The organism is Priestia endophytica DSM 13796, assembly GCF_900115845.1.
In the GTDB taxonomy this organism is placed as follows: Bacteria; Bacillota; Bacilli; order Bacillales; family Bacillaceae_H; genus Bacillus_I; species Bacillus_I endophytica.
This window is the reverse complement of sequence record NZ_FOXX01000010.1, coordinates 115,344-173,014: the sequence shown is the minus strand read 5'-3', so window position 1 is coordinate 173,014 and position 57,671 is coordinate 115,344. Positions and strand designations below refer to the sequence as shown.

Annotated in this window: 53 protein-coding genes and 1 pseudogene (1 of these 54 only partly in view); 44 read left to right on the top strand and 10 right to left on the bottom strand. The window is 37.6% G+C overall.

The genetic code is table 11. The features are described 5' to 3' along the window. Positions 1-56 precede the first annotated feature (56 nt). The 21 genes and pseudogenes from BM012_RS18145 (at position 57) to BM012_RS18055 (ending at position 24,606) form a co-directional block, all read left to right on the top strand. Positions 57-992, top strand: a complete 936-nt coding sequence (locus tag BM012_RS18145; protein ID WP_061805960.1) for an alpha/beta hydrolase — start codon at positions 57-59, stop codon at positions 990-992. A 22-nt stretch (positions 993-1,014) separates the two neighbouring features. Continuing rightward, a complete protein-coding gene (locus tag BM012_RS18140) occupies positions 1,015-3,000 on the top strand; it encodes an AAA family ATPase (RefSeq protein WP_061805961.1) in 1,986 nt (661 codons plus the stop codon). Next, on the top strand, positions 2,990-4,240 hold the full coding sequence (locus BM012_RS18135) for a hypothetical protein (RefSeq protein ID WP_061805962.1): 1,251 nt from the start codon (positions 2,990-2,992) through the stop codon (positions 4,238-4,240). The genes BM012_RS18140 and BM012_RS18135 overlap by 11 nt, the downstream gene beginning before the upstream one ends. 239 nt (positions 4,241-4,479) lie before the next feature. Beyond that, positions 4,480-4,683 (top strand): DUF2187 family protein, encoded by a 204-nt coding sequence (locus BM012_RS18130; RefSeq protein ID WP_019393383.1) that lies wholly within the window; start codon positions 4,480-4,482, stop codon positions 4,681-4,683. Between the two features lie 114 nt (positions 4,684-4,797). After that, a complete protein-coding gene (locus BM012_RS18125) occupies positions 4,798-5,664 on the top strand; it encodes an ATP-binding protein (protein WP_061806113.1) in 867 nt (288 codons plus the stop codon). 11 nt (positions 5,665-5,675) lie between these two features. After that, on the top strand, positions 5,676-7,604 hold the full coding sequence (locus tag BM012_RS18120) for a vWA domain-containing protein (protein ID WP_061805963.1): 1,929 nt from the start codon (positions 5,676-5,678) through the stop codon (positions 7,602-7,604). A gap of 75 nt (positions 7,605-7,679) precedes the next feature. Further along, complete coding sequence (locus BM012_RS18115; protein ID WP_061805964.1) at positions 7,680-8,735, top strand: C45 family autoproteolytic acyltransferase/hydrolase; 1,056 nt, start codon at positions 7,680-7,682, stop codon at positions 8,733-8,735. Positions 8,736-8,860: 125 nt separating this feature from the next. Then, positions 8,861-9,640: a class I SAM-dependent methyltransferase gene (locus BM012_RS18110; protein ID WP_061805965.1), complete on the top strand. Its 780-nt coding sequence runs from the start codon at positions 8,861-8,863 to the stop codon at positions 9,638-9,640. A gap of 62 nt (positions 9,641-9,702) precedes the next feature. Then, the gene (locus BM012_RS18105; RefSeq protein ID WP_061805966.1) at positions 9,703-10,566 is read left to right on the top strand and encodes a LysR family transcriptional regulator; all 864 of its coding nucleotides are present in this window, start codon (positions 9,703-9,705) and stop codon (positions 10,564-10,566) included. Positions 10,567-10,726: 160 nt separating this feature from the next. Next, positions 10,727-12,064 (top strand): 5'-deoxyadenosine deaminase, encoded by a 1,338-nt coding sequence (locus BM012_RS18100; protein WP_139210377.1) that lies wholly within the window; start codon positions 10,727-10,729, stop codon positions 12,062-12,064. A gap of 412 nt (positions 12,065-12,476) precedes the next feature. After that, positions 12,477-15,335 carry a 2-oxoglutarate dehydrogenase E1 component gene (sucA, locus tag BM012_RS18095; protein ID WP_061805968.1) on the top strand — a complete coding sequence of 953 codons (2,859 nt, stop codon included), beginning with the start codon at positions 12,477-12,479 and terminating at the stop codon, positions 15,333-15,335. 15 nt (positions 15,336-15,350) lie between these two features. After that, entirely contained in the window at positions 15,351-16,625 is a 1,275-nt protein-coding gene (gene odhB, locus BM012_RS18090) for a 2-oxoglutarate dehydrogenase complex dihydrolipoyllysine-residue succinyltransferase (protein ID WP_061805969.1), read from the top strand. A gap of 77 nt (positions 16,626-16,702) precedes the next feature. Next, positions 16,703-18,031, top strand: a pseudogene (locus BM012_RS18085) (P-loop domain-containing protein). A gap of 54 nt (positions 18,032-18,085) precedes the next feature. Continuing rightward, a complete protein-coding gene (locus BM012_RS27195) occupies positions 18,086-18,397 on the top strand; it encodes a hypothetical protein (protein ID WP_321170009.1) in 312 nt (103 codons plus the stop codon). 514 nt (positions 18,398-18,911) lie between these two features. Next, positions 18,912-20,096 (top strand): poly-gamma-glutamate synthase PgsB, encoded by a 1,185-nt coding sequence (gene pgsB / locus BM012_RS18080; protein WP_061805970.1) that lies wholly within the window; start codon positions 18,912-18,914, stop codon positions 20,094-20,096. A 15-nt stretch (positions 20,097-20,111) separates the two neighbouring features. Continuing rightward, the gene (pgsC, locus tag BM012_RS18075) at positions 20,112-20,561 is read left to right on the top strand and encodes a poly-gamma-glutamate biosynthesis protein PgsC (RefSeq protein ID WP_061805971.1); all 450 of its coding nucleotides are present in this window, start codon (positions 20,112-20,114) and stop codon (positions 20,559-20,561) included. A 14-nt stretch (positions 20,562-20,575) separates the two neighbouring features. Beyond that, positions 20,576-21,748 carry a CapA family protein gene (locus BM012_RS18070; protein WP_061805972.1) on the top strand — a complete coding sequence of 391 codons (1,173 nt, stop codon included), beginning with the start codon at positions 20,576-20,578 and terminating at the stop codon, positions 21,746-21,748. A gap of 15 nt (positions 21,749-21,763) precedes the next feature. After that, positions 21,764-23,317, top strand: a complete 1,554-nt coding sequence (locus tag BM012_RS18065) for a gamma-glutamyltransferase family protein (protein WP_061805973.1) — start codon at positions 21,764-21,766, stop codon at positions 23,315-23,317. Positions 23,318-23,341: 24 nt separating this feature from the next. Continuing rightward, positions 23,342-23,485 carry a CapE family protein gene (locus tag BM012_RS26525; RefSeq protein WP_019393397.1) on the top strand — a complete coding sequence of 48 codons (144 nt, stop codon included), beginning with the start codon at positions 23,342-23,344 and terminating at the stop codon, positions 23,483-23,485. A gap of 115 nt (positions 23,486-23,600) precedes the next feature. Continuing rightward, the gene (locus BM012_RS18060) at positions 23,601-24,341 is read left to right on the top strand and encodes an alpha/beta hydrolase (RefSeq protein WP_061805974.1); all 741 of its coding nucleotides are present in this window, start codon (positions 23,601-23,603) and stop codon (positions 24,339-24,341) included. A 64-nt stretch (positions 24,342-24,405) separates the two neighbouring features. After that, positions 24,406-24,606: a DUF6501 family protein gene (locus tag BM012_RS18055; protein ID WP_019393399.1), complete on the top strand. Its 201-nt coding sequence runs from the start codon at positions 24,406-24,408 to the stop codon at positions 24,604-24,606. Positions 24,607-24,648: 42 nt separating this feature from the next. On the opposite strand, the gene shc is transcribed toward BM012_RS18055, so the two are convergent. Then, a complete protein-coding gene (shc, locus tag BM012_RS18050) occupies positions 24,649-26,505 on the bottom strand; it encodes a squalene--hopene cyclase (RefSeq protein ID WP_061805975.1) in 1,857 nt (618 codons plus the stop codon). Between the two features lie 208 nt (positions 26,506-26,713). On the opposite strand from shc, the gene glsA reads away from it, so the two are divergent. The 8 genes from glsA to BM012_RS18010 all read left to right on the top strand — a co-directional run bounded on the left by glsA (position 26,714) and on the right by BM012_RS18010 (position 33,868). Continuing rightward, a complete protein-coding gene (gene glsA, locus BM012_RS18045; RefSeq protein WP_061805976.1) occupies positions 26,714-27,643 on the top strand; it encodes a glutaminase A in 930 nt (309 codons plus the stop codon). 392 nt (positions 27,644-28,035) lie between these two features. Beyond that, complete coding sequence (locus tag BM012_RS18040) at positions 28,036-28,410, top strand: hypothetical protein (protein WP_061805977.1); 375 nt, start codon at positions 28,036-28,038, stop codon at positions 28,408-28,410. A gap of 12 nt (positions 28,411-28,422) precedes the next feature. Continuing rightward, the gene (locus BM012_RS18035; protein WP_061805978.1) at positions 28,423-30,243 is read left to right on the top strand and encodes a lipase family protein; all 1,821 of its coding nucleotides are present in this window, start codon (positions 28,423-28,425) and stop codon (positions 30,241-30,243) included. A 30-nt stretch (positions 30,244-30,273) separates the two neighbouring features. Beyond that, the gene (locus BM012_RS18030; protein WP_061805979.1) at positions 30,274-31,020 is read left to right on the top strand and encodes a hypothetical protein; all 747 of its coding nucleotides are present in this window, start codon (positions 30,274-30,276) and stop codon (positions 31,018-31,020) included. A 350-nt stretch (positions 31,021-31,370) separates the two neighbouring features. Then, on the top strand, positions 31,371-31,823 hold the full coding sequence (locus BM012_RS18025; protein ID WP_139210375.1) for a hypothetical protein: 453 nt from the start codon (positions 31,371-31,373) through the stop codon (positions 31,821-31,823). An 81-nt stretch (positions 31,824-31,904) separates the two neighbouring features. Then, a complete protein-coding gene (locus BM012_RS18020) occupies positions 31,905-32,426 on the top strand; it encodes a hypothetical protein (protein WP_061805981.1) in 522 nt (173 codons plus the stop codon). A gap of 451 nt (positions 32,427-32,877) precedes the next feature. Then, positions 32,878-33,024 (top strand): hypothetical protein, encoded by a 147-nt coding sequence (locus BM012_RS26520; protein ID WP_167360151.1) that lies wholly within the window; start codon positions 32,878-32,880, stop codon positions 33,022-33,024. A gap of 1 nt (position 33,025) precedes the next feature. Beyond that, complete coding sequence (locus BM012_RS18010) at positions 33,026-33,868, top strand: prohibitin family protein (RefSeq protein ID WP_061805983.1); 843 nt, start codon at positions 33,026-33,028, stop codon at positions 33,866-33,868. Between the two features lie 32 nt (positions 33,869-33,900). Here BM012_RS18010 and BM012_RS18005 read toward each other — a convergent pair whose 3' ends face one another. Beyond that, entirely contained in the window at positions 33,901-34,275 is a 375-nt protein-coding gene (locus BM012_RS18005) for a thiol-disulfide oxidoreductase DCC family protein (protein ID WP_061805984.1), read from the bottom strand. A 257-nt stretch (positions 34,276-34,532) separates the two neighbouring features. On the opposite strand from BM012_RS18005, the gene BM012_RS18000 reads away from it, so the two are divergent. Then, positions 34,533-34,907, top strand: coding sequence for a hypothetical protein (locus BM012_RS18000; RefSeq protein WP_061805985.1), 375 nt, complete (start codon positions 34,533-34,535; stop codon positions 34,905-34,907). A gap of 215 nt (positions 34,908-35,122) precedes the next feature. Here BM012_RS18000 and BM012_RS17995 read toward each other — a convergent pair whose 3' ends face one another. Then, positions 35,123-36,025, bottom strand: a complete 903-nt coding sequence (locus BM012_RS17995) for a glutamate biosynthesis transcriptional regulator GltC (protein WP_061805986.1) — start codon at positions 36,023-36,025, stop codon at positions 35,123-35,125. A 145-nt stretch (positions 36,026-36,170) separates the two neighbouring features. On the opposite strand from BM012_RS17995, the gene gltB reads away from it, so the two are divergent. The 7 genes from gltB (at position 36,171) to BM012_RS17965 (ending at position 45,288) form a co-directional block, all read left to right on the top strand. Further along, complete coding sequence (gltB, locus tag BM012_RS17990; RefSeq protein WP_061805987.1) at positions 36,171-40,724, top strand: glutamate synthase large subunit; 4,554 nt, start codon at positions 36,171-36,173, stop codon at positions 40,722-40,724. A 17-nt stretch (positions 40,725-40,741) separates the two neighbouring features. Next, entirely contained in the window at positions 40,742-42,220 is a 1,479-nt protein-coding gene (locus BM012_RS17985; protein ID WP_061805988.1) for a glutamate synthase subunit beta, read from the top strand. A 120-nt stretch (positions 42,221-42,340) separates the two neighbouring features. Beyond that, positions 42,341-42,916 (top strand): HAD-IA family hydrolase, encoded by a 576-nt coding sequence (locus BM012_RS17980; protein WP_061805989.1) that lies wholly within the window; start codon positions 42,341-42,343, stop codon positions 42,914-42,916. An 87-nt stretch (positions 42,917-43,003) separates the two neighbouring features. Then, positions 43,004-43,159 carry a hypothetical protein gene (locus BM012_RS26515; protein WP_161939334.1) on the top strand — a complete coding sequence of 52 codons (156 nt, stop codon included), beginning with the start codon at positions 43,004-43,006 and terminating at the stop codon, positions 43,157-43,159. A 187-nt stretch (positions 43,160-43,346) separates the two neighbouring features. Continuing rightward, positions 43,347-44,054, top strand: a complete 708-nt coding sequence (locus BM012_RS17975) for a poly-gamma-glutamate hydrolase family protein (protein ID WP_061805990.1) — start codon at positions 43,347-43,349, stop codon at positions 44,052-44,054. Positions 44,055-44,288: 234 nt separating this feature from the next. Next, positions 44,289-44,486 (top strand): cold-shock protein CspD, encoded by a 198-nt coding sequence (gene cspD, locus BM012_RS17970; protein WP_019393414.1) that lies wholly within the window; start codon positions 44,289-44,291, stop codon positions 44,484-44,486. A gap of 127 nt (positions 44,487-44,613) precedes the next feature. After that, complete coding sequence (locus BM012_RS17965; protein WP_061805991.1) at positions 44,614-45,288, top strand: YjbE family putative metal transport protein; 675 nt, start codon at positions 44,614-44,616, stop codon at positions 45,286-45,288. A gap of 36 nt (positions 45,289-45,324) precedes the next feature. Here BM012_RS17965 and BM012_RS17960 read toward each other — a convergent pair whose 3' ends face one another. Beyond that, positions 45,325-46,941: an ABC-F family ATP-binding cassette domain-containing protein gene (locus tag BM012_RS17960; RefSeq protein ID WP_061805992.1), complete on the bottom strand. Its 1,617-nt coding sequence runs from the start codon at positions 46,939-46,941 to the stop codon at positions 45,325-45,327. Positions 46,942-47,304: 363 nt separating this feature from the next. Continuing rightward, positions 47,305-48,540: a Bcr/CflA family efflux MFS transporter gene (locus BM012_RS17955; protein WP_061805993.1), complete on the bottom strand. Its 1,236-nt coding sequence runs from the start codon at positions 48,538-48,540 to the stop codon at positions 47,305-47,307. 232 nt (positions 48,541-48,772) lie between these two features. On the opposite strand from BM012_RS17955, the gene rpsN reads away from it, so the two are divergent. From rpsN to BM012_RS17940, 3 genes are all read left to right on the top strand, one after another. Beyond that, entirely contained in the window at positions 48,773-49,042 is a 270-nt protein-coding gene (rpsN, locus tag BM012_RS17950; RefSeq protein ID WP_040058093.1) for a 30S ribosomal protein S14, read from the top strand. 114 nt (positions 49,043-49,156) lie between these two features. Beyond that, complete coding sequence (locus BM012_RS17945) at positions 49,157-49,897, top strand: SDR family oxidoreductase (protein ID WP_061805994.1); 741 nt, start codon at positions 49,157-49,159, stop codon at positions 49,895-49,897. 79 nt (positions 49,898-49,976) lie between these two features. After that, positions 49,977-50,450 carry a DUF1643 domain-containing protein gene (locus BM012_RS17940; RefSeq protein WP_061805995.1) on the top strand — a complete coding sequence of 158 codons (474 nt, stop codon included), beginning with the start codon at positions 49,977-49,979 and terminating at the stop codon, positions 50,448-50,450. 27 nt (positions 50,451-50,477) lie between these two features. On the opposite strand, the gene BM012_RS17935 is transcribed toward BM012_RS17940, so the two are convergent. The 3 genes from BM012_RS17935 to BM012_RS17925 form a co-directional block, all read right to left on the bottom strand. Then, positions 50,478-51,335, bottom strand: a complete 858-nt coding sequence (locus tag BM012_RS17935) for a LysR family transcriptional regulator (RefSeq protein WP_061805996.1) — start codon at positions 51,333-51,335, stop codon at positions 50,478-50,480. 245 nt (positions 51,336-51,580) lie between these two features. Next, the gene (locus BM012_RS17930; protein WP_061805997.1) at positions 51,581-52,087 is read right to left on the bottom strand and encodes a DinB family protein; all 507 of its coding nucleotides are present in this window, start codon (positions 52,085-52,087) and stop codon (positions 51,581-51,583) included. 226 nt (positions 52,088-52,313) lie between these two features. Next, on the bottom strand, positions 52,314-52,514 hold the full coding sequence (locus tag BM012_RS17925; RefSeq protein WP_061805998.1) for a hypothetical protein: 201 nt from the start codon (positions 52,512-52,514) through the stop codon (positions 52,314-52,316). Between the two features lie 168 nt (positions 52,515-52,682). Between BM012_RS17925 and BM012_RS26160 the strand changes: the two genes are divergently transcribed. The 3 genes from BM012_RS26160 (at position 52,683) to BM012_RS17915 (ending at position 55,136) form a co-directional block, all read left to right on the top strand. Next, the gene (locus BM012_RS26160) at positions 52,683-52,859 is read left to right on the top strand and encodes a hypothetical protein (protein ID WP_235606207.1); all 177 of its coding nucleotides are present in this window, start codon (positions 52,683-52,685) and stop codon (positions 52,857-52,859) included. A gap of 184 nt (positions 52,860-53,043) precedes the next feature. After that, on the top strand, positions 53,044-53,913 hold the full coding sequence (locus tag BM012_RS17920) for an ABC transporter ATP-binding protein (RefSeq protein WP_061805999.1): 870 nt from the start codon (positions 53,044-53,046) through the stop codon (positions 53,911-53,913). Then, a complete protein-coding gene (locus tag BM012_RS17915) occupies positions 53,913-55,136 on the top strand; it encodes an ABC transporter permease (protein ID WP_061806000.1) in 1,224 nt (407 codons plus the stop codon). The genes BM012_RS17920 and BM012_RS17915 overlap by 1 nt, the downstream gene beginning before the upstream one ends. A 53-nt stretch (positions 55,137-55,189) precedes the next feature. On the opposite strand, the gene BM012_RS17910 is transcribed toward BM012_RS17915, so the two are convergent. After that, a complete protein-coding gene (locus BM012_RS17910) occupies positions 55,190-55,642 on the bottom strand; it encodes an Rrf2 family transcriptional regulator (RefSeq protein WP_061806001.1) in 453 nt (150 codons plus the stop codon). A 180-nt stretch (positions 55,643-55,822) separates the two neighbouring features. Here BM012_RS17910 and BM012_RS17905 point away from each other — a divergent pair, with 180 nt between their 5' ends. Next, on the top strand, positions 55,823-56,461 hold the full coding sequence (locus BM012_RS17905; protein ID WP_061806002.1) for an NAD(P)-dependent oxidoreductase: 639 nt from the start codon (positions 55,823-55,825) through the stop codon (positions 56,459-56,461). 80 nt (positions 56,462-56,541) lie between these two features. Here BM012_RS17905 and BM012_RS17900 read toward each other — a convergent pair whose 3' ends face one another. Continuing rightward, a protein-coding gene (locus tag BM012_RS17900) for a cytochrome P450 family protein (protein ID WP_061806003.1) crosses the window boundary here: on the bottom strand, positions 56,542-57,671 show its 3' portion. Its footprint extends 124 nt past the window's final position; only the last 1,130 of its 1,254 coding nucleotides appear in the window; its start codon lies off the right edge, out of view; its stop codon occupies positions 56,542-56,544.

Sequence of the window (57,671 nt, the reverse complement as noted above, 5' to 3'; positions counted from 1 at the left end):
ATTTTCTTCTGGTAAAAAGAGAATACTGATATAAAATGGAGAAAGAGGAGGATGACATGTATAGTTTTCAATCGCTAGACAAAGAACAGTTTCCATTTCCAACTTTGTATCAGCAAAAGGAAGAGCATCATCAAATTACGGACTATCTTCAGTTTTATAAGCTAGATGTGTCAAACCTTCAGTATGAGTTCGGTTTTTTTGACCACTGTTCACAATCTTTCTTCATGCAGCGTTTTCGTCCCGAGAATAAGCGTGGAACAATTGTAGTTCTTCACGGCTATTATGATCATAGCGCAACATTAAAGCATGCTATCCGCTATTTTACAAATATGAAATATGAAGTTATATGCTATGATTTACAAGGTCATGGTCTCTCTACAGGAGAGAAAGCGACGATTAAAGAGTTTTCTCAATACAGAGAAGCATTCTCACATTTTATCCATACATATTGTCAGAAAGGGACTCCTCCATTTGTTGTTGCACATAGCACAGGGGCAGGGGTTGTTGTTGATTATCTTTTAAAAGATAGTCATGCATGCCCATTTAAGCATGTGTTCTTTCTTGCCCCTCTTGTACGAATGAAAGGGTGGCAGCTCGCAGCTTTATTTATTCCGCTTCTTTTTCCATATGTGAAAAGCTTCAAACGAGTATTTCGGCGCAATTCAAGCGATAAAGCATATCTTAAAGAGGTGCGAAGGGATCCGCTTCAGTTTACAAAACTTCCGTTAGAATGGATAAAAGCTGTACAAGCATGGACCCATACGCTTGACAACACGTGTGCTTCTACCCAAGATGTTACCTTTATTCAAGGAAATAAAGATAAAACAGTTTTACATCGTTATAACTTGCCATTTCTACAAAAGAAATTTCCAAACTTCTCGTGCATTATAGTAGATGGCGGAGATCATCAGCTTTTAAATGAAAAAGAAATATTTCGCAATATCGTGTTACAAAAAATAGAGAAAGTGGTACAAACTAAAGAGAAAGAATAAAATTGCAAGAGGATGAAAAAAGATGAAGGAAACAATTGGAGCCTTTCCTTTTGAAGAAGATGAGTTTATTACAATTGCTCTTGCTCATTACAATCGCTTCAAAGAGTCAGCTCACTATGATCAAAAATATAAGTGGTATGTATTAAAAGAGTTAAACGAATTTATGGAAAGAAGTGTTATAACAAAAGAAACGGTTGGGGAAATCGTTCATTATCTTAAAAAGGAAAATACATCAAGCGGGTACTTTGTTTATTGGCGTAGCTTACTCGAATTTGAACGGTTCTCTATCACTCATGAAGAACAATGTACAGATGTGCTTAGAACGCTTTATGACGATGAGAAACCTTTTAAAGAGAGACTTAATGAGGCTACTCGTCAAAGTCACTCATGTGGCTATTCATTAGGAGCTCCGCTTCTCGGTTATTTACTTGCGGCATTTGACTATACGTCGTACCCTATGTACAAAAAAGAAGTGCTTGAAACATTTAAAAATATGATCGGAGCACATGAGAAATTAGGACGGGCTGCTGATAATTATAGTCAGTATGTTGAACTGTGTAAGCATCTTTTACCATTTGTGGCTCGTGAAGTAAAACATGCGACAATGCTTGATGTGCAAGATTTCCTTTATTGTATAACAAAATACAGAGAGCTTTTTGTTCCTGTTAGTATTCATTATTTAAAGCATCTTAGTGAAAAACCTTACGAAGAGGCGGAAGATGCACGAGTTTGTGCTCTTTTGAAAATGGTTCACGGAGCAATCTGTGAGATACCAGAGTTATCGTCTCTTTGTATTCAAAAGGCCAGGGAGCTTACAACATTTAAAAATGATTCATATCCTTCTCTTGTTATTTATACAAAAGAACAAGAAGGTCATGTGAAACTTTTTTTAGAAATTGAAAAAGATGAAATTCGCTACGGCATTATGGACGAGCATGAAAAAGACATGGACGTTATTCATCGAATTGAAGACTTTTCGTTCTCACGTCTTCGTCAGAAATATGAAACAGCTTATGAACGACTTATTCGCCTTAATAGGCAAACAGTGCGAGAAGAAAGAGCTTCATATGGGAAAAGGGAAGAAAGTGAGCGTCAGCCTGTTTCATTTGAACATAAAGTGCAGTTTCCCTCCCTTTATTTTGAAGATGAAGAACGTTTGAAAAGGCAAATTCAATCCGCATTGAAAAACGGAAAACATTTAATTTTCGCAGGTCCTCCTGGTACAGGAAAGTCAAAGCTTGCGAGTGAAGTTTGTAAAAGTTATGGAGTTCAGTCTGTATTTACAACAGCCTCTTCTGATTGGTCAACGTTCGAAACCATTGGAGGATACCATCCAACAAGAGAAGGGACATTAGCTTTTCATCCCGGTCTTTTTTTGCAATGTTTTAAAGATGACAGAACGAAAAAAGAGCAAAATAAGTGGCTTATTGTTGATGAAATGAATCGAGCTGACCTTGATCAAGCATTTGGTGCTCTTCTTTCAGTTTTAGCAGGTGATGGTGTTTCTTTAGGATTTCAAGCGGAGAATGGAAAAAACGTAACGATTTCCCCCCAACAAGAAGGAAGAGATGCTGTTCATGAATATAGCGTTCCTTCCTCATGGAGACTTATTGGCACAATGAATACAAGAGATAAAGCAACTTTATTTCAAATGAGCTATGCTTTTATGAGAAGATTTGCCTTTATTTCTATTCATCCTCCAAGTGAGATTACTGAGAAAGTTTTGCTTCGGTATATGAACAAATGGGGAATTGAAAACTATCCATTTATTACAGAACTTACAAAGCTTTGGCATGTTATAAATCAATATGAACAAATAGGTCCTGCTCTTATTCAGGATGTGGCTCTCTTTACAAAAGATGAAGGAGATTTTACATCTGCCTTTCAGCTGTTTTTATGGCCTCAAATTCATTTGTTTGAACAAGAAAGAGAGTTTATGAATGAAATTTGTTCCCTAAACTTTATTGACGAAGAAACAATAAGAAGGGAGTGGAAAGATGAACAATAGAGAATGGATGAAAGAGATGAGCGACATGCTTCTTATTTTTCTAAAAGGAAATCGATTCTCTCTTTCGTCTTTTTTTGAAAAAGCATCTTTTCACATTGATTCAATTGAAGAGCTTGCAATGATTCATTTTCTACTTCAAGACGAAACAGCCGTTTTTTTGGAAAAGCTAGCGAAAACAAGAGAGCTTTTTCCTTCTTCAACAAATGTTCATAAAAAGCACAGTGGGAAAATGGCAGGATATATTCAGTGGAAAAAGACTATTGAAGCTCGGAGCAGAGAGGGATTTACAAATCGGGCGACATATGTCAGTGGCTCGAAAAACCGAACATTCGGGACAAAGGAAAATAAAGTTTTAAAAGCGTGTCTCAATATGTTACGCTCATTAGTGCAGAAGCACGGTGAAAAAACAGAGCTTTTATCGTCTGTGAGAGACTATGAACAAAAAATAAACAACTATCTTGCATTTTCACCATTAACAAGCATAAGTTGTGAGGAAATAACAAATGAAGAGATTAAAGATGTCATAACATCAAAAGTAAGCTTGTACCGCCAAGCAGCACTTCTTTTGTTACAGTACAATCGTTTGAATGCTAAAAAAGTGAATGAAGAAGATCTTTTGCATCTTTTTCAACGTACATTTTGGCAACCTGAGCAAATGGATGTGTTGTTTGAACTTTACTGGGCATTAAAACTCGTCAAGGAAAATACAAAAGAAGCTACACTTCATCTTTTATATGAAGGAGAAAACTTAGTTGCAAGCTGGGAAGATATGAGCTATACGTACAAACTTTATCACAACTCTAAAGGTTCCGCTCTTTCCTTCAGTGTGAAAATGGGAGAAGTCGATGAAAGCGATCATCCGTATTTAGCACGAAAAGTTCTGTCTCAAAAGGAAGCAAATCGGTTAGGGAATCAGTTTTTTGCAACAAAGGCGAGAGAGCATATATTTTGGCAAGGACGTCCAGATCTTGTTGTTGAAATGAGAGAGAAAGGACGCAATGAGCTGTATAAAGCTGTTGTAGGTGAAGTTAAGTTTACGGACTCTGAAACATACGCAAGAGAAGGGCTTCGGGAGCTTTGTGACTATCTATATTTTGCTAAGGTAAACAACTCATATGCAAAAGAAGGGATGATTGAAGGGCGATTGTTTTTAAGAGATGCACCTTTTTCAAATATTGAAGAAGGTAAAATTTCAGCGTACAGTCTTTCTTCTTCAACAAATTTAGCGATTACACCTTAAAAATATAAATAGAAACCGCAAATTTAGTGTATAATAATGTCAGGTTTTAAGATCGGATTCTACCACAATATTTGCAAAAGAAGAAACATAGCTTGTCAAAGAGTCAAATTTTCGTTATATTATTCACTAGAATTATGTTCTAAATGAAAATAACAAATAGTGCAAACAAACAGATGAAAATGATCTTTATTGATTGTTAATGCTTTGCAATTTTGAAATGAAAAGGAGTCGCTAACTATATGGAAAATACGCCAAAAGCTCAACCGACGGCAGACGTTGGTGACATGATTCAAGTTAATAAAGGAATGTACAAAGGATTCAAAGGAAAAGTTATGACAGTGCGTGAAAGCTCTGTTATTGTGGAAATGGGCGTTGACTCAGATTCTGGTGAGCCTGTTCGTACAGTAATCAATCATCGTAATTATAAAAAAGTAAAAGCTTAAAAACGAAAGGGACGCTTACAGGCGTCCCTTTCATCATTTTTCTTTTAAGAGAAAAAGCTTTCTAGTACAATAAAAGTAGTGAAAAAAAGCGTGGAAGAAAGGAACGAAACAACAATGAATATACCAAAAGAAATTGAAAATCTTATTGAAGAAAGACAACAAGGAGCATATCAAGACGATGAGCGTCTTATTGGAAAGGACGGTTATATGGCTGAAGACGAGGCCATCATAACGGATGCTCTTATCGCGCTTTCATTAGGAAAAAACGTACTTTTAAAAGGACCAACAGGGTCAGGGAAAACGAAGCTAGCTGAAACGCTCTCAGCTTACTTCAAACAGCCAATGCATAGTGTGAACTGTTCAGTTGATCTTGACGCCGAAGCGTTGCTTGGATTTAAAACGATTCATACAAGCGGAGGAGAAACAAACATTGATTTTGTACCAGGACCTGTTATTCAAGCTATGACAAAGGGTCATCTTCTATACATTGACGAAATCAACATGGCAAAGCCCGAAACATTGCCAATCTTAAACGGGGTACTCGACTATCGTAAAATGATTACAAATCCGTTTACAGGTGAAGTTGTGCGCGGTGAGCAGACGTTTGGCGTTATCGCTGCAATCAATGAAGGATATGTTGGGACAGTACCTTTGAATGAAGCACTTAAAAACCGTTTCGTCATTATTGATGTTCCATATATTAAAGGAGAAAGCTTAAAAGCGGTTCTTTCTTCACAATCTCGCCTTAATGACGAGAAAATGATTGATAAGTTTGTAAGACTTTCAACAGATTTAATTACACAAGTAGAAAACGGACAAGTTTCAGAAGAAGCAGCTTCAATCAGAGCGCTTATTGATACGTGTGATCTTGCTCTTTATATGCCGCCGCTTCGAGCAATTGAGCGTGGTATTGTTCAAAAATTAGAAGATGAGCGTGAAAAGGCTGCTGTCCAAAATATTGCTGAAACTCTTTTTGAGTAAGGTGTTGTTTCATGAAATTTATTAAATTCAATGATAGTCAAATTGATTCTTTTCTATTTATGGAACTCGAAGACTTAGCTCGAACGCTGACAAAAGATGAAGAAATGGAGATTGAGTATCGCGTTTCTTCCTACTATGATCCATATTTAAAAAAAATGTACCTTAGCCATTTCTGGGGGCAGCGTCCACATCAGGAAACAGTAGCAGGCTTAAAAAGCGACGTGTTTTTGCGAAGTACGGAAATTACCCATGGTGATTACGGGGCTATTGCTCGTTATGTAAAGCATATTCGTCGCTCTTCTATTCAAAGTTTCGCGCGCCAATTGTTTATGGTATTTGAAAATCTGCGTCTTGAAGAAGATTGTAAAAAAGATCGACCAGGTACAAAGAAAGTATTTTTAAAGCGACGAGAAATGTATAAGACGTACTTTAGCACACAGCTTCGCTTTAATGTGGAGCGTAACATTCACACTGATGCGCTTTTTTGTGCTTTATACGTGCTAGCAACAGTAGATAATCCCTTTGAAGAACTTCCGTCTATTCAACCTGACATTGACCGAGTGATTCCATTTTTACGTGAGCAAATTATGCGCACTTTTGAAGCTAAGACAACGCGTGAGGTGACGCGTATTTGCGAAGAAATAAGCGATGTGCTAGAAGAAGTGCTTGAAAAAGACATGTTAAACACGTATTTCCTTCTTCCAGATTTTAATTATGAAGAGCTGCAGCAAGGATTAACGTTTGACGATTTAAAAAGAGAATCTAAGCTTAAGAATGATGATGTGATTAAAGGTGAGAAGTCAGGGGAAGAAGACGTTCACGAGGATAAACTGCCAACATGGCATCAAGAAACAAGTAAAGCAACGGAAAGTTTCCTTCAGTTTGATTTAGAGCAAGGTTCAAAAACAGATTTAGGCGGAGATGACGCTGTTCGTGAAGGAGAAGACGGAGATCAAGCACTAGGTGTTGTTCAAGGGCAATCCAAAAAAGCAAAGCGGAACGACTATTCAAAGCTAGAAGTGCTTGAAACAAGAAAAGAAGAACCACAAGAAGGCGGAGATGAGTCGTTTGGAAAAGACAATCGCTATGCGAAAGCATTAGTGAAAGAAAAAACGCGCCCAACGTCAGAGGAGCGTTCACAGTATAGTGCAAATGTAAAAGAAATTGCACCATATCAAAAGCGGTTAAAACAAATGATTTCAAAAACGCTTGAGCATAAACGAATTTTGCCTCGCACTGATCTGCATTTCGGGCGTTTAAATCAAAAAAACTTGCTTCGTCTTGCAACAGATGACAATCCGCGACTTTTTCATAAAAAGAACGATCCATCTCATGAAATTGATGCTGTATTCTCGCTTCTTGTCGATTGTTCAGCCTCCATGTTCGATAAAATGGAGCAAACAAAGCTTGGCATTACTCTTTTTCATGAAGCATTAAAATCCGTACATGTACCACATGAGATTGTCGGCTTTTGGGAAGATACAAACGATGCAACAGAAACGTATCAGCCAAACTATTTTCAACATGTTATTGATTTCTCTTCGTCGTATAAGAAAGAAAGCGGATCTGAAATTATGCAGCTTGAACCAATGGAAGATAACCGAGATGGCTTTGCAATTCGTCACGCTTCTCAAAGTTTAATGAAGCGTAGTGAAAAACAAAAGTTTTTGCTTGTTTTCTCAGATGGAGAGCCTGCTGCAATGGGATATGAGCAAAATGGAGTTGTTGATACACACGAAGCTGTTTTACTCGCGCGCAAACAGGGGATTGAAGTAATTAACGTCTTTTTATCAAATGAACCAATTGATGAAGGACAGCAAACTACAATTCGCAATATTTACGGGAAGTACAGCATTTTAGTTGAAGACGTTTCAGAACTTCCAAACGTTCTGTTTCCACTTCTAAAACGACTTCTTCATAAGAGTATTCAAACAGGATAACTCTTTTAGAGCTTCTTATTCCTATAAGGGTAAGAAGCTCTTTTTCTCTTAAAAACATAGTTTGGAGCTGAGGATATGCAATCTATTTTTGTGAACGTTAAGCAAGGAAGAGGCACATCATATGAGCTTGGCCACATGCTTGGCAAATGGCATAAGGGAACCATTTTGTATGAGTCACATAAAAAACGAAGAAAGAAGTCATTGAGAAGCTACCCCATCCAAATAAAAGAAGCGCGTAAGAGAGTAGAAGAGTTTGCACCACACGTATGGGAAGAGCTTGAAGGCATTTCAGATGGAATGAAGTGGAGATTAGAAGACGTTGTGCATGAGTATAGCGGCTACCAAGGGGAATGGAAAAAGTCAGGCTGCTCTGCTCTTATGGCGGAAGGCTTTTATGCTAGAAACTATGATTATCATCCTAAAACATATGATGGTCGCTTTTTACTTTGGCAACCGAGCGAAGCATATGCAAGTATTGGATTTGCTCAAAGGTTGATTGGACGCATGGACGGAATGAATGAAAAGGGGCTTTCGATTGGGTACCATTTCGTACATAGGAAAAAAGCAGGAGACGGTTTCATTTGCTGCTCCATTGCGCGCTTTATTCTTGATACATGTCAAACAACAGAAGAAGCAGTAGAAGTATTAAGAAATATTCCACACCGTCACTCGTTTAACTATACAATGAATGATAAAAATGACCGTGCTGCAATCGTTGAAGCATCTCCACGCGGAGTTAACGTTTCATATGGAAGAAGTCTTGCATGCTCCAATCATTTTAGAGCTGAAGAACTTCAAGATGAAAACCGCCGTCACCTGGTTGAGTCAAAAGAAAGACTAGCAAAACTTGAAGAAGCATTGGAAAATCCGCTAACACCGTACCAGGCATTTGAGCTTTTTAATCATACAGATTATCCGTTTTTTAAACGTGACTACAGAAACTCGGCAGGAACGATTCATTCTTCTGTTTATGCTCCAAAAACAGGGCGAGTATATATTGGAGTTGGAGAAAATCGCCGTCCCGTTATTTTTTCTTTTTATGATTGGATAAAAGGACAAAAAAATGTGATTACAAAAATCAAAGGAGAAGTAGATACGAATTTAGACTTTCCTCATTTGAGCATTTTATAATACCTCTTAAGAAGAGGTGTTTTTTATTGAGAGGAGATTCCTATCAATGAAGAGACAATTATCTAATATTCATTAATATGTAAGAGTGATAGTCTATAAATAAGAACAAAAGAGGAGGAAAGCAGATGAAGGAAGCTATCGGTACAAAAAACCAGTGGAAGCCAGAATATTATAATCAAACGGCGTCATTTGTTGCTAAATATGGAGAAGGTCTTTTTCCGTTACTTCGTGCAAAAGAGAATGAATGTATTTTAGATTTAGGCTGTGGGACAGGAAAGCATGCTCATGAGATTGCCTTAGCAGGGGCTAGCGTTATAGGGATTGATGCTTCACAACACATGATTAAAAAAGCTAAAGAATCTTATCCTCATCTTGAGTTTAGAACCGGAAATGGAGAAGATTTTCAGCTTGAAAGAAAAGTAGACGCTGTTTTTTCAAACGCTGCTCTACACTGGATGAAGAGGCCTGAACGAGTGATATCTTCCGTAAATCGCTGTTTAAAAACCGGAGGTCGGTTTGTTGGGGAAATGGGATCCAAAGGAAATGTAGCTTCCATTATTCAAGCTCTATATCAAGCTTTAGAAGAGTATGGAATAGAAAAAAAGGAGATATATAATCCATGGTATTTTCCTAGTGTTGGCGAATATACAACCCTTCTTGAACAAGGCGGGTTTGAAGTATGCTATGTTTCTTCTTTTGTTCGCCCAACAGAACTTGCCAAAGAAAATGAAGGAATAAAGGGATGGATTGCCAACTTTGCAGGAGATTTTCTTGCTCCCGTAGATGAAAGTGTCCAAGGAGAAGTTGTAAAAAGAGTAGAGAGCATAGCAAGGGAACACTTGTATGAAAATGAAAAGTGGATTGCTGATTACAAACGCTTGCGATTCTTAGCAATAAAAAAATAAAGAGCAAAAACCTTATGATAAAATTGTCATAAGGTTTTTTTACGAAAAGGAAGTGCATATTGATGGATATGAAGTGGATAGAAACGTTTCTTGTTGCAGCAAAGTATGAAAATTTCAGAAAGACTTCTGAGCTTCTTTTTCTTTCTCAGCCAACTGTTACAGCACATATTAAGCATTTAGAACAAGAGCTTGGTGCTTCTTTTTTTAAACGCTCTGGACGTCACGTTTATTTAACAGAAGCAGGACGGAGATTTGTTCCACATGCTGAGAAATTGGCGGAAAGCTATTATGATGGCGTGCAAACTTTAGAAAGTTTTAAGCAAGGATTCCAGCGTAAAATAACAGTTGCTGTTGCTCCTTATATTGCTTCAGCTATTTTGCCAAGATTTCTTAGCTCTTTTTTACATAGATATCCTAAAATCGAAGTTATGATAAATGTTGTAAAGTCTATGGAAATTAGCGGTGAGATCGAAAGCGGAAGAGCAGACGTTGGTTTATCAAGAATGCCTGTTTCACACGTAATATGCAAAAGTATTTTACAAGATTCTGTTATTCTCGCAGCTCCTCCTTCTAGTGAAAATGAGTCCCTGTTTTCTCTTTTTCAACAGCACCGATTATTGATTAACAATCATCCCCTCTATTGGGAAGAAATTTTGCCGTCTATTCAGCAGACATATAAGGGCGTAAAAACGATGGTCGTTAACCAAGTAGAAATTACAAAACGGTTTATTGAGGAAGGATTAGGCATGTCTTTTCTTCCTTTTTCCGTTGTTGAAAGGGAAGTGAAGAAAGGGAAAATAGATGCTGTGCATTTTTCTACCTTTCCTCTCCCTGTGTCAAACATTTACGTTGCATATAGAAGAGAAACAGAGGACGTGCTTACTTTTATTGATACTCTTCAACAATTCATTAATGGCGTTGATTAATCTCGTATCGTTTTATGGGTTGCTACTTTAAACATAAAAGTTCTTGTCAAGTCCATTTACAATACGCTCGCCATTCTTAATGAGAAAACCATATAATATAGAAACTTACTTTACATGTAGGAATCTGGAAGTATTTTGGGAGTTCAAAGGAGAGATGACAGTGAGACGATTGCTAATCAAAAATGCTCAGCTTATTACGATGAACAAACAAGACGATATTTTTCACGGAGATGTTTTAATTGAGGGAGAACGAATTAAAGAAATCGGGACGAACCTACAGCCAGATGCTGTGGACGCTGAAATAGATGCACGTCATCAAATCCTTCTTCCAGGATTTATTCATACGCACATTCATCTTTGTCAAACACTTTTTAGAGGACAGGGAGATGATTGGGAGCTTATGGACTGGTTAAAAAAACGAATATGGCCCCTTGAAGCGGCTCATGATGAAGAATCCATCTACTATTCTGCCATGCTTGGCATCGGAGAGCTAATCAAAGGGGGAACAACGTCTATCGTAGATATGGAAACGGTACATCATACAGATTTTGCCTTTCAAGCGATTCAAAAAAGTGGCATTCGAGCGCTTGCGGGGAAAGTGATGATGGATCACGGTGAAGAAGTGCCGAAGCTTCTTAGAGAAACGGCGAGTGCATCCTTGCAGGAAAGCATGGACTTGTATGAGAAATGGCATGACAAAGACGGGCGCATTCAATATGCTTTCTCCCCTCGTTTTGTTGTCTCATGCTCAGAGGAACTGTTGAAGGAGGTTGCTTTTTTATCTGAAAAATATCAAGTTTGTGTACATACCCATGCTTCGGAAAATAAAGGTGAAATCCAAATTGTAGAGCAAGAGAGAGGCATGCGTAATATTGTTTATTTAGATCATCTCGGCCTTGCCAATGAGCGGCTTATTTTAGCACATTGCGTCTGGTTAGATGAGGAGGAGAAAAAAATTATTAGAGACCGAAAAGTAAAGGTAAGCCACTGTCCGGGATCGAACTTAAAGCTCGCTTCAGGAATTGCCGAAGTGCCTGATATGCTAAAGAGTGATATGTATGTTAGTTTAGGCGCGGACGGAGCCCCGTGCAACAACAATCTTGATATGTTTCAAGAGATGAAACTTGCCGCTCTTATTCAAAAACCCATTAATGGACCAACTTCTATGAAAGCAAAACAAGTATTACAAATGGCTACAATTGGAGGAGCTAAAGCGCTTGGCTTAGAGCACGAGATTGGAAGTATTGAAGTTGGAAAAAAGGCGGATTTAATTTTGGTTGACCTTCACAAGCTCCATGCTTTTCCCTCCTATGATATTGATCCTATTTCACGCATTGTTTATTCCGCTTATAGCTCAGATGTAGAAACGGTCATCATTAATGGGGAAGTTGTGATGGAAAATCGACGTTTAAAAACAATGGATGAGGCTATTATTTTAAAAGAGGCCAACAAATCAAGCAAAAGGCTAATCGGAAAGCTGCCCACAATTGCTTATTGAGCTATGAAAAAAAAGAATGGCTTCCATTAAAATAATTGATTTTTCTGTTGTTTTTTTTACGTGTTTAGGGGAAAACCTTGATAAATCAAGGTTTTCTTCTTCATAAGAAAATCAATTAAGGAAGAGAAAACGGTAAAAAGAGGTAAGGATGAGCAAAATAGTGCTTATTTTCACAAAAAAGCGAAAAAAACGAAGAAATCGCTTTCTTTTTTGAAAAAACCGCTAGAATGCTTGTCTTTTCGCGCCTATTTATGTTTTGAGGAATTGTGACAAAAATGTTACTATGAGTGTAACACCCAAAGTAAAAACTTTCCGGGTTGTTACAATGATTTGTATAGGCTTTCATTACAGTGTAATAAGCGTTTTATAAAAAAAGTAAGAGGCTAAATGAAAGAGGGGTTGGGGAGAAATCATGGAGAGAAAAAACACAGGAAACGAAGCTCCTTGGCATAGTTTTTTTGGACCTAACTTAGGATATGTCATGGAATGGTATGATCAGTATCAAGAAGATCCTGAATCAATTGACCCTGAAGTCAAAGCGTTTTTTGATGAGTGGGGAACGCCACCTTCTCTAAACAAAAGCAGCAGTCAAAATGAAGGGGTAGGAGTCGATTATACGGATCCTGCACAAATTGAAAAGATTGCAACAGCTGTGAAGCTAGCAACTTATGTGCGTACTTATGGTCATCTCTATGCATCTATTTTTCCGCTTGAGAAAAATAAAACTGAGATGGCGCTACTGAAGCTTGAAAATTTTGATCTGACAGAAGAAGATGTGAAGCGCATTCCGCCTCATGTTCTCTGTCCAAACGCACCAGATCATATCAAACAAAAGGATGGTTTGGCTGCTTATCACTATTTAATTGAAGTATACACGAAAAAAATTGCATTTGAGTACCAGCACGTACATAACCGAGAGGAGAATGCTTGGTTAAAAGAGATGATTGAATCGGGTAAAATATATCGTTCTCTTTCTGCTGATAAGAAAAAATCTGTTTTAAAACGATTAACGCAAGTAGAAGGGTTTGAGCAGTTTTTACATCGTTCTTTCGTAGGCCAAAAGCGCTTCTCTATTGAAGGAGTTGACATGCTTGTTCCGCTTCTAGATGAAGTTGTGGAACACGCTGTTCACAATTTAACAAAGTCTATTAATATTGGAATGGCGCATAGAGGACGTCTTAATGTACTTGCTCACGTGCTCGGCAAACCGTATGAACTCATTTTCTCAGAATTTCAGCACGCGCCAAATAAAGAGGTTGTTCCATCTGAAGGTTCAATTGGAATCAGCTACGGATGGAGCGGTGACGTAAAATATCATCTTGGTGCTGACAAACACATTAGTGAACAAGATCAGTCATTTAAAACACGCTTAACATTAGCAAACAACCCAAGTCATTTAGAATACGTAAACCCTGTTGTTGAAGGTTACACAAGAGCTGTGCAAGATGATCGTACAGGAGCGGGATATCCTTCTGTTGATTCCACAGCGTCACTTGCTGTTTTAATTCACGGTGATGCAGCGTTCCCAGGGGAAGGAATTGTTGCAGAAACGCTAAACTTGAGCGGTTTGAACGGCTATCATACAGGTGGAACGATTCACGTTATTGCAAATAACAAAATTGGTTTTACAACAGAGAGCGTTGATTCTCGCTCAACTAAATACGCAAGTGACTTAGCAAAAGGATTTGAAATGCCGATTATTCACGTAAATGCAGATGATCCAGAAGCATGTTTAGCAGCGGCTTATCTTGCATTTGAATATCGTAAAAAATTCAAAAAAGACTTTATCATTGATCTCATTGGATATCGTCGCTTTGGTCACAATGAGATGGATGAACCATCTGCAACACAGCCTAAAACATATGAGCTTGTACGCGCTCACAAAACGGTGAAGACTTTATATGCAGAGCAGCTTCAAAAAGAAGGCGTTGTAACTGAGGAAGATGTGAAAGCAATTAATGAAAAAATTGACGATCGTCTTCAAGAGGCATTCAGCAAAACGCCTGATAAAAAATCGTTCCAGCCACAGGAAGTACCTGAAATGCCTGAGCGTCAGCTTCCACCAATCGAGACTGCTGTTGATGGAGAACAACTTCTTGCTCTTAACGATCAGCTTGTGAAATGGCCAGAAGGATTTAGTGTATTTAAAAAGCTGCAAAAAATCCTTGAAAAGCGCGCTACTAATTTAAAAGACAATGGAAAAGTAGATTGGTCACTAGGGGAAGCACTTGCGTTTGCCACAATCTTAAAAGATGGCACACCAATCCGTTTAACAGGGCAAGATTCGGAACGCGGTACGTTTGCACATCGTCATATTGTTTTACATGATGAGAAAACAGGAGATGTTTACTCACCGCTTCATACGTTAGAAGATGTGAACGTTTCATTTGCTGTTCATAATAGCCCGTTAACAGAAGCAGCTGTTGTCGGATTTGAATATGGATACAATGTGTTTGCTCCTGAAACACTTGTTATTTGGGAAGCACAGTTCGGTGATTTCGCGAACGCAGCACAAGTTATCTTCGACCAGTTTATCACAGCAGGTCAAGCAAAATGGGGACAAAAATCAGGTCTTGTTATGCTTCTTCCACACGGATATGAGGGTCAAGGCCCTGAACACTCAAGCGCACGCTTAGAACGTTTCCTACAGCTTGCAGCTGAAAATAACTGGGATATTGCGAACGTAACAACTGCTTCACAGTATTATCATATTTTGCGTCGCCAAGCGGCTCTATTGAAGCATGATGACATTCGTCCACTCGTGATTATGACGCCGAAAAGCTTGCTGCGCAATGCTCACAGCGTATCTTATCTTGATGACTTGAGCAAAGGTGAATTTAAACAAATCTTACAAGAAGAAACAACAGGAAAACAAAAAGAAAAAGTAGAGCGTATTATTATGTGTAGTGGTAAAGTCGCTATTGATTTACGCGATACAGTTCAAAAACAAGAAGAAGAAATTGATTCTGTTCATATTTTAAGAGTTGAAGAGCTTTATCCATTCCCGCTTGCACAGGCACGCGAGATTCTAGCACAATATCCGAATTTAAAAGAGCTTGTATGGGTACAGGAAGAACCGAAAAATATGGGACCGTGGTCATATGCATATCCTCGTCTTCAGGAAATTGTTCCAGAAGGTGTTGAGATTGGCTATGTTGGACGTCGTCGCCGTTCAAGTCCTTCTGAAGGGGATCCAACTGTTCATAAGAAAGAACAAGAACGTATCGTAAACGAAGCACTAAAACTAACTAATCATGTATTAAGACGTTAGAAAGGGGCCAGGACAATGGGAGAGATCAAAGTACCAGAATTAGCAGAATCAATTACAGAGGGCACAATTTCAGAGTGGCTGAAAAAAGTAGGCGACAAAATTGAGCGCGGTGAATATATTGCAGAGCTTGAAACAGATAAAGTAAATGTTGAAATCACGGCTGAGGAGTCTGGCGTTATTACAGAATTTTTGAAAGAGCCTGGTGATACTGTTCACGTTGGTGAAGTGATTGCTCGCTTAGATGAAAGTGGAGAAGGCGGAGGCGAAAGTACATCTTCTGCCCCAGAAGCGAAAGAAGAAGCAACACAGGAGAAAGCACCAGAGGCTGAAGCGCCAAAAGAAAGCACAACAGCTGTAGCAACGAAGGAAGTACCAAAAGAAGAAGCAAAATCTACAAGCCGTACGATTGCTTCACCAGCAGCTCGTAAACTTGCTCGTGAGCGCGGCATTAAACTTGATGATGTAAAAACAACAGATCCAATGGGTCGCGTTCGTAAACATGATATCGAGTCACATGAGAATAAACCAGCAGCTAAACAGCAAAGTGCACCTCAGCCACAAAAACAAGTACAGCCACAAGATCCACAGAAACCGGAAGAACGCATAAAAATGACGCGTCGACGTCAAACAATTGCTAATCGTCTTGTAGAGGTTCAGCAAACAGCAGCAATGCTGACAACGTTTAATGAAATTGATATGACAGCTGTTATGGCTCTGCGCAAACGTCGTAAAGACAATTTCTTTGAACAGCACGATGTTCGTCTTGGATTCATGTCTTTCTTTACAAAAGCAGTTGTGGCTGCTCTAAGAAAGTTCCCGCTCTTAAACGCTGAAATTCAAGGAAATGAGCTTGTTCTGAAAAAGTATTACGATATTGGTGTTGCAGTATCAACTGATGATGGTCTTGTTGTTCCAGTTGTACGTGATGCAGATCGTAAAACATTCTCTGATATTGAAGGGGATATTTTAGATAAAGCGAAAAAAGCGCGTGACAATAAATTAACGTTAAAAGATTTACAAGGTGGAACATTTACGATTACAAACGGAGGAGTCTTTGGTTCTCTTCTCTCAACTCCAATTTTAAATGGGCCACAAGTCGGAATTCTCGGTATGCATAAAATCCAACTTCGTCCGGTTGCAATTGATGAAGAACGTTCTGAAAACCGTCCAATGATGTATATTGCTTTATCATATGATCACCGTATTGTAGATGGAAAAGAAGCGGTAAGCTTCCTTGCTACAATTAAAGACTTATTAGAAGATCCAGAAACACTTCTTCTTGAAGGGTAAAGAAAAAACAGTCTCTCCTTATAAGGAGAGGCTGTTTTTTGTTACACTAAACATACTAGAAAGAAGGGAGCGATAAAGTGAAAAAGCTGTTGCAAATTTTTAAAGAAATCGATGGAAAAGGATATCCAAACTATAAAAGAATACAAGGGATATTCAAATGGCCACATTATGAAGTAGCTGTTAACTATGTGCAAGGAGATCCTTTTGCAAGCCCATCTAAAATTTGTTTACATATTCCTTTAAAAAATACAGGGGTAAAAGAAGAGTGGCTGAGAGATAAATACCGTGAAATATGCTGTAAAGACTATATTACACGGCTTATACATAAAAGCTTAAAAGAAGAAGAGGAAAGAGCAAAAGGATCCGGAAAAAGTGGGATGATTCTGATTGATTATCCAGGACAAGAGGTGATCAATCGAACCTCTGTTACTTTTTCCGCCTCAATGATAACTGTCTCACTGTCAGTTGGCTTACCCGCCAAAGGACGCCGGATTTTAGGAAAGCAAGCTGAGCTCATTTTCAAGACTCTTCTACCCACTGTTGTAGAAAAATCAATTTTTCAAATGAATATAAAAGAATTAGAAATGGCGATTATCCTCACTGATCAGCAGCAAGCTGTTCGTTCTTATTTAAAAGAACATGAACTTGTTTCGTTTGTCGCTAATGGATCCATTCTTCCTTGAAAAAGCGGTGTGAGTGAGCTACCTTTACAAAAAGCTGTTCCTTTTCAAAGTCCAGAAGAGTTAGAGATTGCGATTCCTATTCCACATACAAACAAGGAGCTAAGGGGAATGGGAGTGAAAAAAGGGGTTACGGTCATTGTTGGGGGAGGCTATCATGGGAAAAGTACGCTTTTGCAAGGAATCGAAAGAGGCGTTTATAACTATAGAAAAGGAGACGGCCGTGAATTTGTTATTACGGAAAATACCGCTGTAAAAATTCGTGCTGAAGACGGGCGAAACGTTGAAAAAGTAGACATTTCTCTATTTGTAAATAACTTACCAAACGGAGGGAGTACAGCAGAATTTTCAAGTGAAAATGCAAGCGGAAGTACGTTCCAAGCGGCAAATATTATTGAAGCGCTTGAAGCAGGAGCAAGGACCTTAGTTATTGATGAAGATACAAGCGCTACAAATTTTATGATTCGCGATATGCGAATGAAAGAACTGATTTCCCCGCAAGAAGAACCAATCACTCCTTTTATTGATCGAGTAAGTACCCTTTACGAGCAAGAAGGAATATCATCTATTCTTGTGATGGGGGGATCTGGAGCATATTTCGAAAAAGCACATACTGTTTTAAAGCTCAATAATTACAAATGTACGGATGTTACAAATCAGGCAAAAGAAATTGCGGCTAAATACCCTGAACAACAAGAAGATGCATTTACGAAACATCGAGTTTGAAAAGAAAGAATAGTGAGATCAGAAAGTTTACAAAGTGAGCAAGGAAGAAAACGAATGATAAAAGTTCGTTCAAAAGATACTATTCAATATGGAAAAAGCATCATTAACCTTCACTATGTAGAACAACTTGTAAATGAAAGCCAAACAAGAGCGATTGCAGGAATTCTTAGTCATATAGAACGAAAAAATCTGCTTTGTTCTTCAAAAACGATGAAAGATTTGTTGGAGTATGTTCAACAAGAAATTGAAAGACACGGCTTGAAATATTTTGCAAGCTCAAAAAAAGAGGAAGGAGAACTAGCAGAGCCTCGGGTACATGAAATTGCAGCAGCGTTAAACAGGCTTCGCTCCCTCTCTGTTAGATAAAAAAGAAGAGAATTTTTTCTCTTCTTTTTTATTATGTCTTTTCCCCTAGTCCTAACTTTGTATATAAGACTTAATTCCCCCTTTTTTTATAGATATAAAGCATTACAACATATTTCAATCTTTAAACAAGGAAGGAGAGAAGAAGAGAAAGCAACGGGTTGAAGAAAATTTACAAAAAATAAATTTTCTTCATATTTCTAATGTTACAGAGAATTTTCGGCTTTTGTTACATTAAACGTGACAAATTGATTACGTCCTGTAGAGTATTTATGATTCTTTCCTCATCTTTACAGTTCGTTATGTGCGGAAAATGCACGGAAGTTCCCTACATTAAAGAGCAAATAGTCCTTAAAATTCTTTGTTTATCATCCCTTTGTGAACAATAATACAAAATTTACAATTCCCTTTACATGGTAAAGACGTTTGATAGAACTCATATGTTTTCTGTGCTAAATTATTTCCCGGGTACCCACTACAACAAAATATGTCGAATGATAAAGAAAGGGGCGAGAGTATGGCACTCATTATTATATGTGCCGTTTTACTTCTTTGCTTAGGAATGTGGGATTATAAGCAGCATTTAAAACGAATCCACGCTGTGCCAATCCGCGTGAACATTAATGGAATCCGTGGAAAATCAACTGTTACACGATTAGTAACAGGAGTTGTAAAAGAAGCGGGTTACAGAACAATTGGTAAAACAACCGGAACGTCCGCTCGAATGATTTACTGGCATACGAGCGAAGAAGAACCAATTAAGAGAAGACTTGAAGGACCAAACATCGGAGAGCAGCGTCGTGTTATGAAAAAGATTGAAGATCTTGAACCAGATGCTCTGATTTGCGAATGTATGGCTGTTCAACCTGACTATCAAATTACGTTTCAAAATCAGCTTTTACAAGCAAATGTCGGCGTTATTGTAAACGTACTAGAAGACCATATGGATGTTATGGGACCAACGCTTGATGAAGTTGCTCAAGCCTTTTTAGCCGCTATCCCTTATAATGGTCATCTCGTGACAATCGAAAGCCCTTATTTAGATTATTTTAAAGAAGAAGCGAAAAAACGTAATTCAGAAGTCATCGTAGCAGATAACTCTAAAATTACAGAAGAATATTTACGTAAGTTCGATTACATGGTATTTCCTGACAATGCTTCAATTGCCTTAGCTGTAGCTGAAGCGCTTGGTATTGATGAAGAAACAGCTATGGCAGGAATGCTTAATGCTCAGCCAGACCCAGGTGCAATGCGTATCGTCCGTTTTGGCGAGGATGAAGAAAACCCAGCCTTTTTCGTTAATGGATTTGCAGCAAATGATGCATCATCTACGCTTAAAATATGGGAACGGGTGAGTGAATTAGGTTATAGTACAAATCATCCTATTGTCATTATGAATTGTCGCGATGACCGTGTTGACCGAACAATTCAGTTTGCTGAAGATGTTCTACCTTACATACCATCAGAGATTGTCATTGCAATTGGTGGAACAACATCTCCAATTAGCGACGCTTATGAACGCGGCGATCTTGATACAAATCAATATTTTGATCTTGAAGGATATTCAACAGAAGAAATCATGGAAGAATTAAAACCATACTTAAAAGGACGCGTTGTCTACGGAGTTGGCAATATTCACGGCTCTGGTGAACCACTTATTGAAGCAATCAACAACATGCAGTCTGTTCGTAAAGCAGGTTAATTTAGGAGGAAAAAGATGTTTGGTGCAGATTTATATATTGCATTAGTACTTGGCGTTACGCTCAGTCTACTTTTCGCAGAAAAAACAGGAATTATTCCAGCAGGTCTTGTTGTACCAGGGTATTTAGCTCTTGTATTTGACCAACCAGTTTTTATATTAGTTGTTTTATTTATTAGTATTTTAACATATGTAATTGTAATGTATGGAATTGGGCGATTTACAATTCTTTATGGGAAGCGTAAATTTGCTGCAATGCTTATCGTTGGTATTTGTTTAAAGCTTATTTTTGACTACTTTTATCCTGTTATGCCATTTGAGATTCAAGAGTTCCGCGGAATTGGAATTATCGTTCCTGGTCTTATCGCGAACACAATCCAAAAACAAGGCATTCCGTTTACAGTTGGAAGTACACTCCTTTTAAGCGGACTAACGTTTGGAATTATGAACGTGTACTACTTTATTTAAGGTGTTGATCCCAAATGGATAAAAAAATAAAAAAGCTAAACTTCCAAGAAAAAATTCTAATCTTTATTAAAAAAACAAAACCAAAAAACGGTAAGTATGTAGCCATTTTAACACCGCTTATTATCATTGCACTTGTTTTGTCAGCTTGGTTAACACGTACAGAAGATACAAAGGCCGTTGCTGAACAAGCACAGTACAAAGCAAAGATGACCTTAGTTGGAGACTTAATGCTTGGGCGCTTCACAGAAAATATTGTGGATAAGCACGGGGCAGATTATTTATTTGAGCATGTGCAGCCTTATTTAAAAGACTCTGATTATATGACAGGAAACTTAGATGTTCCTATTCTAACAAAAGATGAAAGTCAGTATGAACCACTTGATAAAGATCTTCTACTTTCAACTGACAAGCGTTCTTTAAAATCGATAAAGAATGCGGGATTCAGCGTGTTGAATTTAGCAAACAACAACGCGATGAATTATGGGGAAAAAGGATTAAAAGATACGCTAGCATCACTTCAAGAAGAAGGCATTGATAGTGTTGGTGCAGGTGCAAATGAAAGCAGTGCTAAAAAAGTTTCGTACCAAGATGTAAATGGATTAAAAGTTGCAACACTTGGCTTCACAGATGTCCGCTCTGAAGGCACAGAAGCAAAGAAAAATAAAGCAGGTGTTGTCTACACAGATCCAGATGCACTTTTTAACGAAATTGAAAAAGCAAAAGATCCAAAACAAGGGAACGCTGACCTTGTTGTTGTAAATGTTCATTGGGGGCAAGAATATGACATGGAGCCAAGTCCACGTCAAGAAGCTTTAGCAAAAGCAATGGTTGATGCAGGAGCAGATATGATTGCAGGTCATCATCCACACGTTTTATCTTCCTTTGACGTTTACAAAGACAGCGTGATCTTTTATAGCTTAGGTAACTTTGTATCTGATCAAGGCTGGTCAAATACAAAAAATACCGCTCTTGCGCAATATAAACTAAAAGAAGATGGAACAGCGTACGTAGATGTTGTCCCACTTCGAATTGAAGAAGGAAGTCCGCGTCCTGTTGACAATTGGTGGTATAAGAAACAAATTTTCAACAGCTTAACAAAAGGCGTATCTAAAGGAGTTCTTTGGGAACAGAAAGACGATAAAATTCGCATATTCTTAAATCACAACAAAGTCATCGATAAAAACTAGGTTAGGAGGGGAGATATGAGTAAGAAAAACATTCTAAAAATCGTCATTGCTATCGTTCTCGTATCTTCACTATTTTTAGCTGGTCAAACGTTATGGAAAAGAACCATTGGTGCACAGGATTATGGCGTGAGCAGCTCAAATCCGATTGCTACGAAAGTTGGCATGAATGTGCTTAAGAATGGAGGAAACGCAGTTGACGCAGCCATTGCGATTTCATACACGCTAAATGTTGTAGAACCATACGGATCTGGAATTGGCGGCGGCGGTGGGATGCTCATTTCTCCTCCTGACAAAAAAGCAACGTTTCTTGACTACCGTGAAGAAGCTCCACAAAAGATTGATGGAGAGCGTGAAGGAAACTCAGGAGTACCTGGGTTTGTAGCAGGCATGGCGTACGCTCATGATAAATACGGTTCACTAAATATGAATGAGCTTTTAAATCCCGCTATTCATTATGCAAAAGAAGGGTTTAAGATAAATGAACCGCTCTCCTTTGCAATTCAAGAGCATGAAAAAAAGCTGGATAACAGAGAAGCATTTTATCCTGATGGAGGTCCTTTAAAGCAAGGGGACGTACTCAAGCAGCCTGAACTTGCTGAAACGCTCGAAAAAATTCGAGATGAAGGAGCTTCAGCCTTTTATAAAGGTTCTATTGCAGAGGACATTGAAGAAGAGGGTCATATTTCAACAAACGATTTACAAGATTATGAGGTGAAAGAGCGAGATCCTGTTGTAGGGAAATATGGGGAAAGCACAGTGATTTCAGCACCACCTCCATTTTCAGGAACAACACTTATTCAAATGCTCATGATGATGGATGATGCAAACCTTGCTTCTATTAAAAGTGATAGCTTGTTTACTCACTATATGGGACAGATTACAAAGGCAGCATACAAAGACCGAATTGAAAAGCTTGCAGATCCTGAGTTTGAAAATCAATATGCACAAGATTGGACAAGCTCTCAATATGTGAATCTCTTAAACCGACAGCTTAACTCCACTAATGCGGGAGAACAGTATGAGGTTGATAAAGAGCATGAAAGCACAACGCATTTTGTTGTCATGGACAAAGAGGGTACCGTTGTTTCAACAACAAATACGCTAAGCGACTTTTTCGGTTCTGGGGACTACACAAACGGCTTTTTCCTAAACAACCAGCTTCAAAACTTTGGTGATGGAGTAAATCGTATTGAATCAGGAAAAAGACCAAGAACATTTATGGCCCCAACAGTTGTGAAGACAGAAGAGGGGACAATTGGAATTGGTTCACCTGGTGGAGATCGAATTCCGCAAATGGTTGCTCAAGTACTCTATTATCATATGAGAGAAGGAAAGTCATGGAGCGATGCTGTAAAACATAAGCGATTCGCCTTTGATTCTATCACTCTTGAAGAAGAAAGTTCTCTAACGAAAAGAGAAAGCGCAGCTCTAAAATCTTATGGATATAAGCTTGGAAAAAGTGATAACCCAATGCACTTTGGCAGTGTGCAAGTTCTTCAGAAAGATGAAGACGGTCATATAATAGGAGAAGCTGATGCACGTCGAGGTGGGAATTGGGCTAAAAAATAAAGGGTAATAAAAGGAGAGAAAATCATGACTATTTTAAAAAGAACATTTGGTATTGTATTGCCGATCGCTATTGTTGCTGGACTTTTATTCACACTTGGAGAGTTTAAACATACAGAAACATTAACACCGCAAGAACAAGAACAGATTGACGTTCAACTTGCTAAATAAATGAAAAAGCTTAGCAGATAGCTAAGCTTTTTTTTGTGTAAGAAGATGTTTTAATTTGGTTTAATATTCTGGCACATGGTACGATAGAAAGAAAGAGTACAAAGGGTGACAAGGGATGGATGAAAAGTATGCGGTTGTTCAGAACGCTGAAGAGCTTTATCATCAAGGTAATGAAATAGGGGTATTAGTGCTCCATGGTTTTACAGGCACAACGCAAAGCGTGAAACCTGTATATAATGTGCTAAAGGATAAAGGATACACTGTATATGCCCCGCGTCTTAAAGGGCATGGGACGCATCATGAAGATATGGAAAAAAGCACGAAAGAAGACTGGCTTTCTTCTGCTCAAGAAGGATATGAAAAACTAACCGAAGCATGTGAACGTATATTTGTAACAGGCCTTTCGATGGGTGGGACGCTAGCCCTTCATTTAGGTACTCAATACCAAAATATCGCAGGCATTATTCCGATTAATCCCGCTATTGATATGCCTCATTTAAAACAGCAGAGCGAGACAGAGGCTCGCTTTTTAATCGGAATCGGGTCTGATATTAAGAAAGAAGGCGTACACGAACTTGCTTACGAAAAAACACCTGTTGCTTCAATAAGAGAGCTCACTGCATTAATGGAGAAAGTGAAGAACAAACTACATCAAGTGACATCGCCGCTTCTTTTGCTTTCTTCTAAAACGGACAATGTTGTTCCACCCCATAATAGCCAATATGTTTTCAGCAATGTTGAAAGCAAGCAAAAAGAAATGGTGACGCTTCCAAACAGCTTTCATGTTGCAACGCTTGATCATGATCAAGGCTTTTTATGCGAAAAAATCGTAAAGTTTATTAGTGAAAGATGTTAGCCTCTTTTTTTTAGAGGAAGAATTCGGTACAATAGAACGGACAAACTTAAAGGAGTGTACGTTCATGATTCATCAAAACTGGAAAGACCGTCCAACAATTAAAGAAATTAAATGTGTGCATACAAATGCAAGTAAATATATGGTTGAAAACGTACTGAGCGTAAATAAAACATATGAAGTAAAAAACGAAACAGAAGAGTTTTATTTCGTTGTTGACAACACAGGAAAAGTTGGCGGCTATTATAAGGAATATTTCGAAGAATAAGCATCTGCTTATTCTTTTCTTTTTACAGAAAAGCCAAGCGTTTTACGCTTGGCAATAGTGACTAAGAGCAAGAAGAGGGAAGATATAGTTATAGCTGTGATAGCGAATATAAAACTGTTCTGGTAAGCCAATTCCTGTTGGATATGTTTTTGCTTTATGAATATGCGGGGTTAAGAGAAACTTTACTCCGTTTTTAATTGTAACGTGTTCCTTTGGCAAACATGTTAAAAGAGCATCAAGCGCCCATGATGTTTGAGAAGGAGTACTAAATAAAAGAGGTACGTATTTCTTAACTTCAGAGCTTCGGCAAGATTCGCCCCAGCCTCCGTCTTGACGCTGATGTTTTTTAAGAAAGAGAACGCCTTTTTGGATATGAGGGTCATCAAGTGGTACACCAACAGCTCTCATACCTGTTAAAGCTGCCCATGTGCCGTAAATATAGCAAACTCCCCAACGTCCATACCATGAACCATCTTTCTCTTGCTGATCACAAAGCCACTTCACAGCTCGCTTTACGGCTGGATGTTTTTCTGTTAAACCAGCGAATTTTCCGAGAAACTGAAGCACTCGCCCTGTTAAATCCGATGTTGAAGGATCAATAATAGCATCTTCTGCATTTTTTAATGGAATATGAGTTAAGAGCTGAAAATCGACGTTTTTTTCAAATGCCGCCCAGCCTCCGTCTCTATTTTGCATGGACAAAAGCCAATCAACGCCTCTATTCCATGAGCTAAGATACCGATTATCGTGAACGCTTGGAGCGGTGATAGCTCTGAGTGCGGCAGACGTGTCATCAAGATCGGGGTTTATCGTATTGTTATGTGAAAACCCCCAGCCTCCAGGTGCTATGTGGGGATTGTGAACAGCCCAGTCGGCTACTTTTTTGTGCTGCTTATTTAATAGGTAGAAACTCGCTTTTTTTATCATTGGATCCTTGTAACTAACACCGCTTTCTTGAAGAGAATAAGAAAGCAATGCTGTATCCCATACGGTTGATGTTGAATTTTCAAGATGATCCATGCCGTCAATAGTTGTGACAAGCTTTTTTAGACCATTTACGGCATTGATAATAAGAGGAGACGTTTTTTCATACCCTAATGCTAGTAATCCATAAATCATAAAAAATGTAGCTGTTGCATAACTGTACAAGGTGCCATCATCTTCAATTCGGCTAATCATATATGATTCGGCTTTTTTATAGCCTGCTTGGTGCATGTAACTTGGTAAGTTGCGCAATCGTTTTAAATAAAAAAGCAGATCTTTAATAATGAAACGTTCATCTTCAACATTCCATTCTTCTTCAGTCTCTTCACGTTCGTAGAGAGAGTAGATGCTATGATTGCTCGGGATTGAAAACTTTTTGTTGGCTGCAATCATCATTGGTACAAAATGAATACGCGCATACGTGCTTAACGAAAAGAAATTAAGCGGAAAAGACGTTGGGATGTTCATAATGGTCATCGGTACATAAAAAAAGCGCGGCCATGGATATAAGCCGTTTGCACAAAGCATCCATTTCGTTAAAAAATGAGCTTTTTTCACACCACCGTTTTGCTGAATAAAGCGCTCTGCTCGTTTCATATGCGTTTCTTCTTTTGAAGAAGCTCCTGCTACAAGGAGAGCTGTATATGCTTGAATGGTTGCTGACAAATTGCCTTTTGGCTCGTCTTCATAATGTCGCCATGTACCGTCTTTATGCTGAAGGGAAAGAATCCGCTTAGAAAGTTTGGCAATTAAGGGCTCTTCCTCAACTCCAAGTGCTCTTAGTGTTAAAATCATATAGGCATCAGACATAACGCCTGTTTCAAAAGGGAAGTGCCATGAACCATTCTCTTGTTGAAGTTCGCGGAGCTCCTTGATAAGATGAGTTGTATGCTGTTTTGCTTGTTTAGTCCACACGTTATCTCGCCACCTTAAAAATGTCTTTATAACTTTATATTCAAAATTTTTTTTACTATGTAAACAACGTGGTGAAAAGAAACGATTGTGAACGATGAGGAACAATGTTTGAAAGCTTAAACATTGATCATAAGAAAAGAAACATATTTAATAAACAACCTCTAATGGGATAACCTAAAGAGAGAAATGTAGATGAGGAGTTATGCTAATGCAATGTGAATCAAGTCAAGATTTAAAAAACCTAGTTGATGAAGCTAGAATTTATACAAAAGAAGGACAAGTTGCTCAATACATACCAGCTTTAAGAGAAGCAGATCCAGATAAATTAGCTGTTGCCGTCTACTATCCAAATGGTAACTGTTATGCAGCGGGAGATGTTAAACATAAGATGACGCTACAAAGTATCTCTAAAGTCATTAGTTTAGCGCTAGCGTTAATGGATAGAGGAGAAGGTTTCGTATTTGACTATGTAGGGAAAGAGCCTACTGGTGACCCGTTTAATTCAGTTATTAAATTAGAAACGATTTCACCTTCTAAACCTCTAAATCCAATGATTAACGCAGGAGCTTTAGCTGTTACACATATGCTCATGGGGAGCAGCGTAGAGGAAAGATTCACTCGCCTTTTAGACTTTGTTAAAGAACTTACAGACAAGCCTACGATTACATATAATAAAGAAATTGCCCAATCTGAGTTTGAAACAGCTGAATTAAACAGAGCTCTCTGCTATTTCTTAAAACAGCATGGTGTAATTAATGAAGATGTTGAAGAGTTAATGGAGCTATATACAAAACAGTGCGCAATTGAAGTTGATTCTGTAGACTTAGCGCGAATTGGCTGCGTGTTTGCAATGAACGGCGTTGACCCAAGAACAGGGAAGCAAATCATTCCAGCTAATATCGCAAGAATATGTAAGACGTTTATGGTGACATGCGGGATGTATAATGCTTCTGGAGAGTTTGCGATTGATGTTGGGATTCCAGCGAAAAGCGGCGTATCCGGTGGTGTAATGGGAGCTGTGCCTAATCGCTGTGGAATTGGAATCTACGGTGCTGCACTAGATGATAAAGGGAACAGTGTAGCAGGTCTTAAGTTGTTAGAGATGATGTCTAGGAAATATGCGTTGAGTATGTTTTAAAAAAACTGCCGAGGAATTCGGCGGTTTTTTTTTATGAAAGGATAGGTCTTTATTCTTACAGTCTTTCTACTCTTTAGTTGAATAAGAAAGGGTTTTAAGGAAAATTGGCTCATGAACTGAGGTTTATTTATTGGTAGGGTAATGGAAGTAGAGGGAGTTTGCTACAGAAAAGGGTTACATTTATTATAAGTTCCATTTTTGTCCAAATGAAGAAAAGGACTTTTTATATAATAGTAAGCTATCAAATCTTGAAGTTACAAGTATACATATCTTTTTGCCCACTTTATTATCCTTTTTAGGTGAAAATACTCATGAATATAGGCCTCTCCTTTGTTAAAATTCGGAAGGTATAAATTTCATAATTTTATAATTTTTAACAGGAGGCAATTTTTATGAGCCGAACATTAGATGCATTGTACGAGAAACTAGATAAACTAAATAAACAAATTGAAGAATTACATAGATGTGTAAGAGAATATCACGTGCTGAGAGAAGATTCTGGGCTTATTTTCAATGTAACTAAGAATCTTGTTATAACAGGTACAGCTGAAACATATTGGCAAGGAAATAAACGAGGACAGTTTCTTCAAGAGTTTTCAAAAAGTCAGAGCCTAATGAGCTCTTTTGTAGAAACGGTCGGAACTCAAATCTTTCAAATTAATACAAGTATACGCTATTTAGAAGATAAGAAATCAGACCTTATAAAGCAGATTGAGGCTGAAATTCAAGAAGAACGAGAAGAAGCTATGGAAAAGGCGAACAAATAGGAGGGAAGTAATATGGCAGTTTTTAAGGTAGATACAGATGCGCTTTTAAACTTAAGTAAGAGTGTAAGCGATCAAAAACAGACAATTGAAGGATTATCTAAAAAGTATACAACGCTAACAAGTCATACAAATAAAATTATTGATAACGGTCCATATGCTATCCCGAATGCCGGAACTGTACAAAATACGAATGAGGCGATTAATACGGGGCACACCAATGTGGTAAAACACTACAGTCAAACTATCGAAAACATTTCTTCCATTGTTATTCAAGCTAAAATCGCTGATTTTCTTGCTACCTCATTTCCACCTTCGCTTGATAGTTTGAATCCACTTAAGGTTATGAAGGATTTTATTAGTGATAAGCTTGGATTTTTGTTTGATGGGAAGGGACAGACAAAGGAACAGAAGTTAATGGAGGAGACTTTTAAGACCATAACTCCTGAGGAGTATGGGAAGTTAGCAGAACTTTCTTATACTGTATACGATGGAGAAATAGAAAGTAAATTAAAAGATTATCATTTAAGTGATAAATTTGAAGTTATACGTATGAACGGAAAAGAAATTACTCACTATGGTAGTGGCTTAGAGGCAGTATCTTTCAAGAATATTCAAACGGGAGAGATTGTCGTAGCTTTTAGAGGGACTCAACCACCTAAAGTAGAAGGGAAAATGTTCTCTTCATGGGATAACTTCAACACAGGTGTTAAATATAATGGAGGATTCTTGGTGGACTTTCTTGAGGATAAGTCAGCAGTGGCGGGATGGGGGAGTCTAGGAACGTATGGCTCATTTATTCAAACCACTTCTAAACAATTACAGGATGGAAATGCATATGTAAAAAAACTACATTCAGTATATGGAAAAAACTTTGAAATTTCCTTTACAGGGCATTCCTTAGGAGGATTTGTAGCGACAGGGGTAGCTGATTCACAGAAAACAAAAGCAGTTACTTTTAACGCCCCACAATTTCGCGATGGTTCTAAGGCTGAGCTTTTAAAAAACAATAACCAGAAAGTTGTTAATTTTAAAACTGATGGAGATGCAGTTTCAAGGAAGTGGGAGAAGATACCCGGTATGAAAAATAGTCCTGGACTTACTGTTCATGTTCCAAATATAGGATCATCGAACGGACTTAACCCACATGGCATGGCGGATAATTTTCTTTTTGATGATGAAGGAAATATTCTAGTTAATGAAGGACAAGGCAACTTACCTAAAACAGAAACAATCGATTCATCTATTGTTTCTACAGATACAGCTAAGGAACTTCATGTGAAAGGGGAGAAAGACAGGGGGGGAGAAAGAGCTGAAGGGAAACATAATCTACTAATAGAAAAGGGTAAGGAAGAGGCTGTGAAGGATTTAGATAAGGCAATTGATGAATATAGCAAGCTATCAGACTACCATTCAATTAACGGCCAGGTTGGAGAACAATCAGAGGATTTTAATATAAAGAAAACGAAGGATGAATATAAAGAGTTAGAAGAGAAGCTTGAGAAGCAAATTAAGAAGTCTGAAGAAAAGATTAAAGATATAGAGGAAGAAACAGTGAAAAATATGAGAGAGGCTCAAGAAAAGTGGAAAATTTCTCCAGGTTTTGGTTCTCCGGATGTAGAGGCCCAGCATTTTGTATATGGAAAAGGGAGTAACTATGAAGAGAGACAGCAAAAGAGAATTGATAAACTTGAAAAGGAAATAGATAATTTACAATCAGAACTAAAAGAGGAATCAAAACTATTGGATTTCAAGGTAGAAAAAGGCTATGAAGGTAAAGACAGTCATATAATGGAAGGGCTTATTCATAGAAAAAATGATGTTAATAATTATTAATATTATAGAAAATTTGGAGATGGACTGTACATGAGGAAAATTAAATTAATTGTTTTTATTGGAATTATAGGATTACTTGTGATTGGAGGAGCTTGGATGTATTCTGCACATAAAGAGAATCAAGTAGCCAACATGATTGAAAAACAGTTAAAAGACCGAATGAATCGAGAGTTTCATGTGACAAACGTTGAGGAAATTTCTAATGGTGGAGGGGAATACTACTATATAACAGTAGAAATGGGAGGGGTTAAAAAACCTTTTAAAAAGGAAATGTTTAAAAGTGCTGCTGATAATTTGCCAAGATATGCAATTATTGATGAATTATGGACAAGACAATATGAAAAAGAAGTTCAAAAAATAGTCAAAGAGCATCCTCTTAATATTAAGAGAATTGAAAGTAATGTTGGTATAGTTCATGATCAGGACCCAAATGTGGATATTCAAAATTTACCAACTATTGAGGAAATAAGAAAACAATATGGTAAGAAGGTTATATATGATCAAATTACTTTATATACTAATTATCCATACCCTACAGATCCTGAATTGCAAGAGAAAGAAGATGAAAAGATTTTTAACCTTCTTAAAGATATGAAAGATAGAGATATGGATAACAATTTATCATTAAGTATTCAATATACAAAATATACACAAAGATATGAAATCCTAATTAATGACTATCAAAAAGATAAATATCATAGTCCTGAAGATATGAAAAAAGCCCGTTTAAAGACACAGGAAGAAGTTATAGAATCAAATGAAGAAGTCCAATCTTAGATGAGGAGAAAGTTAACAATAGAGATAAGCATAAGAGTCTAGAGCTACTCTCGAGATAGTAGTACGAAAAGAGAAAAACATATGAAGAAGTGGACTATAATTATGAGTATTCTGTTGCTGTGTACCGGAGCAACATGGGGAGTGCATACATATAACCAAAATAAAATATTAAAAGAAATAGAATCCCAACTCGAAGTCGAATTGACTGCCAATTCACCGTAACAGACATCCGTAGTTCTAAAGATGAATCAGGAAGTTATTATTATGTTACAGTGAAAATGGAAGGAGTTAAGTAGCCTTTTACTGTTCAATGTGAGAAAGAAGCAATTGGGAATTTATATGAGTATGAAGTGATCGAGGAATTGTGGGACAGACAGTATATCCAAGAAGTAAGTAGTATTTTAAAAACACATCCGTTTGAAGTGAAAAATGTAACGGGTACCATTGGAATTAATCGAAAAGATCCTATAGATATAAAACCGGTACCAAACATCCAAGAAGTTCGTAAAAAGTATGGTAAAGAAATAATGATTGATCATATTGATATTATGTTAAATGATGATTATCCATTAGATTCTAAACAGCAAGAGAAAGAGAATGAAAAAGTATTTAACTTTCTACAAGATTTACGAACTCACAATATGGGACATCATTTAGCTTTAGAAATTACTTATAAAAATAGCCAGCAAAGGTACCAAATATTCATTAATGAACGTCAAGGGAATAAATATCACCATCCTGAAGATATGAAAAAAGCCCTCATAAAAACGCAAAAACAAGTTGAGCAAACATACAGAAAGTAAATAGTAAAAAGGAAGAGAGGAACATGTTATTCTGTTCCTCTCTTCCTTTTATCAAAGTTTAATATAAATGAGGAACAAGCTATGAAAAAAATTTTATTAATTCTCCTTATTCTAGGAATAGCAACATGGGGTTATTTTGCATTTAAAGAGCACCAAATAGCTCAAGAAATTGAAAAACAGCTTCACAGTCGAATGGATCGAGACTTTAATGTTACGAAAGTTAATAAGGTTGTAGATGAATCAGGAGAAATTTATGAAGCAAATATTAAAATAGAAGGTATTGAAAAACCTTTTGAAATATGGTTCCCGACTATTGCGGTCAGCTCACTATATGAATATGCTGTGATTAGTGAATTATGGGATCGCCAGTATGAAAAAGAGGTAAAGGGGATTGTAAAACAGCATCCTTTTAAAATTCAAAAAGTAGAAGGTAATGTAGGCATTAAAACAAATGAGAAAATTAACATTCGCCATCTTCCTAATATTCAAAAGGTAAGAAAGAAATACGGAGAAGATGCAGTGATCGATAATATATATAGGGGTAAATACACTTTATCCAACCGATACGGTTTTGCAGGAAAAAGAGGACGAGAAAGTATTTAACCTTCTTCAAGACTTTGAGAGTCATGGTATTCATAATTATTTATCTTTAACGGTCAGATACAAAAACAACACCCAGGTCTATGACATTGGTATACATAGTGCTAAAAGTGATATTTATCACAAACCAGAAGATATGAAAAAAGCAAGAGTGTTAACACAAGACAAGGTAATTAAATACAATAAAGAGTTAGAAAAATAAATAATCTATAACATCTTTATGATATAAACATATTAAACAAACGCATAACGTAAGCCAAAAGCAAAGAAATCTCCATTTCTTTGCTTTTGTACAATTTTCTTTAAAAAAATGAAACCTTATCGTAACATTATCGTAAATAATACTAAGATAACAACATAAAGTGTAAAAGAGGAATTAAAATATCTTCTCCAAATAAGGAAGGATAGATTAATGTGAACTTTTTCACTTTAATAAGTTAATGAGGTGATGCAATTGTTTTCTTTATACGTTTTATTTATTTTGTTCTTTTTAAGCCTTGGTGGCATATGGATTTGGTTAGGGAAGAAGGGTGTATTTCAAAAAGTTGGGGAGAAAGCAGAGGAAGTAAAAGATGCGTTTAAAGATAAGGAGGAAAAATAATATGTTGAAAACAGGAAAAGCAAAGCTTGGGGCTGTGCTTGTAGGGCTAGCTATTATTTTAGGTGGGGTACTTGCCATTATGTCAATTACCCAAGTTGATCAAGGCCATATTGGGGTTGTGTACAATAGATCTGGCGGGGTTGAAAAGCAAACGCTTGGTCAGGGATGGCACTTTGTATCTCCATGGAAGAAAGTCACACAATATCCGGTTGCAATGGAAACGGTATCATATGAAGATGTCCCACTTGCGACGAAAGATGGAAAACCGCTTGATATTGATGCAACATATAACTACGCAAACAATCCTGAGAAAGTTGTTGATATCTTCAACAAGTTTAAAGGAGCAAAACCAGAAGTGATCGAGAATACGTTCCTTCAGTCACGTATGAAAGATGCGGCATTATCTGTAACATCTAAATATACGATTCTTGAAATCTTCCAAAAGCGTGAGCAAATTAAAACAGAGATTGAGCAAGAGTTTATAGAAGATGCCAATAAATATGGATTCGTTGTTTCAGACTTCGTTCTTGGTACACCAAAACCAGATGAAAAAACGCAAAAAGCGATTCAAAATGTTGTAGATGCACAGCAAAAGCTTGAAGCAATGAACGTTGAGAAGCAGCAAGCAGAAGTTCAAGCTGAAAAAGCAAAAGTAGAAGCACAAGGTAAAGCAGATGCTGAAATTATTAAAGCAAAAGCAGAAGCGGAAGCAAACAAAGTAGTAAGTGAGTCATTAACACCAGAAGTAATTGAAATGAAGCGTATCGAGAAATGGGATGGAGACAAAAATGTTCAAACGAAAGTTGTTGGCTCTGATTCTGACGTTATTGTTGGTGGAAAATAAAAAAGACCGAGGCTTTTGCCTCGGTTCTTTGTTTAATATGCGTTCTGTCCTTTTTCTGAATAGCGTCCAAACCATTCATAGCGGTTTTCAGAAACCCACGTATAAAGCGGCACACCTAGCTTCTCTACGAGCGGCAGAGAAAGAAGCATGCCAATTGGCCATGTAAGCGGGAGTGACTTTAAAATTTTCCGAACGGTATAGAACCCGCTAAACAGTTCATTATCACGAGAAATCATGTGAATTTCATCATAAACATTACGCTTAGCTAAGAAGCGGAACTTTTGTTCAGATTGAATCGATTGAACAGGCATCCAATCAAGACGTTTTCCCCAATCAAGGGCTTGGACAACTTTTTTTACATTTGAACAAAGGGGACAGTCAGCATCATAAAAAACAAGATGTTTCATACTATCTACCACCTTTCGTATGTAGTGCTCTTTTTCCCTTCTTCGATATGTTTTACACATCTTTTTAAAAAGGAATATTTTCTAGCATTTCTTCATAAGAATTAGGAGAAAAGAAAGAGTTGTAGTTCAAAAGATCGTTTTTCATTTTTGAGCAAAAGGTGAACATTGACCTCTATATGTACGTTCTGTATTGAAATTATGTTATAATACGTTTAAAATATGATGGTCAATCCGAGACTATACAGGAGGTTATTAGGTTGTCCATTGCAGGAAAAAAATTAATGCTACTAGTACTTTTACTTGTTTTTTTATGTTTACTAGTTTTCTATTATATGAACAACGTAGCTAATAAAACAGATGCTAAAGAGCAAACAAAAGTTTTGCAAAGTTTGCCTGCATCTGAGAAAACAAAAGATACAAAAAATGAGCGATTTAATATTTACTACTATCAAATCACTAAAATAGATGGGAATTCATACAAGGCTAAAACAAAAGAGGGAACAAGCATTACCTTTACTACAAAAAGCCTTGAGGAACCTCTTAGTGACAAGCTTGCAGAAGGTGATATTATAAAAGCTTATTTCGACAAAAAAGTACCAACAAACGGCCTTTATAAAGTAGAGAAAAGATGAGCTCAAGTACCAGGCTCATCTTTTTTTCGTTTAAGAACATACTACCTAAAAAAGGAGGCTTACGATGAATAAGAAGCAAACCGAAGAAGAACAAAAAGAAAACAGAGATTTGGCAAATGAACGAGGAAACGGAAATCAAGACAAGAGTCAAGACGGTTTTCGCTATGACTATGATGATTAAGCATGTTAAAAAGGCTTCCATACTTGGAGCCTTTTTAACTGTACTGCTGTAGAATAGAGAAAAAGTCTTTCACAAATTCATAAAAAAGTTGTTCAGATGGAGCAAGTTTACGATGTTTTGGAATAATCATGCCAACGGTTCTTGTCACATGTGGAAACTCAATCGGCACTTTTACCGTAAACTTTGGCATTGTTTCATACAGCGTACTTTCTGGAAGAAGTGTTACACCAATCCCTGCTGAAACAAGTCCTTTAATGGCATCAAGATCTTCTCCAACTGATGACACATTTGCTTTAAAGCCTGACTGTTTACAGGCATCAATCGCAAGTCTGTGCAGTACATAACCTTTTGGGAAAAGAACGAACGCATCATTGCGAAGCTGATCAAGTCGAATTCGTTCCTTACTTGCAAGAGGATGGTTTGAAGGAAGAAGAGCTAAAATCTTCTCAGAAAACAAAATCGTTCCTTCTACATCGTTATCATCTCGTGGAACAGGCCCTAAAAAAGCTAAATCAATTTCTCGATTTTTAACTGCATCAATTAAAAATTTATAAGAACCTTGACGGAGATGAAAGGCAACGTTCGGATGTTTTCCTTTAAAGGCGGAAATAACGGTTGGTAGTGTGTGGCTTGCAAGGCTTGTTGGGAAGCCAATTTTAATCGTCCCGCGTTCGGGATCAAGATGTTCATCAATAAGCTGCTTTGCATTATCAATTGCTTTTAACGCAGTCTCTGTATGAGTTAAAAAAAGCTTCCCAATTGTCGTTAATTTAATGTTTCGACCTTCTCGCTCAAAAAGAGCAACCCCAAGTTCTGTCTCCAAATTACTAATTTGTCTACTTACAGCAGACTGAGCCACATGAAGGGCAAACGCCGCCTCTGACACGTGCTCACGCTTTGCTACTTCTACAAAATAAACAAGCTGTCTTAGCTCCATTTTATATCCCTCCTTTAAACCTATCTCATATTGAGATCGTTTTAATCTAAATTATATATTGTTTATATCAATTTGTGAAACTACAATTAGTATTGTAACGTAATCGGCATAGAGAGAAAAAGATATGGAGTTGGAGGAATGCCCTATGACAATAAATAAACTACCTCAAGCACAAGGTCTTTACCGCCCGGAATTTGAGCATGATGCATGTGGAATCGGTCTTTACGCACATTTAAATGGTCGTGCGTCGCATGATATTGTGGAAAAAGGGCTTCATATGCTTGACCAATTAGAGCATCGTGGTGGGCAGGGAAGTGACCCGGATACAAGTGATGGAGTTGGCATTATGGTCCAAATTCCTCACGACTTTTTTCAAAGCGTTTGTACTTTTGCATTCCCTGAAAAAGGCCACTATGGAGTTGGTATGATCTTTTTCCCACAGGATGAGAAAGAGCGCGCTCACTATGAATCGGAAATTAACAGAATAGTCGAAGAAGAAGGACAACAATTATTAGGCTGGAGAACGGTGCCTGTTGACAGTACACACATTGGACCAACAGGAAGAGAAAGTCAGCCATACGTTCGTCAAGTTTTCATTGCCAAAAATGAAAATGTAGAAGAAGGCTTACCGTTTGAGCGAAAATTGTATGTGATTCGCAAACGTGCTGAACAAGTTGGTGAAAATACGGCGTTCTATTTTGCGAGCCTTTCAAGCCAAACGATCGTATACAAAGGGCTTATGACACCATCTAAAGTATCTAGTTTTTATAAAGATTTAAAAGACGAGCGTTTTACATCAGGTTTTTCACTTGTTCACTCACGCTTTAGTACTAATACGTTCCCAAGCTGGGAAAGAGCGCATCCAAACCGTTATTTAATTCACAATGGTGAAATTAATACGCTTCGTGGAAACATTAACTGGATGAGAGCACGTGAGCAGCAGTTTATTTCAAAAGCATTTGGCGATGATCTAGATAAAGTAATGCCTCTTCTCGATATAAATGGAAGTGATTCTTCTATTTTAGACAATGCATTTGAATTTTTCACGCTTGCTGGCAGAAAACCTGCCCATACTGCAATGATGCTTATTCCAGAACCATGGGCACGCGATGAGAATATGGAAGATGATAAAAAAGCTTTTTACCAATATCATAGCTGTCTTATGGAGCCGTGGGATGGTCCAACGGCAGTCGTGTTTACAGATGGAAATGAAATTGGCGCTATTTTAGATCGTAACGGTCTTCGTCCTGCTCGTTATTATGTAACAAAAGATGATTATCTTATCCTTTCTTCTGAAGTTGGCGTAATTGACGTTGATCCAGAGAACGTTTTATATAAAGATCGTTTAAGTCCAGGGAAAATGCTTCTTTTAAATCTTGAAGAAGGACGAATTATCTCAGACCGTGAACTGAAGGAAGAGATGATTTCAGAGCATCCGTATCGCGAATGGTTAAACGAGCAAATGATTGAAATCAATGACTTAGAGCAAGCTGAAGTTTCAGAAAAAGTTGAAAATTTAGTTCAGTTGCAAAAAGCATTTGGTTATACGTATGAGGAAGTTTCAAAAAATATTATCCCTATGGTTACAGAAGGCAAAGATCCAATTGGGTCAATGGGACTTGATACACCGCTTGCTGTGCTTTCTAATCGTTCACATTTATTGTACAACTATTTCAAACAGCTTTTCGCTCAAGTTACAAACCCACCAATTGACGCAATTCGAGAAGAAATTGTGACATCAACAATGACGCTATTAGGTCAAGAAGGTAACATTCTTCATCCTGATAAATCAGCAGCACGTCGCATTATGCTTGATGCACCATTTTTATCAAATGAAGAAGTAGCTCGTTTGAAAGAAACGAATGTGAAGGAATTTAAAACAAAAACGCTATCGCTTCTTTTTAAAGAAGATATCGAAAAAGCGCTTGAAACGCTTTGTGGGGAAGTAGACAAAGCAATGGCAGAAGGAAACACAATCATCGTCTTATCAGACAGAGGCGTTGATGAGCACAATATGGCAATGCCAACGCTCCTGGCAGGAAGTGCTGTTCATCAGTATCTTGTAGAGAAGGGAACGAGAACAGCTGTAAGCTTAGTTGCAGAAACAGCAGAAGCTCGTGAAGTTCACCATTTTGCGGTTCTTATTGGTTATGGAATCGATGCAATCAATCCATACCTTGCATATGAAACACTTCGCGAGGGAATTAAAGATGGCGTTATTAAAGTTTCTTATGACAAAGCTGTTGCAACTTTCAATAACACAGCAGCTGAAGGTGTTGTAAAGGTTATGTCAAAAGTTGGGGTTTCAACTGTACAAAGTTACAGAGGTGCTCAAATTTTTGAAGCTGTAGGTATCGGGGAAGATGTTATTAACGGCTACTTTACAGGTACAGCATCACAGCTTAGTGGAATTGGGCTAGACGTTATTGAACAAGAAGTGAAAATGCGTCATGAAGAAGCATTTGTTGGCAATTATAAGGACGAAACGCTTGAAGCTGGAAGTGAACTACAGTGGAGACGAAATGGTGAGCATCATGCGTTCAATCCACAAACAATTCATACGCTTCAACATGCATGTCGTACAGGAAACTATGAACTTTTCAAAAAATATTCGAAAATGGCAGATGACGAACAGCTTACGTTCTTACGTAATGCCTTTTCATTTAATAAAAAGAGAAATAGCATTTCAATTGATGAAGTAGAGTCTGTTGATTCGATTGTAAAACGATTCAAAACAGGAGCAATGTCGTTTGGATCTCTTAGTGAAGAGGCTCATTCAACATTAGCAATTGCAATGAACCGTCTTGGCGGAAAGAGTAACAGTGGAGAAGGTGGAGAAGATCCAGCACGTTTCACAAGAGATGAAAATGGAGACTACCGCCGCAGTGCAATTAAACAAGTAGCATCAGGCCGATTTGGCGTAAACTCACACTATCTTGTAAATGCAGATGAGCTTCAAATCAAAATGGCACAAGGAGCAAAGCCTGGTGAAGGTGGTCAGCTTCCAGGAACAAAAGTATATCCATGGGTAGCTGAAGTACGTGGCTCAACGCCTGGCGTTAGTTTAATTTCACCACCGCCGCATCATGATATTTACTCTATTGAAGATTTAGCACAGCTTATTCATGATCTTAAAAATGCCAACTCAAAAGCACGCATTAGCGTAAAGCTTGTATCAAAAGCAGGCGTTGGAACGATTGCAGCAGGTGTTGCAAAAGCAGTTGCAGACGTTATTGTAATTAGTGGTTATGATGGAGGAACAGGTGCCTCACCGAAAACAAGTATTAAGCATACAGGTCTTCCGTGGGAGCTTGGCTTAACAGAAGCGCATCAAACGCTGATGATGAACAAACTTCGCAGCCGCGTTATTTTAGAAACAGATGGAAAACTGATGACAGGCCGTGATGTTGTAATGGCTGCCCTATTTGGAGCAGAAGAATACGGGTTTGCAACAGCTCCACTTGTTGTTCTTGGCTGTATTATGATGAGAGCATGTCATCTTGATACTTGTCCTGTTGGTGTTGCAACTCAAAACCCTGAGCTTCGTAAAAAGTTTTTAGGCGACCCAGATCATATCGTAAACTTCATGCGTTTTATCGCACAAGAAGTACGCGAAATTATGGCAGAGCTTGGCTTCCGTACAATGGAAGAAATGGTTGGTCAAACAGAAGTGCTTGAAGTGAGTGAACGTACGAAATCTCACTGGAAAGCAAAGCATCTTGATCTAACAAAGCTTCTTTATAAAGTAGAAGGAGAGCATACGCGTACAGAATATCAAAATCATAAGCTTGATCAATCACTTGACGTAGCTGAGATTTTACCAAAATGTGAGCGTGCTCTTAACGATAGAACACAAGTTGATTTAAGCTTTAATATTCGCAACGTTAACCGTGTTGTTGGAACTATTGTCGGAAGTGAAGTAACGCGTCGTTTTGGCGAGAAAGGTCTTCCAGAAGATACGATTACGCTTCGCTTTAACGGTTCAGCAGGTCAAAGCTTCGGAGCATTTGTTCCAAAAGGGATGACACTGAACTTACAAGGAGATGCAAACGACTACGTTGGAAAAGGACTTTCAGGTGGTAAAATTATCGTTCGCGCTCCTGAAGTAAAAGCTCAGGCACCAGAAGACAATGTTATTGCTGGAAATGTTTCGCTTATTGGAGCAACAGCTGGTGAAGCATATATTGAAGGCCGCGCTGGGGAACGCTTCTGTGTTCGAAACAGTGGAGCATACGCTGTTGTTGAAGGTGTTGGAGATCATGGCTGTGAGTACATGACAGGAGGCCGCGCTGTTATTATCGGAGCTGTTGGTAAGAACTTCGGTGCTGGAATGTCAGGTGGCGTTGCGTATGTTCTTCCAGATGATGCTGAGCACTTTGATCAAACGGCAAATAAAGAAATGGTGCATTTTGAAACTCTTCAAGACGAAGAAGACATTAAAGAATTAAAAGCAATGTTAACAAAACATATGAACTATACAGGAAGTGTGAAAGCAACACAAATTCTAGCTCATTGGGAAGAGTCTGTTGCAAAGTTTGTGAAAGTCATTCCGAAAGATTACAAGCGCATGCTACAAACAATTGAAGCAATGAAAGCGTCTGGAATGGAAAAAGATGAAGCAGTTATGGCTGCCTTTAAAGCAAACTCATCAAACAAATCTCAAAAAGTAGATGAAACTCTTCAAACAATCGGATCTTAATAAGGGGGCGAACGGTTATGGGAAAAGCAACAGGATTTATGGAGTATGATCGGGAAGCACCAAAACAGCGCGACCCTAAAAAACGAACAGGAGATTGGAAAGAGTACGCCAACTCATTTACAGATGAACAGTTGAGTCGCCAAGGCGCTCGATGTATGGATTGCGGCACACCATTTTGCCAAATGGGAACTGAAATAAATGGGATGACAGCAGGTTGTCCTATTCATAACTTAATTCCAGAGTGGAATGATCTTGTGTACCGCGGTAGATGGAAAGAAGCGTTAAACAGACTTTTAAAAACAAATAATTTTCCAGAGTTCACAGGGCGCGTTTGTCCAGCGCCTTGTGAAGGCTCTTGTACCGTTTCAATCAATGATCCAGCCGTTGCGATTAAAAATATCGAGCGCTCAATCATCGATAAAGGCTTCCAAGAAGGATGGATTACACCACGTATTCCAAGCGAGCGTACAGGAAAAAGAGTTGCTGTTGTTGGATCAGGTCCAGCAGGATTAGCAGCTGCTGATCAGCTTAACCAAGTTGGTCACACTGTTACAGTATATGAGCGTGCAGATCGTATCGGCGGCCTTTTGATGTACGGTATCCCAAGCATGAAGCTTGAAAAGGAAGTTGTAGAACGTCGCGTTAACTTACTTCGCCAAGAAGGTATTGATTTTGTGACGAATACAGAAATCGGGAAAGACATTACAGCAGAGCAGCTGAAAGAAGAATATGATGCTGTTATTCTCTGTACGGGAGCACAAAAACAGCGTGATCTTGTAATGGAAGGACGCGAATTAAAAGGAGTTCATCTTGCAATGGACTACTTAACACATTCAACAAAGCAAGTATTAAACGGTTCAGACTTTGATGAAGCTTTTGATGCAAAAGGAAAAGACGTTATTGTAATCGGTGGCGGGGACACTGGTGCTGACTGTATCGCAACAGCTGTGCGTCAAGGCTGTAATAGCTTAGCTCAGTTTGGTAAACATCCAATTTTACCACATGATCGCTCACTTGATAATCCGTGGCCACAATCACCGCTTACATTTGCGCTTGATTATGCTCATGAAGAAGCACAGGCATCTCTAGGAAAAGATCCTCGTGAATATCTCATTCAAACGAAAAAGTTTGTGGGAGATGAAGAAGGCAACTTAAAAGAAGTGCATACAGTGGCAATGGAGAAAGTGATTGAAAATGGAAAATTTGTTTTCAATGAAATTCCAGGAACTGAAAAATTATGGCCTGCACAACTTGTATTCGTTGCGATTGGATTTGAAGGAACAGAAATGCCGCTTCTTTCTCAATTTGGAGTAGAAGTTGAACGTAACCGTGTCAAAGCAAAATACGGCACATATGAGACAAATGTTGATGGCGTTTTTGCTGCAGGGGATGCACGTCGTGGTCAAAGTTTAATTGTTTGGGCAATTAATGAAGGACGTGGCGTAGCGAAGAGTGTTGATCATTATTTGATGGGTGTTACAAACTTACCTGTCTAATGCAATTGTTTTAGGGGTTAAATAAAAGGGGTTCACATATAGAGAAGAAAGCAGAGCAGTAAGGGGATTGCTCTGCTTTTTCGCGTTGCTGTGATACGATAAATGTAAGGGGGAATTAAAATGAATATTTTATGGGATTTTGATGGAACCATTTTTGATACATATCCGACTATTGTTAAGACTTTTAAACGTTTAATAAACGATAAGCATGTAAGCGATGAAGAAGTGCTAGAAAAATTAAAAGTATCTTCGCTTCATGCTATAGATTATTTTGGGGTTGAAAAAGAGGAGTTTGATAAAACATTTCATCAACAAGAAAGCGAGCTTGACGTTCGAGAAAAGCCCCCGTTTGCTCACGTTGAAGAGGTGCTGAAGTCCGCTGCGTGTAACGTTATTGTGACTCATAAAGCTAAAAAGTCAGCAATGGATATTTTAACACATTACAAGTTAAAGCATTACTTTACAGAGATCATTACAATTGATGATGGCTATAATAGAAAGCCAGATCCTCAATCATACCGATATTTACATAACTTATATCATATCGATTTAATTATTGGCGATCGTGAACTTGATCTTCAGCCAGGGCGAGAAATCGGAATTAAGACATGTGCCTTCCAAAATGCTCATCTTGAAGCAGATTTTCATATTCAAGATTATCAGCAATTTTTCACACGAGTTATGCCACACTTATAAGGTTATGTTAGGAAACCTCACATAAATAGAGAAATCCTTGTTAGGGTTTGTTATGGTAAATATAACAAAGAGTCAGGGGGAATCAAAATGGAACAAATTACGATTCAATCAATTTTGATTTATCGGTTAATGAGTAAGGGGATTTATCAAGGACAAAGTGGAAAGAATCTTCATCATCTTGAAGAAGACGAGCTTCAGAAACTATTAGCTAAAAATGAAGAAAAAGAAAAGTGCTTTTCTTAAACTCGTTTGTTTAAAACAAACGAGTTTTTTGTGTTTGAAAATAAAATAATGCATATATAAATAAGAAAACAGTTGTAGATATATTAAAAAATATGGACAAAAAGATCTAAAAGCTAAACATTACTTTCTACCTACCGATAAACAAAATGTCATGTTCCTATTTTGTTTTTAGAGGAGAGAAGCTCTTATGTTGATCGTGCTTATTGTAAATCTTTTTGTTTCGCTTTTTCATCCTATTGAACTAGATTCCGGAACAAAAGCCATCTCTCAAGACTCAGAAGGGTATGAGAGCTATGAGCAGTTAAAAGAGGTAGAGAAGGAAGGAGTTGATTACCGCATTCGCTACGAAAACAGAGATACAAATATTGCTGTTTTTGCGATTCACGGTGGGCGAATTGAAATTGGTACATCAGAAGTTGCTGAAGGTTTAGCCTCAAGAGGTGACTATTCTTACTATATGTTTGAAGGAATTAAATCACAAGATAATGGAATTCTTCATATTACATCAGTAAAATTTGATGAGCCTATCGCGAGAACACTTGCAAGGCATTCTCAAACAATGATTTCTTTACACGGCTTTTCAAGTGAGGAAAAAGTTATATATGTGGGAGGAAGGAATGAGCTATATAAATACGAAATTAAGAAAGCGCTTACTAAATTTGGATTCCGTACTGAAGAACCTAGAGAAGATCTAAGAGGAGAAGAACTTAAAAATATCGTAAATGATACGATATTAAAACAAGGTGTTCAGCTTGAGATTTCTTCTTCTGTAAGACGTTCTTTTTTTGAAAACAACGATTGGTCGAGAGGAAATATTGAAAATAAAAGTACTGTTTATTATAGATTCATTGATGCATTAGAAGAAGCATCTTCCAAATATAAAAAGAACCTTTAAAAGGATTAATTGTATTTTAATTCCATATAAAACGCTTTCTAATGAGAAAATTTGTGAAAAACTATTGCAACATGTTTAAAAACCTGATACATTAGAGATAATTATTTTTGTTCGCTATATGTATGGATAGAATAAACATTTCGAAAAAGGTTTTTGTCTTGAAGTATTATATGTGGCAAGGGCAAGAATAGTAATATATTTGTACACATATGTTGTGCAGTAGGAGGAAATAACATGTTACAAGGTAAAGTAAAATGGTTTAATGCAGAAAAAGGTTTCGGTTTCATCGAAGTTGAAGGTCAAGACGATGTATTCGTTCACTTCTCTGCTATTCAAGGCGAAGGCTTCAAAACTTTAGAAGAAGGTCAAGAAGTTTCTTTCGAAATCGTTGAAGGTAACCGTGGACCACAAGCAGCTAACGTTCAAAAGTAAGCTGTTTTAATGATATAAAAGCTGTCGAGAAGTTTTCTCGGCAGCTTTTTCGTGTTTTAAAGGGGATAAACTTTCTTCGCTGTTCATATAGTAGATAAAAAGCGGACAGGCAGGAGCTGAAGAGCGGTTGGAAACCTTGTTAACACTTGTAGAGATTGTATTTATAAACCTTATTTTAAGCGGGGATAATGCTCTTATTATTGGAATGGCAAGCCGCCATTTATCAGACGTGCAACGGCGCAAAGTGTTTGTTTACGGAACGTGCGGAATTATTATCATTTACGTTATTTTAGCAAGCTTGGCAAGCGTACTGCTTCATTTCCCCTTTGTAAAGTTAGTAGGGGGGCTTTTACTTATTGCTACAGCTGTGAAATTGTTAACGTCAGCAGAACAGATGGACGATGGAGAAGATAAAAAAAGTAAAACGGTGAGAAAAGCGCTTTTTGTGATTTTGCTTTCTAACGTTGTTATTGGGTTAGATAACGTATTGTCCATTACAATGCTTGCAAAAGGTAATTTTCCTCTTATGATTGGATCTATTATGATTAGCATTGTTTTTCTTGTGTGGGGAAGCACTCACATTGCTCAGCTTATGGGAAGCTATCCATTACTTATTACAGCAGGTTCTCTTATTTTAACGTACAGTGCAACAATGATGATGGTAAGTGATCCTTTCTTAGTTTCCTTTTTTATTCAGCTGCCGTTCTTAAAAACAATGCTTCCGACCATTTTTACCATTAGTGTGCTTTGTTTTAATATCTTGTATGTGTTGAAGAAGAAGTTTGTTTATTTTCGTACATAAAAAAGCTTGTAGCACAGTGCTACAAGCTTTTTTTATTTATTGCTGTTGAGCTAATTTCTTTTGTACATCAGGATCTGCTAAATATTCATCATACGACATTTCTTTATCAATAAGACCGTTTGGCGTTAATTCAATAATGCGGTTTGCAATTGTTTGAATAAACTGATGGTCATGTGAAGCGAAAATAAGCGATCCTTTGAAGTTAATAAGTCCGTTATTTAATGATGTAATAGATTCAAGATCTAAGTGGTTTGTTGGTTCATCAAGCAGTAGAACGTTCGCATTGCTTAGCATCATTTTAGAAAGCATACAGCGAACTTTTTCTCCTCCTGAAAGAACGCTAGCTTTCTTCATCGCTTCTTCACCAGAGAAGAGCATACGACCTAAGAATCCGCGCAGGAATGTTTCCGTTTGGTCATCTGGTGAGTATTGACGAAGCCAGTCAACAAGCGTTAAATCATTTCCTTCAAAGTAAGGTGCATTGTCTTTCGGGAAGTAAGATTGAGAAGTTGTAATTCCCCATTTGAACGTTCCTTCATCAGCTTCCATTTCACCTGTTAGAATTTTGAAAAGCGTTGTTTTAGCAAGTTCATTATGACCAACAAGCGCAATTTTATCGTCTTTATTCATAATAAAGCTTACGTTGTTTAACACTTTCACACCATCAATTGTTTTAGATAGACCTTCTACACGTAAAAGGTCATTTCCGATTTCACGCTCTGGTGTAAATTGAACGTAAGGATAGCGGCGAGAAGATGGCTGAATGTCATCAAGCGTAATTTTCTCAAGCATTTTCTTACGAGATGTTGCTTGTTTCGATTTCGATGCATTAGCGCTAAAACGAGCAACGAAATTTTGAAGCTCTTTAATTTTTTCTTCTTTTTTCTTATTTGCTTCTTGCGTTAATTTTGCCGCAAGCTGACTTGATTCATACCAGAAGTCGTAGTTTCCAACATAGATTTGAATTTTTGCAAAGTCAAGATCTGCGATATGTGTACAAACTTGGTTTAAGAAGTGACGGTCATGGGAAACAACGATAACGGTATTTTCAAAGTTAATAAGAAAGTCTTCAAGCCACTGAATAGCCTTAATGTCAAGATGGTTTGTAGGCTCATCAAGAAGAAGAACGTCAGGTTTACCAAATAGAGCTTGAGCTAATAATACTTTTACTTTTTCAGCTCCTGTAAGGTCTTCCATTTTCTTTGTATGAAGATCTTCAGAAATGCCAAGTCCTTTTAAAAGGATTGCTGCTTCTGATTCTGCTTCCCAACCGTTAAGCTCAGCAAATTCCCCTTCAAGTTCAGCTGCTTTAATGCCGTCTTCATCAGAGAAGTCTTCTTTCATATAAATAGCGTCTTTTTCTTTCATAATTTGATACAGACGCTCATGTCCCATAATAACAACTTGAAGAACTTCATGTTCTTCATATTCAAAGTGGTTCTGCTTAAGAACAGCTAAGCGTTCACCTGGATTCATATGAACATCGCCAGTTTGAGCTTCAAGTTCACCAGATAAAATCTTCAAGAAAGTAGATTTTCCAGCTCCGTTTGCCCCAATTAGCCCGTAGCAGTTTCCTGGCGTAAATTTAATCGTAACATCTTCAAATAACTTGCGATCGCCAAAGCGCAAGCCAATATTATTTACTGATAACATAGGATTCCTCCAATTTTAATCTCTACTATGCACAAAGGAAGTATAGCATAAGAAAGGGCATTGAAGCTAGTAGCATTGAACGATAAGAAGGGAATGTATGAAAGAAGAAAAGCAAGGTACCTCATTTTTTTCTCTTTTAAGTATTATTGCACAGGATAAGAAGGAGATGAGGAAGCACTTTATAGGATGTTAAATGAGTGCAAAGAACTATTAATCTTACAAGGGGAATGGTAAAATAAATCATTTCAGTGTCTGGTGTTATTAAATAAGAAACGAAAAATAATAAGTATTTTTTAATTAAACTATGTTCTAAAAGAATAAAAGGAATAAAATATAAAAGCCGGGCCATTTACCCGGCTTTTATTAGCCTGTAACAGAATGTTTTGCTATTTTCTCCTCTAAACGTTCACCCTTACGCGCAATTTGAAAAAATGAAAAGAGCGCAATAATGGTAGAGATAAAAATAATCGCTCCCATTGGGATTGCAGTACTTTCATCAAGACCAACGAGCGGAGCAACGCAAGCACCAATAAATAAAGGCATCATCCCTAGAAGGGCACTAGCACTTCCTGCACGATGTCCTTGTTTATTAATAGCAAGTGAAAAGGATGTTGTTGTAATCATTCCCATTGTAATCATATACACAAAGATAGACCCAACAATCATAAACAACGGACCTTTTACAATGGTCATAATCAGTAGTACGGTTGTTGCGACAGATGCAATAAGCAAAGCAGTGCGAAGAATAGTTTGCTCACGAACTTTTCCAGCGCAGCGTCCAACAATAAATGTTCCCGTAATAATGGCTATACCATTCACGCCGAAAAGTAAACTAAACGTTTGTGGAGAAACGTTGTAAATGCCTTGATATACAAAAGGAGTGCCTGATACATAAGCAAAGCTTCCTCCGTGAGCAAAACCAAGTGTTAGGGCATATCCGATAAACGAACGCTCTCTTGATAAACTGCCAAACGTTTGGAAGGTTTTCTTTAGTGATGTTTTCGTGCGTTTTTCAACAGGTAAACTTTCTTTTAATCTCCAAGATGTGAAACTTACAATAATTAATCCAAGTAAACTTAAAAAGAAGAAAATAAAGTTCCAGTGAGCGTTAGGGAGCAATAAAATAGCTCCCCCTGCAACAGGAGCAAGCATTGGCGCCATTGCATTCATTACCATTAAAAGGGCAAAGAATTTCGTTAAATCAGGACCGCTAAATACGTCACGAACAACGGCACGAGACGCAACAATTCCACCTGCAGCTGTAAAACCTTGAAGAAAACGTCCAATGATTAACACAACAATGTTTGGAGCGAAGGCGCAAAGAAGAGAAGCTAAAATAAATAATATAATAGAAACAACCATGGGCCTTTTGCGCCCAAGCGCATCGCTAATTGGTCCAACAACGAGCTGTCCGACTGCAAGCCCGATCAGACAGGTTGTTAGGCTCAATTGAACAAGAGATGCATTTGTGTCCAAGTCATTCACAATGTCAGGAAAGCTTGGAAGATACATATCGATATTAAGAGGGCCGAGTATTGCTAATAAGCTAAGTAAAGCCGCTAATGCAAAGCGTTCTTTACCTGTAGGGTTTTGTGTCATTGCGTAAACAACCTTTCTAATAGACTATTAATTTGTTTTCCACTAAAAAACAGATAATCCAATTCTACATGACAGATGCTTCACTGTCTAATGGATGCCATTTTGAAAACTAGAAATGATGTTTGGCAGATGATGCGAATAAGTTGATTTTTTGAAATGGATAAGTTAAACTAATGAAGTTAAATCGTAATGGTTACGTTTTATTTAAGTTATTTTTTGAAAGGAGAATATTATGGCTAAAAAATCAAAAGTAGTAAAAGAACTAAAGCGTCAAGAAATGGTCGAAAAATACGCAGAGCTTCGCAAGGAACTAAAAGAAAAGGGGGATTATGAGGCTCTTAAGAAACTTCCTCGTGATTCTTCGCCAACTCGTCTAAACAATCGCTGCCAAGTAACAGGAAGACCTCGCGGCTACTTGCGCAAATTTAAAATGTCACGCATTGCATTTAGAGAGCTGGCTTATAAAGGTCAGGTTCCTGGTGTTAAGAAATCAAGCTGGTAAAAGAGAGCATTTTTTGCTCTCTTTTATTTTAATTGAAAAATAGATTACGTTAAGATGATAAAGGGAAAGAAAAAGAAAAGAAAAAGAAAAGAAATACATAGGAGGAATAAAAAGATGAATATACAAGGAAAAGTAGCGATTATTACAGGTGCAAGCAGTGGGATTGGAGAAGCAATTGCTTTACAGCTTGCTGAACAAGGAGTTCAAGTTGTTCTATCCGCTCGTCGCGTAGAACGGTTAGAAAATTTAGCTCGTAAAATTGAAGAAAAAAGCAATGCCCTTGTTGTGCAAGCTGATGTAACGAAAAAGGAAGAAGTCGAAAATGTGGTGAAGAAAGCTCAAGAAGCGTTTGGGCGAATTGACTTTCTTATTAATAACGCAGGGGTTATGTATCGTTCATTCTTAAAAAACGATCATGTAGATGAATGGGAGAAAATGATTGATGTGAATATTAAAGGCGTTCTATATGGTGTTCATGCTGTGCTTCCAAAGTTGATTGAACAAGGAAGCGGTCATATTGTCAACGTTTCTTCTGTAGCAGGGCATGAAATATCACGTTCAAACGTTGTGTACGGGGCAACAAAATATGCTGTACGGGCGCTATCAATGGGATTGGAGAAAGAACTAGCAAAAACCGGCGTGCGCGTTACAAACGTTTCGCCAGGAATGGTTGAAACTGAACTATCAGGTCATACAACAGATGAAGAAGTATTAGAAATAAGTAGAAATCATCAAAGTACTGTCAACCCATTAGAACCAGGGGACATTGCAAGAGCCGTTTCTTTCGCTTTATCGCAGCCGGAAAATGTAAATGTAAATGAAGTAACTGTTCGACCAATGCATCATAAACAATAATTACCTTCTCCTAGTCCGAGCGACTAGGAGTTTTTTTGTGGTAAACTGATTTCAAGAAAACGAACAAAGGAGTTAGAGAATGATTACAGGCGCAAGCTTAGATGAAACAAGAGTGTATCGCTATTCCCTGTGGCGTATTTGGGACGAAACGAAGCCAAGGGTTGTCTTTATCATGCTTAATCCAAGCACAGAAGGAGAAACAAAAGATAATCCTACTGTTAGAAGATGTATTGCATTTGCAAAGGAATGGGGATATGGTTCGCTTGAAGTTGTCAACTTATTTTCCTACCGAGCAAGCACACCTGAAATGCTGAAAAAAGCAAAGGAACCTGTTGGGGCAAGTAATGAACAATTTTTGCTGCAAGCTGCTAATCGAGCAGAGCGTATCGTTCTTGCATGGGGAATACATGGAGCTTTTTTGAAGCAAAATGAAAAAGTCCTAACCCTTTTAAAATCTTATCCTCTCCATGTGCTTGGGGTTACGAAAGAGCGCCACCCAAGACATCCGCTTTTCATGAAGAAGTCTGCTAAACCTTTCCTATATAATTCATAGAAAAAAAGCACGAAAAATTCGTGCTTTTTAAGAGAGAAACTCAGCTTCAATTGATTTTGTAAAAGCATCAAATGCTTTTGTGATTAGTCCGTCTTTTCGATAAATAAAAATGGTTTGAAAGGAAGAAGCAGAAAGCTCATGGTAATGAAGATACCCATCATTCCGATGATAGTCTGCAAGAGATTTAGTTAATACAGAGAATCCGAGTCCTGCTTTTACACAGCTAATAATGGCTTCTAATGTATTAAACTCCATCGTTCTTGCAGGTCTAATTCCATTTCCATTTAGCCATTCATGAATACGAGCGTGATGAACATAGTTTGGGCGAGTTAACAGAGTTTGATGACTTGGATTTGTTTCATTAAAAGGTTCTTCACTGTTTGTAATAATAACGAGCTTTTCATTTAATACAGGAAGAGTTTCGACCTCAATATGATGTACAGGACCTACAACAAAAGAGCCGTCAAGTTCGTGAGAAAGAACGCTTTCAACTAAGTTTTCGGTTGAATCAACTTGTAGAGAAAGATGAACATCAGGATATTGCATGCTAAATGTTGTCAAAAGTGGGGGAAGATGCACAAGTGCTGTTGTTTCATTAGCGCCGATGGTCAAATAACCTGCTGGACTGTCTTCTTCTTTTAATAACGTTTCCGTGTCCTCTACAAGCTTTAAAATTTCTTCTCCTTTTTTTAGAAGAAGTCTTCCTTTTGAAGTAAGCGTAATTCCTTTTGAATGACGGTAAAAGAGTGTAGCTCCTAGAGACTGTTCTAATTTCTTCATCCGAGTGGTAATGTTCGACTGGACGTAACAAAGCTTTTCAGCTGTTTTTGTGACGTTACCTTCTTCAGCAAGGGTTTTAAAAATAAGTAAATCTTTAAATTCCATTTGTTGTTGGGCTCCCATCAAAAAAAATGATGACTTTTTTTAATTTTAATCATTTTATTTTATTACATTTTTATAATAAGATAAAGGTGTCAAACAAAACAAGCAAAAAAGTCAAATTACAACTCTTTTTTACAATGTAACAAAGCGGTAGCAAGACTTTCCCTTATTTTGTTTAACCCTCTTTACTCTTGTAAAGAATTTCCCCTTATAGAAAAAGGCATTCACGGCGGTGAATGCCTTTTTCTTTATGTTCTTTTATATATTTGACGGAGTTTGTTGATATGGGCTTGATGGTAACGATTATGATCTGCCATATGCCAGAGTCCCCATCTGATTGTTGCTTTTTCTCCTTTTTCATATGAAACAACTTTTGTTAAATTTTCATCTTTTAATGTAACACAAACTTCCTTTAATTTTTGATGAACAGCGTCTAGTTGTTGAAGGAGAAAGGAGAGAGAAGATCCTTCAGCAGAGGGGAGATTTCCTTTTTCATCTAACTCGGGCCCATACTCTTTCTCTAGCTCTGAAGGAATAGGAGCACATTTCAGTCTGTACACCCACTTTAGATCAACATATGCAATATGTTTTAAAAGCTCTGCAATACTATTTTCATTATGCTCTTTTCCTTTGAAATGAATTTCATCTTCGCTTGCATCCTGAACACTTTTTTTGAGACGGAGGACATTTTCCGACACTGTACTATAGAGGATGCCTGTAATGATATCCATATTAGGTGTTGATAAATCTTTCACTTTACGGTCTCCTTTCTTTTATCAGTTCTAGAGAGAATTTTAACCATTCGACAAAAAAGCAGGAATTCCATTTTTTTATTTAGAGGATTATTATCATTTAAATTTCCAAAGGTGAGAACTTTTATGAAATACAGCATTTAACATGAAAATTGAGTTTCAAAAAAGTTTAAGTAAAGTGTTAAAAAGATTGAACTCTGCTACATAAACAAAAAAGCAGGAAGCATATTTAAAGCTTTCTGCTTTTTTGTTTATGTGAATTTTTCTTGGCTTTCTTTACCATTAAACCACCCATGATGGTGAAAAGAAGGGAAACAATCAAACCGTTTTTACTCTGCTGTGTTGTAAGAAAGTAAAGGGCGGAGATAGCCATAATAATAGTGAAAAGAATTGACATAATAAGTTCGTTTTTCGAAGGCTTGTTTTTCATTATAAATCCGTCCTTTTTCTGTATAATCATTTGTCCTTACACTATTCTTTTCCCTATTTTATAGGAGGATGAAACATTGGCCATTAAAAGGTGACTGGAAATAATGGTTATTATTGTGTGAAAAAGAAGGAAAAAGTTTGTTATCGTAGAATGAAGGAGGGGATATATGTGAAAGAAAAAGAACCTTTCAACGATGTTGAAGATCATGTAGATAAAGTAACAGGAAATCCATACAAAGGAAGGCATAAAAACACTCCAAAAGGCATTAAAATTATTGGGTACGTTATAATTTCCTTTTTTGTTGTATTATTTATAACAACGCTTATTGGTATCTTTTTAAATTAGTAAGAAAGCTAGGGAGAACTTATTATTTCTAGGAAAAAAAGGATAAAAAATGGAAAAGGTTTGAAACCTTTTTAGAAGTTGTTCGTATAAAAAAGTAAAGGAGGGATAAATGAAAAGTTAGACTGCATGTTATTTGAAAAATAGCAAACTAAAAACATGTTAATTAAAAAAGAGAGGTGCAAACATGACGTTAGTAGTTGAAGGATTAAGCAAACGCTTTGGGTCTAATCAAGCAGTAAATAATCTTTCCTTTACATTACCACGGGGCGAGATTCTTGGTTTGCTTGGTCGTAATGGAGCGGGAAAAACGACAACATTAAAAATGATGCTTGATCTTATTCCAAAAAACGAGGGAAGTGTACTTTGGGAAGGGAAAAATTTTTCTAAACGGAACGTAACCTTTGGATACCTCCCAGAAGAACGAGGACTGTATCCAAAAGCAAAAGTGAGCGAGCAGCTTCTGTATTTTGCAGAGCTTGAAGGCATGAAACGCAAGGAGGCAAAAGAAAAGATTAAGGAATGGCTCGAACGCTTTGAAATTTCTCATTATCACAACAGTACAGCAGGAGAGCTTTCAAAAGGAAATCAGCAAAAAGTTCAGATTATCGCAACCGTCCTACATAATCCTGATATTATCATTTTAGACGAACCATTTAGCGGTCTTGATCCTGTGAACGCTGATTTACTATCACGCATCATTCAAGAAGAAGTACATAAAGGCAAAACATTTATTTTGTCTTCTCACCGGATGGATAAGGTTGAACAGTTTTGTCAGCATATCATTATGATGAAAGCTGGAAACCCAGTTGTGCAAGGAACAGTAAAAGAAATTAAGGAAAGTTATGGCTATCGTTATCTTCGTGTCTTGCCAGAGATTGATCAACCTCTTTCTAGTGAGTGGGAGAAAAATGGCCTGTATTATGAGCAAAAAGTGAAAAGCGATGAAGAAGGATTAGCACTACTGCAAGAGGTAAAAGCAAGCGGGATCGCTATTCGAGAATTTACACTTCTTGAGCCAACCCTTCATGAAGTGTTTGTGGAGAAGGTGAGATAATGGGGAATTTCGGAAAAGTACTTGAGTTTCATTTAAAAGAGCAGTTTGGGAAAAAAGGTTTTTGGATTGGTATTATTATTCCTGTTATAGCGATAATTGGTTTTTTCGGATTTACACATTTTAAAAGTGATGGAGAGAAAGACGCGATTGCCATTGTAAATAAAGGAACAACCTATCAAGTTTCCGATAATGCAATGTTAGGTAACTTAAAAGAAGATTACGAGTTTAAATTTTTAAAAGGTAATCAAGTTAGTAAAGCAGAGCTAGGTGTAAAAGATGGGGATTATGAAGCCCTTTATATTATTGATGAACAATCAGGGAAGCCCGTTCTTGAACAGCGCTATGAATTTACACCGCCAGCTTCAGTTACAACCGTGCTACAAGGTACTCTTCAACAGCAGTACAGTGCAAAGGTTTCAACTGAACAAGGCATTTCTGGAGATGTATTAAAAGAACTGCAAACGCCAATTACTATTAAAGACACAGTGTTAGATTCAGATACAGATGATAAACCAACAGGAGTTGTCTGGGTATTTGTTTTCACAATGTACATGTTTATCCTTATGTATGGGATAGGGATTGCAAATGGGATTGTCGGTGAAAAAAGCAGCCGCGTAATGGAAATCATGATTACAAAAGTCAAACCTATTACAATGATGTACGGAAAAATCATTTCAAATATGCTTGTTGGTCTTGCGAATATTCTCGTTATACTAGCTTCGTTCCTGGTTGTGCAGTCACTGGGATGGGCAGATAGCATGGCCTTAGATTTTATTGATGTAAGTGGATTTACCGTTTCGGTTACTCTTCTATTTATCTTGTTCTTCTTAAGTGGATTTATGTTAAATGGAATGATTTATGCAGCATTAGGGTCACTTGCATCTCGTTCAGAAGATATTGGAAACTTTACGTCCCCTCTGATGATGATTTCACTTGCAAACTTCTTTTTAGGAATGATGACAATGGGAAATCCGACGGCAAGTTATATTACAATTTGCTCGTACATTCCTGTTCTTACACCAACCCTTATGTTTAGTCGCTATTTAATGGGAAGTGCAGCTGGATGGGAACTTGCTTTAGGAATTGTCATTATTATCGTCACAACCCTTCTTCTAAGTGTTATTGCGAACCGTTTATACAAACGAGGTGTTATGAAATATAGTGAGAAGATGTCTTGGAAGCAAGTATTTGGGATGATGAAGAAAGAAAGTATCAAAGGATAAAATGTTTTAAAAAAAGCAGGAGGATAGCTAAGCTATCCTCCTGCTTTTTTATTTTAGCATGTTGTATTTGTGCCCTCTGTGTCGGTCTTTTGTTTAATATCTTTTACAACATCTTCAAGGGTCACATTTCCGAGCGATTTTTCAAGTGCTAATTGTGCAGCTGTGAAGATCGGCATCACCGCTTCTTGAATGTTTTTTCCAACAGGGCATTCTGGGTTTGGGTTGCCATGTACACTAAATAGCTCATTTTCTTGCACAACGTTCACTGCTTTGTACACATCAAGAAGCGTAATAGCAGAAAGCTCTTTGGCAAGCTCTGCTCCAGCAACTCCAGGGCGAACGTTCACTAATCCTGCATTTTTTAACATCCCCATAATTTTACGAATGACAACAGAGTTTGTATTGACGCTTTTGGCAATCCATTCAGAGGAATTAACGTTTTCTTTGTTTAGTTCTAAAAGAGATAATATATGAATTCCGACAGAGAATCGGCTGCTTATAGACATGTCAGTCACCTTCCTTGCACATATTCTAGCCATTTGATAGAAGTTACAAGCATTATTATACACGAAAAGAAGGAAAGGATAGAAGGGAGTGATTTTTCTATTGACAAAAATCACTCTTGTAATTATCATTGTTACATGTAATAAAAGTAGTTACAAGTTAATTTTTTAGGAGGAATAAAGATGAAGATTGGTATTATTGGAGCAAGCGGTAAAGCAGGGAACTTAATTTTGAAAGAAGCTGTAGATCGAAATCATGAAGTAACAGCGATTGTAAGAAATGCAGGGAAGATAGAGAATAAAGAAGTAGACGTTCTAGAAAAGAATATTTTCGATTTAAAGAAAGAAGATCTTCAAAAATTTGATGTAGTAGTAAATGCTTTCAATGCACCACATGGAGAAGAACAGCAGCATATTGAAGCAGGTCGAGTATTAATGGAAGCTCTAAAAGGAACAAATACAAGAGTAATTGTTGTTGGTGGAGCAGGTAGTCTTTATGTTGATAAGGAAGAAAAAACGCGCTTATTTGACACTCCTGATTTTCCTGAAGCATATCTTCCAACAGCTACAAATATGGGGAAAAGCTTAGATGAATTTAAAAAGACTGAAGATGTAAAATGGACACACCTTAGTCCAGCTGCTTTTTTTGATCCAGCAGGAAAGAGAACGGGTGAGTACAAAACAGGTGGGGAGCAGCTTATCCTAAACAACAAAGGAGAAAGCTATATTAGCTATGAGGATTATGCCATTGCAGTTGTAGATGAAATCGAAAATCCAAAACATATAAAGCAACGCTTTTCTGTTGTAGGAGAAGCTCAGTAAAAAAGAAAAAGCACCCTTTGTTAGCAAGGGTGCTTTTTTCATAAATCTCTAGCTAAAGTGTCTTTCTTGCACCATTTTGATTAAAAAGCAACAGGAAGGGAAGATAATCCTTGTGAACTTAAAGTGAACTCCCAGTTAACGTTCTCTCTAGGAACGCTGAGTCGTAGATGAGGCATACGTTTTAAAAGAGTAGAAAATGCAACGTCTCCTTCTATACGGGCTAACGGTGCACCTAGGCATGAGTGAATGCCGTGTCCAAAAGCAAGATGTTGTTTAATTTCGCGCGTAATATTGAGATCTTCTGAATCTGCAAATTTGAGTTCATCTCGGTTTGCTGATTTTAATATCGGAATAACCATGTCTCCTTTAGTAATCTGCTGCCCAGCAAATTCAATATCTTCAGTAGCAAAGCGAGGTCCTGCTATTGTGGCAGGACCGTTAAAACGAAGCAATTCCTCTACAGCTGAGGGAACTAAATCAGCATCTTCTTTAAGTTTTTTAAGCTGCTCTGGGCGATCTAGTAATATTAAAGTTCCGTTTGCGATCAGGTTTGAAGTTGTTTCATGGCCAGCAAAAATCAATAGAGAAATCATTGAAAGAAGTTCTTCTATGCTAAGTTTATCTCCCTCTTCTTCAATCGCAATCAGCTGGCTAATTAAGTCATCACTAGGGTGATGACGCTTGTCTTCGACAAGCTTTGCGATATATTCACCGAAAGCTTTTATTTGTTCTGCAACTCCTGGCTCTTTTCTTCCTAGTCCTAAACCATGCGCAATAGCTGAAGACCATTTATGAATCTTTCCTTGATCTGATTGAGGCACGCCAAGCATGTCGGAAATCACGTTAATTGGTAACGGATAAGCGTAGTCTTTTACAATATCCATTTCACCCTTATCTATAACTTGATCAAGCAACTCATCAGCAATTTTCTGGACGCGAGGACGCAAGCTTTCCATATAACGTGGTGTAAAAGCTTTAGATACAAGTCTACGCAATCGTTTATGATCCGGGTTATCAACGGAAAGCATTGATTTTCCAGTTAAAAAGGTAGGTGGAGCAGAGGCATCACCGTTACTTTCCCGAATATCTACTTGGCCTTCAATTGTACTTTGATCTACAGTGAAGTGAGTGTGATCTTTTAATAGCTGCATGGCTTCTTCCATACGTGTAACCAACCATGCTTGATGATTTGTGCCAGGTATTGGAGATG

Coding starts and splice junctions, on each gene's coding strand:
- BM012_RS17980 (WP_061805989.1), top strand. CDS start 42,341: ATGAATATTTTATGGGATTTTGATGGAACCATTTTTGATACATATCCG.
- BM012_RS18030 (WP_061805979.1), top strand. CDS start 30,274: ATGAGGAAAATTAAATTAATTGTTTTTATTGGAATTATAGGATTACTT.
- BM012_RS18035 (WP_061805978.1), top strand. CDS start 28,423: ATGGCAGTTTTTAAGGTAGATACAGATGCGCTTTTAAACTTAAGTAAG.
- BM012_RS17960 (WP_061805992.1), bottom strand. CDS start 46,941: ATGTTATCAGTAAATAATATTGGCTTGCGCTTTGGCGATCGCAAGTTA.
- pgsC (WP_061805971.1), top strand. CDS start 20,112: ATGTTTGGTGCAGATTTATATATTGCATTAGTACTTGGCGTTACGCTC.
- gltB (WP_061805987.1), top strand. CDS start 36,171: ATGACAATAAATAAACTACCTCAAGCACAAGGTCTTTACCGCCCGGAA.
- BM012_RS18115 (WP_061805964.1), top strand. CDS start 7,680: ATGCAATCTATTTTTGTGAACGTTAAGCAAGGAAGAGGCACATCATAT.
- BM012_RS18140 (WP_061805961.1), top strand. CDS start 1,015: ATGAAGGAAACAATTGGAGCCTTTCCTTTTGAAGAAGATGAGTTTATT.
- BM012_RS18065 (WP_061805973.1), top strand. CDS start 21,764: ATGAGTAAGAAAAACATTCTAAAAATCGTCATTGCTATCGTTCTCGTA.
- BM012_RS18060 (WP_061805974.1), top strand. CDS start 23,601: ATGGATGAAAAGTATGCGGTTGTTCAGAACGCTGAAGAGCTTTATCAT.
- BM012_RS17955 (WP_061805993.1), bottom strand. CDS start 48,540: ATGACACAAAACCCTACAGGTAAAGAACGCTTTGCATTAGCGGCTTTA.
- BM012_RS17995 (WP_061805986.1), bottom strand. CDS start 36,025: ATGGAGCTAAGACAGCTTGTTTATTTTGTAGAAGTAGCAAAGCGTGAG.
- BM012_RS18130 (WP_019393383.1), top strand. CDS start 4,480: ATGGAAAATACGCCAAAAGCTCAACCGACGGCAGACGTTGGTGACATG.
- BM012_RS26525 (WP_019393397.1), top strand. CDS start 23,342: ATGACTATTTTAAAAAGAACATTTGGTATTGTATTGCCGATCGCTATT.
- cspD (WP_019393414.1), top strand. CDS start 44,289: ATGTTACAAGGTAAAGTAAAATGGTTTAATGCAGAAAAAGGTTTCGGT.
- BM012_RS17925 (WP_061805998.1), bottom strand. CDS start 52,514: ATGAAAAACAAGCCTTCGAAAAACGAACTTATTATGTCAATTCTTTTC.
- glsA (WP_061805976.1), top strand. CDS start 26,714: ATGCAATGTGAATCAAGTCAAGATTTAAAAAACCTAGTTGATGAAGCT.
- BM012_RS18110 (WP_061805965.1), top strand. CDS start 8,861: ATGAAGGAAGCTATCGGTACAAAAAACCAGTGGAAGCCAGAATATTAT.
- BM012_RS18145 (WP_061805960.1), top strand. CDS start 57: ATGTATAGTTTTCAATCGCTAGACAAAGAACAGTTTCCATTTCCAACT.
- BM012_RS18120 (WP_061805963.1), top strand. CDS start 5,676: ATGAAATTTATTAAATTCAATGATAGTCAAATTGATTCTTTTCTATTT.
- BM012_RS18055 (WP_019393399.1), top strand. CDS start 24,406: ATGATTCATCAAAACTGGAAAGACCGTCCAACAATTAAAGAAATTAAA.
- BM012_RS27195 (WP_321170009.1), top strand. CDS start 18,086: ATGATAAAAGTTCGTTCAAAAGATACTATTCAATATGGAAAAAGCATC.
- BM012_RS17985 (WP_061805988.1), top strand. CDS start 40,742: ATGGGAAAAGCAACAGGATTTATGGAGTATGATCGGGAAGCACCAAAA.
- sucA (WP_061805968.1), top strand. CDS start 12,477: ATGGAGAGAAAAAACACAGGAAACGAAGCTCCTTGGCATAGTTTTTTT.
- BM012_RS17910 (WP_061806001.1), bottom strand. CDS start 55,642: ATGTCTATAAGCAGCCGATTCTCTGTCGGAATTCATATATTATCTCTT.
- BM012_RS18105 (WP_061805966.1), top strand. CDS start 9,703: ATGGATATGAAGTGGATAGAAACGTTTCTTGTTGCAGCAAAGTATGAA.
- BM012_RS17945 (WP_061805994.1), top strand. CDS start 49,157: ATGAATATACAAGGAAAAGTAGCGATTATTACAGGTGCAAGCAGTGGG.
- BM012_RS18125 (WP_061806113.1), top strand. CDS start 4,798: ATGAATATACCAAAAGAAATTGAAAATCTTATTGAAGAAAGACAACAA.
- BM012_RS17920 (WP_061805999.1), top strand. CDS start 53,044: ATGACGTTAGTAGTTGAAGGATTAAGCAAACGCTTTGGGTCTAATCAA.
- BM012_RS26515 (WP_161939334.1), top strand. CDS start 43,004: ATGGAACAAATTACGATTCAATCAATTTTGATTTATCGGTTAATGAGT.
- odhB (WP_061805969.1), top strand. CDS start 15,351: ATGGGAGAGATCAAAGTACCAGAATTAGCAGAATCAATTACAGAGGGC.
- BM012_RS17915 (WP_061806000.1), top strand. CDS start 53,913: ATGGGGAATTTCGGAAAAGTACTTGAGTTTCATTTAAAAGAGCAGTTT.
- BM012_RS18005 (WP_061805984.1), bottom strand. CDS start 34,275: ATGAAACATCTTGTTTTTTATGATGCTGACTGTCCCCTTTGTTCAAAT.
- BM012_RS17935 (WP_061805996.1), bottom strand. CDS start 51,335: ATGGAATTTAAAGATTTACTTATTTTTAAAACCCTTGCTGAAGAAGGT.
- rpsN (WP_040058093.1), top strand. CDS start 48,773: ATGGCTAAAAAATCAAAAGTAGTAAAAGAACTAAAGCGTCAAGAAATG.
- BM012_RS18135 (WP_061805962.1), top strand. CDS start 2,990: ATGAACAATAGAGAATGGATGAAAGAGATGAGCGACATGCTTCTTATT.
- BM012_RS17940 (WP_061805995.1), top strand. CDS start 49,977: ATGATTACAGGCGCAAGCTTAGATGAAACAAGAGTGTATCGCTATTCC.
- BM012_RS18020 (WP_061805981.1), top strand. CDS start 31,905: ATGAAAAAAATTTTATTAATTCTCCTTATTCTAGGAATAGCAACATGG.
- BM012_RS18010 (WP_061805983.1), top strand. CDS start 33,026: ATGTTGAAAACAGGAAAAGCAAAGCTTGGGGCTGTGCTTGTAGGGCTA.
- BM012_RS17905 (WP_061806002.1), top strand. CDS start 55,823: ATGAAGATTGGTATTATTGGAGCAAGCGGTAAAGCAGGGAACTTAATT.
- BM012_RS18070 (WP_061805972.1), top strand. CDS start 20,576: ATGGATAAAAAAATAAAAAAGCTAAACTTCCAAGAAAAAATTCTAATC.
- BM012_RS18040 (WP_061805977.1), top strand. CDS start 28,036: ATGAGCCGAACATTAGATGCATTGTACGAGAAACTAGATAAACTAAAT.
- BM012_RS17975 (WP_061805990.1), top strand. CDS start 43,347: ATGTTGATCGTGCTTATTGTAAATCTTTTTGTTTCGCTTTTTCATCCT.
- pgsB (WP_061805970.1), top strand. CDS start 18,912: ATGGCACTCATTATTATATGTGCCGTTTTACTTCTTTGCTTAGGAATG.